General features: G+C 64.2%; 54 protein-coding genes, 1 tRNA gene and 1 pseudogene (1 of these 56 only partly in view). 26 read left to right on the top strand and 30 right to left on the bottom strand.

The genetic code is table 11. The features are described from left to right. On the top strand, positions 1-585 hold the 3' portion of the coding sequence (locus CK220_RS00290; RefSeq protein WP_095809669.1) for a HAMP domain-containing sensor histidine kinase. 795 nt of this gene lie to the left of the window's left edge; only the last 585 of its 1,380 coding nucleotides appear in the window; its start codon lies off the left edge, out of view; the stop codon is at positions 583-585. Positions 586-595: 10 nt separating this feature from the next. Here the strand turns inward: CK220_RS00290 and CK220_RS00285 are convergent, their stop codons facing one another. Beyond that, complete coding sequence (locus CK220_RS00285) at positions 596-1,462, bottom strand: helix-turn-helix domain-containing protein (protein WP_095809668.1); 867 nt, start codon at positions 1,460-1,462, stop codon at positions 596-598. A gap of 106 nt (positions 1,463-1,568) precedes the next feature. Here CK220_RS00285 and CK220_RS00280 point away from each other — a divergent pair, with 106 nt between their 5' ends. From CK220_RS00280 to CK220_RS00260, 5 genes are all read left to right on the top strand, one after another. Next, positions 1,569-2,837 (top strand): ABC transporter substrate-binding protein, encoded by a 1,269-nt coding sequence (locus CK220_RS00280; protein ID WP_095809667.1) that lies wholly within the window; start codon positions 1,569-1,571, stop codon positions 2,835-2,837. Between the two features lie 310 nt (positions 2,838-3,147). Continuing rightward, positions 3,148-4,008 carry a sugar ABC transporter permease gene (locus CK220_RS00275; RefSeq protein WP_095809666.1) on the top strand — a complete coding sequence of 287 codons (861 nt, stop codon included), beginning with the start codon at positions 3,148-3,150 and terminating at the stop codon, positions 4,006-4,008. Continuing rightward, on the top strand, positions 4,005-4,841 hold the full coding sequence (locus CK220_RS00270) for a carbohydrate ABC transporter permease (protein WP_095809665.1): 837 nt from the start codon (positions 4,005-4,007) through the stop codon (positions 4,839-4,841). The genes CK220_RS00275 and CK220_RS00270 overlap by 4 nt, the downstream gene beginning before the upstream one ends. Before the next feature lie 12 nt (positions 4,842-4,853). Beyond that, the gene (gene ugpC / locus CK220_RS00265; RefSeq protein WP_095809664.1) at positions 4,854-5,939 is read left to right on the top strand and encodes a sn-glycerol-3-phosphate ABC transporter ATP-binding protein UgpC; all 1,086 of its coding nucleotides are present in this window, start codon (positions 4,854-4,856) and stop codon (positions 5,937-5,939) included. Between the two features lie 54 nt (positions 5,940-5,993). Then, positions 5,994-8,021 carry an aldo/keto reductase gene (locus CK220_RS00260; protein WP_095810224.1) on the top strand — a complete coding sequence of 676 codons (2,028 nt, stop codon included), beginning with the start codon at positions 5,994-5,996 and terminating at the stop codon, positions 8,019-8,021. A gap of 198 nt (positions 8,022-8,219) precedes the next feature. Here CK220_RS00260 and CK220_RS00255 read toward each other — a convergent pair. Both CK220_RS00255 and CK220_RS00250 read right to left on the bottom strand, forming a co-directional pair. Continuing rightward, positions 8,220-8,505, bottom strand: a pseudogene (locus CK220_RS00255) (GIY-YIG nuclease family protein). A 162-nt stretch (positions 8,506-8,667) separates the two neighbouring features. After that, positions 8,668-9,096, bottom strand: a complete 429-nt coding sequence (locus CK220_RS00250) for an Lrp/AsnC family transcriptional regulator (protein WP_095809663.1) — start codon at positions 9,094-9,096, stop codon at positions 8,668-8,670. Between the two features lie 120 nt (positions 9,097-9,216). Here CK220_RS00250 and CK220_RS00245 point away from each other — a divergent pair, with 120 nt between their 5' ends. Then, the gene (locus CK220_RS00245; RefSeq protein WP_095809662.1) at positions 9,217-10,320 is read left to right on the top strand and encodes a saccharopine dehydrogenase family protein; all 1,104 of its coding nucleotides are present in this window, start codon (positions 9,217-9,219) and stop codon (positions 10,318-10,320) included. Between the two features lie 128 nt (positions 10,321-10,448). On the opposite strand, the gene lpdA is transcribed toward CK220_RS00245, so the two are convergent. The 4 genes from lpdA to CK220_RS00220 all read right to left on the bottom strand — a co-directional run bounded on the left by lpdA (position 10,449) and on the right by CK220_RS00220 (position 15,744). Beyond that, positions 10,449-11,861, bottom strand: a complete 1,413-nt coding sequence (gene lpdA / locus CK220_RS00240; RefSeq protein ID WP_095809661.1) for a dihydrolipoyl dehydrogenase — start codon at positions 11,859-11,861, stop codon at positions 10,449-10,451. Positions 11,862-12,167: 306 nt separating this feature from the next. Continuing rightward, positions 12,168-13,481, bottom strand: coding sequence for a dihydrolipoamide acetyltransferase family protein (locus CK220_RS00230; protein ID WP_095809659.1), 1,314 nt, complete (start codon positions 13,479-13,481; stop codon positions 12,168-12,170). Positions 13,482-13,494: 13 nt separating this feature from the next. Continuing rightward, a complete protein-coding gene (locus CK220_RS00225) occupies positions 13,495-14,508 on the bottom strand; it encodes an alpha-ketoacid dehydrogenase subunit beta (protein ID WP_095809658.1) in 1,014 nt (337 codons plus the stop codon). Between the two features lie 3 nt (positions 14,509-14,511). Beyond that, positions 14,512-15,744 (bottom strand): 3-methyl-2-oxobutanoate dehydrogenase (2-methylpropanoyl-transferring) subunit alpha, encoded by a 1,233-nt coding sequence (locus CK220_RS00220; protein WP_095809657.1) that lies wholly within the window; start codon positions 15,742-15,744, stop codon positions 14,512-14,514. Positions 15,745-15,777: 33 nt separating this feature from the next. Here CK220_RS00220 and CK220_RS00215 point away from each other — a divergent pair, with 33 nt between their 5' ends. Further along, positions 15,778-16,053, top strand: a complete 276-nt coding sequence (locus tag CK220_RS00215; protein ID WP_141245077.1) for a hypothetical protein — start codon at positions 15,778-15,780, stop codon at positions 16,051-16,053. A gap of 285 nt (positions 16,054-16,338) precedes the next feature. Next, positions 16,339-17,385 carry a DNA polymerase III subunit delta gene (holA, locus tag CK220_RS00210; RefSeq protein WP_095809655.1) on the top strand — a complete coding sequence of 349 codons (1,047 nt, stop codon included), beginning with the start codon at positions 16,339-16,341 and terminating at the stop codon, positions 17,383-17,385. Between the two features lie 315 nt (positions 17,386-17,700). On the opposite strand, the gene CK220_RS31225 is transcribed toward holA, so the two are convergent. The 6 genes from CK220_RS31225 to mnmE all read right to left on the bottom strand — a co-directional run bounded on the left by CK220_RS31225 (position 17,701) and on the right by mnmE (position 24,018). Next, positions 17,701-17,883, bottom strand: a complete 183-nt coding sequence (locus CK220_RS31225; protein ID WP_141245076.1) for a hypothetical protein — start codon at positions 17,881-17,883, stop codon at positions 17,701-17,703. Between the two features lie 121 nt (positions 17,884-18,004). Then, on the bottom strand, positions 18,005-18,895 hold the full coding sequence (locus CK220_RS00205) for a ParB/RepB/Spo0J family partition protein (protein ID WP_095809654.1): 891 nt from the start codon (positions 18,893-18,895) through the stop codon (positions 18,005-18,007). A gap of 68 nt (positions 18,896-18,963) precedes the next feature. Continuing rightward, a complete protein-coding gene (locus tag CK220_RS00200) occupies positions 18,964-19,761 on the bottom strand; it encodes a ParA family protein (protein ID WP_095809653.1) in 798 nt (265 codons plus the stop codon). A 17-nt stretch (positions 19,762-19,778) separates the two neighbouring features. Beyond that, positions 19,779-20,420 carry a 16S rRNA (guanine(527)-N(7))-methyltransferase RsmG gene (rsmG, locus tag CK220_RS00195; RefSeq protein WP_095809652.1) on the bottom strand — a complete coding sequence of 214 codons (642 nt, stop codon included), beginning with the start codon at positions 20,418-20,420 and terminating at the stop codon, positions 19,779-19,781. Further along, entirely contained in the window at positions 20,417-22,291 is a 1,875-nt protein-coding gene (mnmG, locus tag CK220_RS00190) for a tRNA uridine-5-carboxymethylaminomethyl(34) synthesis enzyme MnmG (protein WP_095809651.1), read from the bottom strand. Before mnmG ends, rsmG begins: the two co-directional genes overlap by 4 nt. 413 nt (positions 22,292-22,704) lie before the next feature. After that, entirely contained in the window at positions 22,705-24,018 is a 1,314-nt protein-coding gene (gene mnmE / locus CK220_RS00185; protein WP_095809650.1) for a tRNA uridine-5-carboxymethylaminomethyl(34) synthesis GTPase MnmE, read from the bottom strand. A gap of 111 nt (positions 24,019-24,129) precedes the next feature. On the opposite strand from mnmE, the gene CK220_RS00180 reads away from it, so the two are divergent. Then, positions 24,130-26,148, top strand: a complete 2,019-nt coding sequence (locus tag CK220_RS00180) for a thioredoxin domain-containing protein (RefSeq protein WP_095809649.1) — start codon at positions 24,130-24,132, stop codon at positions 26,146-26,148. A gap of 191 nt (positions 26,149-26,339) precedes the next feature. On the opposite strand, the gene rho is transcribed toward CK220_RS00180, so the two are convergent. The 3 genes from rho to hemE form a co-directional block, all read right to left on the bottom strand. Beyond that, positions 26,340-27,605, bottom strand: coding sequence for a transcription termination factor Rho (rho, locus tag CK220_RS00175; protein ID WP_095809648.1), 1,266 nt, complete (start codon positions 27,603-27,605; stop codon positions 26,340-26,342). Between the two features lie 166 nt (positions 27,606-27,771). Then, positions 27,772-28,308, bottom strand: a complete 537-nt coding sequence (hemJ, locus tag CK220_RS00170; RefSeq protein WP_095809647.1) for a protoporphyrinogen oxidase HemJ — start codon at positions 28,306-28,308, stop codon at positions 27,772-27,774. Beyond that, positions 28,305-29,333, bottom strand: coding sequence for a uroporphyrinogen decarboxylase (gene hemE / locus CK220_RS00165; RefSeq protein WP_095809646.1), 1,029 nt, complete (start codon positions 29,331-29,333; stop codon positions 28,305-28,307). The genes hemJ and hemE overlap by 4 nt, the downstream gene beginning before the upstream one ends. Positions 29,334-29,735: 402 nt before the next feature. On the opposite strand from hemE, the gene CK220_RS00160 reads away from it, so the two are divergent. From CK220_RS00160 to dnaQ, 5 genes are all read left to right on the top strand, one after another. Further along, on the top strand, positions 29,736-30,557 hold the full coding sequence (locus CK220_RS00160) for a pyruvate, water dikinase regulatory protein (RefSeq protein ID WP_067323508.1): 822 nt from the start codon (positions 29,736-29,738) through the stop codon (positions 30,555-30,557). Positions 30,558-30,916: 359 nt separating this feature from the next. Beyond that, positions 30,917-31,516 (top strand): Maf-like protein, encoded by a 600-nt coding sequence (locus tag CK220_RS00155; RefSeq protein ID WP_095809645.1) that lies wholly within the window; start codon positions 30,917-30,919, stop codon positions 31,514-31,516. After that, complete coding sequence (locus tag CK220_RS00150; RefSeq protein WP_095809644.1) at positions 31,509-32,342, top strand: shikimate dehydrogenase; 834 nt, start codon at positions 31,509-31,511, stop codon at positions 32,340-32,342. Before CK220_RS00155 ends, CK220_RS00150 begins: the two co-directional genes overlap by 8 nt. Position 32,343: 1 nt before the next feature. Further along, a complete protein-coding gene (gene coaE / locus CK220_RS00145; protein ID WP_095809643.1) occupies positions 32,344-32,949 on the top strand; it encodes a dephospho-CoA kinase in 606 nt (201 codons plus the stop codon). A 74-nt stretch (positions 32,950-33,023) separates the two neighbouring features. Continuing rightward, complete coding sequence (gene dnaQ, locus CK220_RS00140; protein WP_095809642.1) at positions 33,024-33,731, top strand: DNA polymerase III subunit epsilon; 708 nt, start codon at positions 33,024-33,026, stop codon at positions 33,729-33,731. Between the two features lie 291 nt (positions 33,732-34,022). Here dnaQ and secB read toward each other — a convergent pair whose 3' ends face one another. Beyond that, entirely contained in the window at positions 34,023-34,523 is a 501-nt protein-coding gene (secB, locus tag CK220_RS00135) for a protein-export chaperone SecB (RefSeq protein WP_066991472.1), read from the bottom strand. 166 nt (positions 34,524-34,689) lie between these two features. Further along, positions 34,690-35,187, bottom strand: a complete 498-nt coding sequence (locus tag CK220_RS00130) for an FxsA family protein (protein WP_095810223.1) — start codon at positions 35,185-35,187, stop codon at positions 34,690-34,692. A gap of 204 nt (positions 35,188-35,391) precedes the next feature. On the opposite strand from CK220_RS00130, the gene CK220_RS00125 reads away from it, so the two are divergent. From CK220_RS00125 to CK220_RS00110, 4 genes are read left to right on the top strand one after another with little or no spacing between them, the layout of a single operon-like run. After that, positions 35,392-36,099 carry a Tim44/TimA family putative adaptor protein gene (locus CK220_RS00125; RefSeq protein WP_095809641.1) on the top strand — a complete coding sequence of 236 codons (708 nt, stop codon included), beginning with the start codon at positions 35,392-35,394 and terminating at the stop codon, positions 36,097-36,099. Positions 36,100-36,117: 18 nt separating this feature from the next. Then, positions 36,118-37,224: a murein transglycosylase A gene (locus tag CK220_RS00120; protein WP_095809640.1), complete on the top strand. Its 1,107-nt coding sequence runs from the start codon at positions 36,118-36,120 to the stop codon at positions 37,222-37,224. After that, entirely contained in the window at positions 37,221-37,745 is a 525-nt protein-coding gene (locus CK220_RS00115; protein WP_095810222.1) for a Smr/MutS family protein, read from the top strand. Before CK220_RS00120 ends, CK220_RS00115 begins: the two co-directional genes overlap by 4 nt. Before the next feature lie 25 nt (positions 37,746-37,770). Next, a complete protein-coding gene (locus tag CK220_RS00110) occupies positions 37,771-38,133 on the top strand; it encodes a helix-turn-helix transcriptional regulator (RefSeq protein WP_066991880.1) in 363 nt (120 codons plus the stop codon). 10 nt (positions 38,134-38,143) lie between these two features. On the opposite strand, the gene CK220_RS00105 is transcribed toward CK220_RS00110, so the two are convergent. From CK220_RS00105 to CK220_RS00095, 3 genes are all read right to left on the bottom strand, one after another. Continuing rightward, positions 38,144-38,761, bottom strand: coding sequence for a transglutaminase-like cysteine peptidase (locus CK220_RS00105; RefSeq protein WP_095809639.1), 618 nt, complete (start codon positions 38,759-38,761; stop codon positions 38,144-38,146). A gap of 247 nt (positions 38,762-39,008) precedes the next feature. Then, the gene (locus CK220_RS00100) at positions 39,009-40,286 is read right to left on the bottom strand and encodes a polyhydroxyalkanoate depolymerase (RefSeq protein ID WP_095809638.1); all 1,278 of its coding nucleotides are present in this window, start codon (positions 40,284-40,286) and stop codon (positions 39,009-39,011) included. 234 nt (positions 40,287-40,520) lie between these two features. Then, positions 40,521-40,883, bottom strand: coding sequence for a septal ring lytic transglycosylase RlpA family protein (locus CK220_RS00095; protein WP_095809637.1), 363 nt, complete (start codon positions 40,881-40,883; stop codon positions 40,521-40,523). A gap of 305 nt (positions 40,884-41,188) precedes the next feature. Between CK220_RS00095 and CK220_RS00090 the strand changes: the two genes are divergently transcribed. Next, complete coding sequence (locus CK220_RS00090) at positions 41,189-41,374, top strand: hypothetical protein (RefSeq protein WP_095809636.1); 186 nt, start codon at positions 41,189-41,191, stop codon at positions 41,372-41,374. A 57-nt stretch (positions 41,375-41,431) separates the two neighbouring features. On the opposite strand, the gene CK220_RS00085 is transcribed toward CK220_RS00090, so the two are convergent. The 5 genes from CK220_RS00085 to tauA all read right to left on the bottom strand — a co-directional run bounded on the left by CK220_RS00085 (position 41,432) and on the right by tauA (position 45,459). After that, on the bottom strand, positions 41,432-42,361 hold the full coding sequence (locus tag CK220_RS00085) for a TauD/TfdA family dioxygenase (protein WP_095809635.1): 930 nt from the start codon (positions 42,359-42,361) through the stop codon (positions 41,432-41,434). 45 nt (positions 42,362-42,406) lie between these two features. Continuing rightward, positions 42,407-42,592 carry a hypothetical protein gene (locus CK220_RS00080; protein ID WP_095810221.1) on the bottom strand — a complete coding sequence of 62 codons (186 nt, stop codon included), beginning with the start codon at positions 42,590-42,592 and terminating at the stop codon, positions 42,407-42,409. A gap of 21 nt (positions 42,593-42,613) precedes the next feature. After that, positions 42,614-43,474 carry an ABC transporter permease subunit gene (locus tag CK220_RS00075; protein ID WP_095809634.1) on the bottom strand — a complete coding sequence of 287 codons (861 nt, stop codon included), beginning with the start codon at positions 43,472-43,474 and terminating at the stop codon, positions 42,614-42,616. Further along, a complete protein-coding gene (locus CK220_RS00070) occupies positions 43,471-44,244 on the bottom strand; it encodes a taurine ABC transporter ATP-binding protein (RefSeq protein WP_095809633.1) in 774 nt (257 codons plus the stop codon). Before CK220_RS00070 ends, CK220_RS00075 begins: the two co-directional genes overlap by 4 nt. Before the next feature lie 201 nt (positions 44,245-44,445). Continuing rightward, on the bottom strand, positions 44,446-45,459 hold the full coding sequence (gene tauA / locus CK220_RS00065) for a taurine ABC transporter substrate-binding protein (protein WP_095809632.1): 1,014 nt from the start codon (positions 45,457-45,459) through the stop codon (positions 44,446-44,448). 454 nt (positions 45,460-45,913) lie between these two features. Here tauA and CK220_RS00060 point away from each other — a divergent pair, with 454 nt between their 5' ends. The 6 genes from CK220_RS00060 (at position 45,914) to CK220_RS00025 (ending at position 52,896) form a co-directional block, all read left to right on the top strand. Next, on the top strand, positions 45,914-47,254 hold the full coding sequence (locus CK220_RS00060; RefSeq protein ID WP_095809631.1) for an FAD/NAD(P)-binding protein: 1,341 nt from the start codon (positions 45,914-45,916) through the stop codon (positions 47,252-47,254). A 407-nt stretch (positions 47,255-47,661) separates the two neighbouring features. After that, positions 47,662-49,098, top strand: a complete 1,437-nt coding sequence (locus CK220_RS00050; RefSeq protein ID WP_095809630.1) for a pyridoxal-phosphate dependent enzyme — start codon at positions 47,662-47,664, stop codon at positions 49,096-49,098. Continuing rightward, positions 49,095-50,264, top strand: a complete 1,170-nt coding sequence (locus CK220_RS00045) for a cystathionine gamma-synthase (protein ID WP_095809629.1) — start codon at positions 49,095-49,097, stop codon at positions 50,262-50,264. The genes CK220_RS00050 and CK220_RS00045 overlap by 4 nt, the downstream gene beginning before the upstream one ends. Before the next feature lie 267 nt (positions 50,265-50,531). Then, positions 50,532-51,773 carry a D-amino acid dehydrogenase gene (locus CK220_RS00035; RefSeq protein WP_095809628.1) on the top strand — a complete coding sequence of 414 codons (1,242 nt, stop codon included), beginning with the start codon at positions 50,532-50,534 and terminating at the stop codon, positions 51,771-51,773. A 32-nt stretch (positions 51,774-51,805) separates the two neighbouring features. Beyond that, positions 51,806-52,612, top strand: a complete 807-nt coding sequence (locus CK220_RS00030) for an aspartate/glutamate racemase family protein (protein ID WP_095809627.1) — start codon at positions 51,806-51,808, stop codon at positions 52,610-52,612. A 101-nt stretch (positions 52,613-52,713) separates the two neighbouring features. Next, positions 52,714-52,896, top strand: coding sequence for a hypothetical protein (locus tag CK220_RS00025; RefSeq protein WP_141245075.1), 183 nt, complete (start codon positions 52,714-52,716; stop codon positions 52,894-52,896). Positions 52,897-52,932: 36 nt separating this feature from the next. Here CK220_RS00025 and CK220_RS00020 read toward each other — a convergent pair whose 3' ends face one another. From CK220_RS00020 to CK220_RS00005, 4 genes are all read right to left on the bottom strand, one after another. After that, positions 52,933-53,238 (bottom strand): UBP-type zinc finger domain-containing protein, encoded by a 306-nt coding sequence (locus tag CK220_RS00020; RefSeq protein ID WP_095809625.1) that lies wholly within the window; start codon positions 53,236-53,238, stop codon positions 52,933-52,935. Continuing rightward, positions 53,238-54,923, bottom strand: coding sequence for a cyclic nucleotide-binding domain-containing thioredoxin-disulfide reductase (locus CK220_RS00015; protein ID WP_095809624.1), 1,686 nt, complete (start codon positions 54,921-54,923; stop codon positions 53,238-53,240). Before CK220_RS00015 ends, CK220_RS00020 begins: the two co-directional genes overlap by 1 nt. Before the next feature lie 88 nt (positions 54,924-55,011). Continuing rightward, entirely contained in the window at positions 55,012-55,731 is a 720-nt protein-coding gene (locus CK220_RS00010; RefSeq protein ID WP_095809623.1) for a hypothetical protein, read from the bottom strand. Positions 55,732-55,855: 124 nt separating this feature from the next. After that, positions 55,856-55,940 (bottom strand) — tRNA-Leu (locus tag CK220_RS00005). Between the last annotated feature and the right edge of the window lie 262 nt (positions 55,941-56,202).

Genomic DNA, 56,202 nt, shown 5'->3' with positions numbered 1-56,202 from the left:
GGCGAGAACGTATCAGCCGAATTGTCCGACGCGCGCAGCGAAAGCCGGCAGATCAACGACACCTTCGATGCGCTGCTGCGCATCGCCCAGATCGAGGCCGGTGCGCGCAAGGCGCGCTTCATCGATCTGGACGTCGGCAGCGTCGTCGACACCATCGGCGAGGTCTATGCCGACGTCGCCGAGGACGACGGGAAGTCCTTATCGACAGAACTCGTTCCGGACACGAAATGGTACATCCACGGCGACCGCGACCTGCTGATGCAGATGCTCGCCAACCTGGTCGAGAACGCACTCAGGCATTGTCCGCCGGGCACGGCGATCGAGCTGTCGGCGACGGGGCAGGGCGAGCGCGTCCTCATCCATGTCCGCGACAATGGGCCCGGCATTCCCGCCTGGGAGCGCGAAAAGGTCTTCCAGCGGCTTTACCGGCTGGATTCCAGCCGCACGACGCCGGGCAGCGGCCTCGGCTTGAGCCTCGTCAAGGCGGTCGCCGATCTGCATGGCGCGTCAATCACGCTTGAGGACAACAATCCAGGGCTCGCCGTCATCGTCGACTTGCCCGCCGTGAGGGAGCCCGCCGCTTGACGGGTAGGTTTCAGCGCACGCCCGCCCTGCGGAAATTGGAGGGCGACATGCCGGCAAGCTTGCGGAACGACTTATTGAAGGCGCTGAGCGAGCCGAAGCCCGAGTCCATGGCGACCTTCAGCACATTGGCGCCCTCATGCATCAACAGCGCCTGGGCGTAGCTCAGCCGCAGCAGGTTGACATATTCGTTGAGTGTCATGCCGGTCGATTTCTTGAATAGGCTCATGGCGTATTTCGGATGGATGTCGGCCGCCGCCGCGATGTTCATGCAGTCGATGTCGTAGAGAAAATTCTCGGCAATGAAATCGCACATGCGCCCGACATTGCGCGAGGACTGCTGGTCGAAGGCGTTGCCTGCGCCCTGCCCGGCCGCGCCTCCCGGCACCAGCCGGTACGGCTCGAAGCGCACCCGCTCGAGCCGCAGGAGCAGCTCGTTGACGGCGTGTTCGGCCTTGGCCGCATCGCCCGAGCGCGCATACTCGTTCCAGCGTTTGAAATTGTCGTTGTCCGACTGGTCGGTGGCATCCGTCACCAGCGTGGCGCCGGTCATCAGCCGGTGGCGGATGTCGGCCGGCAGATGCAGCCGGAAGAAATGCACCAGCGGCAGGTGCGCGCCGGCATAGATCGCATCATCGCTGAGATCGTCCATCTGGTGCGGCAGGCCGCCCCAGAACAGGCACATCTCGCCGGCCGAAAGCGCGAGTTGATGATCGTTCATCAAATAATGGACGCTGCCGCGAACAATGAAATTCACTTCCACCTGGGCGTGCCAATGCGGCTTGAGCATAACCAGCGGCTGCGTGTGGAACATTTGCAGCTTCAGCGGCATGCCTTCGACGCTGCTGGCGCCGGGTTGGTAGAACGGACGCTCCGGCATCTTACTTTCCGCCAATTTTCTTTTCCCTTTGTCGGGGACAAGCCTTCCGCCCTGCATAATCTAGCCACGCTCACAGTGAGAGAGCAAATGAAATGGGAGGATTTGAATGCGCATCACACTGACTTGCGCCGCGCTTTTGCTTGCTCTGGGGTCCAGCCCCGTTTTGGCGCAATCCGGCGAACTCACGATCTGGAGCTGGAACATCGCCGCCTCGTCGCTGAAATCGACGATCGAGGGCTTCAATAAGAAGTACCCCGACATCAAGGTCACCGTTCAGGACCTCGGCAACCAGCCGACCTATGACAAGTCGATCGCCGGCTGCGCCGCCGGCGGTGTCGGCCTGCCCGACATCGTCTCGATCGAGAACGGCGAGGCCGAGAACTACTGGAGCCAGTTCCCGGACTGCTTCGTCGACCTGCACACGCTGGGCTACACGGCGGAAGACCAGAAGAAATTCCCCGACTTCAAGCGCACCGAGCTCGAAGTCGGCGACAAGGCCTATGCCATGCCCTGGGATTCCGGCCCGGTCGCCGTCTTCTACCGCCGCGACTTCTACGAGAAGGCCGGCGTCGACCCCGCATCGATCAAGACCTGGGATGATTTCATCGTCGCCGGCAAGAAGATCCAGGCCGCCAACCCGGGCGTCACAATGACCAACGCCGACTTCAACGGCGATACCGAATTCTTCCGCATGATCTCCAACGAGCAGGGCTGCGCCTATTTCGCCGAGGACGGCCAGTCGATCACCGTCAACCAGCCGAAATGCGTCGACTCCATGACCAAGGTCAAGGAGATGAAGGACGCCGGCATCGTTTCGTCGGCCGACTGGTCGACCAAGATCACCAACAACACGGCAGGCACGGTCGCCACCCAGGTTTATGGCGGCTGGTATGAGGGCACGATCCGCACCGAATCGCCGAAGGAAAGCGGCAAATGGGGCGTCTACCTGATGCCGAGCCTGACCGCCGACGGCCCGCGCGCCGCCAATCTCGGCGGCTCCTCTTTGGCCATCACCGCGGCCAGCAAGAACAAGGAGGCGGCCTACGCCTACCTGAAATACACGCTGGAGACCAACGAAGGCCAGATCACCATGCTGAAGGATTTTGGCCTGGTGCCGTCACTGATTTCCGCGCTCGACGATCCTTACGTTGCGCAGGGGCAGCCCTATTGGGGGGGCCAGGCGGTCTGGAAGGATATCCTCGCCACGCTGCCGAAGGTCGTGCCGAGCCGCGGCACGCAGTTCCAGAGCGATGCCGAGATCATCGTGCGCGCCGTGCAGACCAAGTACCTGGCCGGCGGCTATCCCGATGCCAAGGCGGCCCTCGACGACGCCGCCAGCCAGATCGCCTCGGCGACCGGCCTGCCGGTCAAGTGAGAAGGCGGGAATGGATGCAGGTGGCAGTTTGAGAGCAGATCGCCGGACCGTCGGCGCCGCCCCTCACCTGCCTGCCGGCATCCTCTCCCCGTATAGTGACGGGGAGAGGGCGCTCTCGCCAATGATTTCGCCAATCGCTAGCGTTGCAAGACAGGCGCCAAGGCCGCGGCCAGCCCTTTCTCCCCGTCACTATACGGGGAGAAATGCCCGGCAGGGCAATGAGGGGCGGCGCCTACATCAACGATTGAAGCTGCCGATGAAACAGCGGCACTTAAGCCAAACCTGACAGCAGGAAAGGAGGAGGAACACGATGCGCTACCGCAACGCCACCGCATATCGCTTCCTCACGCCTTATCTCCTGATCTTCGCCATCTTCTGGATCTGGCCGATCATCAGCTCCTTCCTGATCTCCTTCCAGGCGACCCGCACCGTGCCGTGGCGCTTCGCCCCGACCTTCAACTGGGGCCGCCTGATCGGCGACCCCGCCTTCTTCAACGCGCTGAAGAACACGCTGCTGATCCTCGTCATCCAGGTGCCGGTGATGATCTCGCTGGCGGTCGTGATGGCGGTGCTTCTGAATTCGCCGCTGCTCAAGGCGCGCGGCCTCTACCGCTTCGCCTTCTTCGCCCCGGTCGTGGTCGGCGAGGTGGCTTATTCGGCGGTTTTCCGGCTGATGTTCAGCCTCGATTTCGGCATCGTCAACAAGCTCTTGAACAGCGTCGGCCTGGAGAAGATCGACTGGTTCTCCAACGTCACGCCGGCCATGGCCCTGATCATGATCGCGGTGACCTGGCGCTGGGCCGGCTACAACGCCATCATCATCCTCGCCGGTCTGCAGTCCATTCCCGACGACGTCTACGAGGCGGCGACGCTCGACCGCGTCAGCAAGCTGAGGCAGTTCTTCTACATCACCTTGCCGCTGTTGAAGCCGGTCATCGTCTTTTGCGCCGTGCTGTCGATCATCGGCACCATGCAGCTCTTCACCGAGCCCTTCCTGATCACCGAACGCGGCGGGCCGGGCGGCGGCACTGAAACCCTTGGCCTCTTGCTTTACCGCCAGGGCTTCCGCTCGCTCAATTTCGGCTATGCCTCGGCGATCGCCTACACCATGGCGGGCCTCGCCATTGCCATCACTTTGGTGCAGCTCTGGCTGACGAGGGAGCCGAAATGACCTCGCGCTCGCAAAGGCGGCTCGGGCGCAGCATCCTGCTGCATCTCTTCCTGACGCCGCTGGCGCTGATCTGGCTGTTCCCGCTGTGGATGATGGTGGTGTTCTCCACCATGCCCGACAACGGCATCTTCAGTCCCGGCATCGAGCTGCTGCCGCATGATGGCTTCCTCGACAATTTCAACAATCTGCAGCGCGACACCAATTTCGTCGGCGCCATCGGCATCTCCGTCTCGGTGGCGGTGACCTACACCTTTCTCTCGGTGCTGCTCACCTCGATGGCGGGCTGGGCGCTGGCGCGCTACGACTTCCTCGGCAAGGGCATGGTGGTGGCGATCATCTTCGGCACCATCACGCTTCCCTACGCCGTGGTGCTGATACCGCAATTCATCATGGTGGCGCGCGATTTCCAGCTCGCCAACACCTGGATCGCGCTGATCGTGCCGCCGCTGTTCAATTCGCTCGGCGTGCTCTTCATGCGCCAGGCCTTTTCGATGATGCCCGCCGAGCTGTTCGATGCGGCGAGGGTGGAAGGCGTGAAGGAATGGCGCATCTTCCTGTTCGTGGCGCTGCCTTTGGCGCGGCCGATGCTGGCGGCATTGGCCATCATCCTCTTCCTCGCCTCGTGGAACAACTACCTCTGGCCGCTTTTGATCAACAGTCAGCCCGGCGCGATGACGGCGCCGGTGGCGCTCGGCACGCTGATCGGCCTCACCAAGGTGTCCTGGGGCGGCATCATGGCCGGCGCCGTGATGCTGACCGTGCCGATGCTGATCGTCTTTGTGCTGCTGCAGCGTCATTTCATCGCCGGCATCGCCGCCGGCGCGGTCAAATAGGATAGGAACGAGATGGCGGCCGTCACCCTTACCAATGTCGTCAAGCGTTTCGGCACCTTCGAGGTCGTCCATGGCGCCAATATCGACATTGCCGACGGCGAGTTCGTCGTCTTCGTCGGCCCGTCGGGATGCGGCAAGTCCACGCTTCTTCGCATGGTCGCCGGGCTGGAGGACATCAGCGGCGGCGAGATCGCCATCGGCGGCAAGGTGGTGAACGATGTCGAGCCGGCCGATCGCGGCATCGCCATGGTGTTCCAGTCCTACGCGCTCTATCCGCACATGACGGTGGAGCAGAATCTGAGCTTCGGCCTGCGCATGAACGGCAATCCGAAGGCCGACACCCAACGGCGGGTCAAGCGCGCCGCCGAAATCCTGTGCATAGACGAGCTGATGCAGCGCCGGCCGAAGCAATTGTCCGGCGGCCAGCGCCAGCGTGTCGCCATCGGCCGCGCCATCGTGCGCGAGCCGCAGGTGTTCCTGTTCGACGAGCCGTTGAGCAACCTCGACGCCGAGCTGAGGGTTCAAATGCGGGTCGAGATCTCGCGCCTGCACAAGGAGCTTGGCGTCACCATGATCTATGTGACGCACGACCAGACCGAGGCGATGACGCTGGCCGACCGCATCGTCGTGCTCAAGGCCGGCAATGTCGAGCAGATCGGCGCACCGCTCGACCTTTACGACGATCCGGCCAACCGCTTCGTCGCCGGCTTCATCGGTTCGCCGAAGATGAATTTCATCGCAGCGCAGGTCGTCGATTTGTCCAACAGCGCAGCAACGGTCGAGCTCGTCAATCATGGCGGCGCCAGGCTGCGCAAGCCGCTCTGCGGCCCCTTGCCGGCGGCCGGCGCGGAGGTTGTGCTCGGGGTCAGGCCGGAGCATTTCTTCGAGGCCGGCGAGGGCGACTGCGACATTCCGGTGAAGGCCGACGTCGCCGAGCATCTGGGCTCGGTCAGCTATGTCTACGCCGATGCCGGGCCCGAGGAGCTGATCATCGAGCGCGAGGCCAGGCGCCAGCGCGCCAGCAGCGACCGTTTCACCGTCTCGATCAAGGCCGAGCGCTCGCTGCTCTTCGACAAGACAGGCGCGAGGATTCGCTGACTTCCCTTTCTGCCCGATCGCAAAGGCGTGGCGGCGACCCATGGAGAATTCGACATGACATCCGGAAAAATTCGCTGGGGCATTCTCGGACCCGGCAGCATCGCGAAATCCTTTGCCGGCGGCCTGGCGCAGTCGCGCACCGGCGAGTTGGTCGCGCTCGGCGCCCGCAATCCCGGCAAGCCCGGCCTTGCCGAGGCTTTTCCCGGCGTCCGCATCCTCGACGGCTATGACGCGCTGCTTGCCGACGACAGCGTCGATGCCGTCTACATTTCGATCCCGCATCCAGGCCATGCCGAATGGGCGATCAAGGCCGCCGAAGCCGGCAAGCATGTGCTGTGCGAAAAGCCGCTGGCGCTCACCGCCTTCGAGGCCGACGCCATGATTCATGCGGCGCGAAAAGCGGGCACCTTCCTGGGCGAAGCTTTCATGTACCGGCTGCATCCGCAGACGCTGCAGCTGGTCGAGCTGATCAAATCGGGCGCCATCGGCGAGGTCCGCATGATCAAGTCGAGCTTCGGCTTCGCCATGCCGGGTTTCATGCCCGAGCACCGGCTCTATGCCAACGAGCTGGCCGGCGGCGGCATCCTCGACGTCGGCGGCTATCCGGTCTCGATGGCGCGGTTGATTGCCGGCGCCGCGGCGGGAAAGCCTTTCCTCGAGCCGGACAAGGTCGTCGGGGCGGCCCATCTCGGCCAGTCCGGCGTCGATGAATGGGCCTCGGCGCTGCTCCAGTTCGCCGGCGGCATCGTCGCCGAGGTCTCGTGCAGCATCTCGCTCAACCAGGACAATGTCCTGCGCATTTTCGGCACCAACGGCCAAATCGAGGTGCCCGACTTCTGGTTCGCCGGTGGCAACCGCGATGTCGGACCGGGCCGGATCGACGTGATCCGGTCCGGCGGCACGCGCGAGGTGATCAGCGTCAACGAGACCCGCCACCTCTATTCCTTCGAGGTTGACGCCGCCGGCGAGGCGATCCTGGCCGGCCGCCAGGAATTCGCCTGGCCGGGCATGGGCTGGGCCGACAGCCTGGGCACGCTGCGCGTTCTCGACAAGTGGCGCGCCGCCGTCGGGCTGGAATACGAGATCGAAAAGCCGGCTAAGCGCGTCGACACCATCTCCGGCCGGCCGCTGCGCGCCAACGGCACCGCCATCGGCAAACGCGCGATCCCCGGTATGCCGAAGCCCGTATCGCGGCTGGCGCTCGGCTTCGAGGATTTCCGCACCTTTTCCTCGGGATCGATCCTGCTCGACGCCTATTTCGAGGCCGGCGGCAATCTGTTCGACACCGGCTTCGTCTATGGCGCCGGCTACACGGAAACGCTGCTTGGGCAATGGCTGAAGAATCGCGGCGTGCGCGAACACTCGGTCATCATCGCCAAGGGCGCACATACGCCGCTCTGCTATCCCGATGTGATCGGCAAGCAGCTTGCCCAGTCGCTCGACCGGCTGCAGACCGACCATGTCGACATCTATTTCATGCATCGCGACAATCCGGACGTGCCGGTCGGCGAGTTCGTCGATGCCATGGACCGCGAGGTCAAGGCCGGCCGTATCCGCGGCCTGTTCGGCGGCTCCAACTGGACGATGGAGCGTATGGACGCGGCGATCGCCTATGCCGAACGCACCGGCAAGCAGAAGCCCGGCGCGCTTTCCAACAACTTTTCCCTGGCCGAGATGCTGGAGCCGATCTGGGCCGGCTGCATCACCTCCTCCACCGACGATTGGAAAGCTTGGCTGACGGCGCGGCAGATGCCGAACTTCGCCTGGTCGAGCCAGGGCCGCGGCTTCTTCACCGACCGCGCCGGCCGCGACCGCACCGACAATGAAGAGCTGGTGCGGGTCTGGTATTCGGAAAAGAACTTCGGCCGCCGCGACCGCGCCATCGACCTTGCGAGGAGGCTCGGCAAGAGTCCCATCCATGTCGCGCTCGCTTATGTCCTGGCGCAGCCCTTCCCTTCGGTCCCGCTGATCGGCCCGCGCACGCTGGACGAGCTGGAGGACAGCCTCAAGGCGCTGGATATCGCGCTGACACCGGAGGATTTGGCTCGGCTGGATGACGGGCCGGAGCGGAGACGGGCGTAGAGCAGACGTTTGAGATTGGCGAAACCCGCCGCGACATCCGATCTCCCCCCTTGCGGGGGAGATGCCTGGCAAGGCAGAGGGGTCGCTGTTCCGCCAACCTTTCCTTCGTCATTCTAGGGCGGAGCAAGGAGCGAAGCGACGCGCGCAGACCCTAGAATCCATGCCGTGACGCCTGAGCGCCGCAACGGTACAGAATACTCACCAGCCAATTCCGCGAAACAAGTCGAACCATTCCGGATTGGTCTTCTCGATGAGTTCGATCTTCCATGGCGAGGCCAGCGCTTCAATGACCTCTAACGCTGGATGGCGTCGGTGATATCGAAATACTCTCGTACCATACCAAACGGTGCACACCGTAGCGGCTGGTGAACCTGGAGCCTTGGCCGGTCTTGTGTTCTGGTATGCGACGAGCAAGGTCGTTGGTGACACCGATATAGATCGTGCCGCCCTTCTGGCTTGCGGTCATGCAAACAAAGCCTGTCATGCTGCGATCTTACCTAGCACCATCGCCAACGGCTATTCTGACCGTTGCATTCTACGGCCAATGTCACGGCATGGATTCTAGGGTCTGCGCGCGTCGCTTCGCTCCTTGCTCCGCCCTAGAATGACGAAAGGTGCGCCGGCGCTCTACGCAAGGCGCTCCCCGCTACCTATCAACCCGCGTCGACAAAATGATCGACGACGACGTCCGCTCCACCCCGTCCATTGCCCCGATCTGGTCGAGCAGCGCGTCGAGGTCTTTGATCGACGGGGCGTCGACGAGGACGATCATGTCGAAATTGCCGCTCACCGAATGCACTGTCCGGACGGGCGGCATCGCCTCCAGGCTACGCACCACCTTGTCGGCGAGTTTCGGCGTGACGGTGAGCAGCACATGCGCCTTGACCAGACCCTGCTCATAGTCGGGTGACAGCCTGACACCGTAGCCGGTGATGATGCCGCGCTGCTCCAGCCGCTCGATCCGGCTCTGCACCGTTGTGCGCGACACGCCGAGCTTCCTCGCCAGCTCGGCGGTGGAGGCGCGCGCGTTGGCGCGCAGCAGCGTCAGCAGGGCCTGTTCAGCTTCACTGATCATTTCGACGAAACCTTTCGGCAAATTGCGTTATGTTCAGCTTCACTTTGCCAGATTCCGAGCTTCCTTTCGACAGGCAAGCTGCGATCCTTCCAGCCAATTCGAATTGGCAGGGGTATCGTCATGAAAAACATTGTTGTCGTCGGCGCCGGCAAGATCGGCTCGACCATCGCTGAAATGCTTACCGCCACGGGCGACTACCGCGTCACCGTGGTCGACCGCTCGGCGGTCCAGCTCGCCGCAGCCGAATTGCCGGCCGGCGTCGAGACCAAGGAGCTCGACATCGCCGTGCCCGGCGCGCTTGAGGCAGCGCTTGCCGGCAAATTCGCCGTGCTGAGCGCCGCGCCCTTCCACCTCACCAGCCGCATCGCCGAGGCTGCGGCCAAGGCCGGCGTGCACTATCTCGATCTCACCGAGGACGTCGCCAGCACCCGCCGGGTCAAGGAGCTGGCCCGTGAGGGCAAGAGCGCCTTCATTCCGCAATGCGGCCTGGCGCCGGGCTTCATCTCGGTTGTCGCCAACGATCTGGCCAGCCGCTTCGACACGCTCGAAAGCGTGCGCATGCGCGTCGGCGCGCTGCCGCAATATCCGTCGAACGCGTTGAACTACAATCTCACCTGGAGCACTGACGGCGTCATCAACGAATATTGCGAGCCTTGCGAGGCGATCGTCGAGGGCGAACTGGTCGAGGTGCCGCCGCTGGAGGAGCGCGAGGAATTCTCGCTCGACGGCGTCACCTATGAGGCCTTCAACACCTCCGGCGGTCTCGGCACTCTGGCCGAGACGCTGAAGGGCAAGGTGCGGACGCTGAACTACCGCACCATCCGCTATCCCGGCCATGCCGCGATCATGAAGGCGCTGCTCAACGACCTCGGGCTGCGCCACCGCCGCGACGTGCTGAAGGACATTTTTGAGAGCGCCCTGCCGGCGACGCTGCAGGACGTCGTCATCGTCTTCGTCACCGTTTCCGGCCGCAGGAACGGCCGCCTGCTGCAGGAGACCTATGCCAACAAGATCTATTCGCACCGTGTCGGCAACGTCGTTCGCAGCGCCATCCAGATCACCACCGCCTCCGGCATCTGCGCCGTGCTCGACATGCTGGCCGACGGCACGCTGCCGGCGAAGGGTTTCGTGCGGCAGGAAGACATCGCGCTCGACGCATTTCTGGCCAACCGCTTCGGCCGCGCCTACGCCCAGCACGAGGCGGCGAGCCGCCTGGCGGGGTGATCTCTTTACCCTCCCCCTTGTGGGGAGGGTCGGCGCGCAGCGCCGGGGTGGGGGCAGCGCCCTACGAGAACCCCCACCCCGCTCCGCTTCGCGGATCGACCCTCCCCACAAGGGGGAGGGTAAGGGGCCTAAATATGCAGCGCGTGGCCCAGCGCCTTCAGCGCCGCTTCCTGGAAGCCCTCGCCCTGGGTCGGATGCGCATGGATGGTGCCTGCTATATCCTCCAGCCGCGCGCCCATTTCGAGCGCCAGGCCAAACGCCGCGGCCAGTTCCGAAACGCCCTGACCAACCGCCTGGATGCCCAGCACCAGATGGTTGTCCGCGCGGGCGACGATGCGCACGAACCCATCCTCGCCTTGCTTGGTCATGGCGCGGCCGTTGGCTGCGAACGGAAATTGTCCGATCTTGACCTCGCCTACGAGCGTCTTCGCCTCGTCCGGCGACAGGCCGGCGGTGACCAGCTCGGGATCGGTGAAGCAGATCGCCGGGATCGCGCGCTTGTCCCAGCTTCGTTTGTGGCCGGCAACGATCTCGGCCACCATCTCGCCCTGCGCCATCGCCCGGTGCGCCAGCATCGGCTCTCCGGTGACATCGCCGATAGCGTAGATGCCACGCATCGAGGTGCGGCACTGGTCGTCGATGCGGATGAATTTTCCGACCATGTCGAGGTCGATCTGCTCGAGCCCCCAGCCCTCGGTGAGCGGCTTCCGCCCCACCGTGACCAGGACCCTGTCAGCGGCGATCTTAGCGTTCTTGCCATCTGCCGTCTCGACCAGCAGCGCATCGCCCTTGCCCGCCTGTCCTTGGGTCGACAGCCCCTTAGCCTTGGCGCCTGGCATCACTTCGACGCCGAGTTCGCCGAGCCGCTTCAGCACCGGCCTCGTCAGCTCCGCATCATATTGCGTAAGCACGCGCGGCAGGGCTTCGACCACGGTGACATGAGAGCCCATCTTGGCGAAGGCCATGCCGAGCTCGAGCCCGATATAGCCGCCGCCAACGACGGCCAGCGTCTTCGGCACCTCGCTCAGCGCCAGCGCTTCGGTCGACGAGATGACCGGGCCGCCGAAGGGCAGGAACGGCAATTCGACCGGCACCGAGCCGGTGGCGATCACCACCGCCTCGGCGCGAATCACCTGGCTTCCCGTCTCGGTCTCGACCTCGACGGTCTTGCCGTCGCGGACCGTCGCCCAGCCCTGCACGGTCTTGACCTTGGCCTTCTTCAGCAGGCCGGCGACGCCGCTGTTCAGCCGGCTAACGATACCGTCCTTCCATGCAACGGTCTTGGTCAGGTCAAGCGTCGGCTGGGCGACCGCGATGCCGAGCAGATCCTTGCCGCCGGCGATCTGCGCGATCTTCGCGAACTCTTCCGCCGCATGGATGAGCGCCTTCGACGGGATGCAGCCGACATTGAGGCAGGTGCCGCCCGGCTTGCCGAACTCGACGATCACCGTGTCGACGCCGAGTTGCCCGGCGCGGATGGCGCAGACATAGCCGCCCGGACCGGCGCCGATGATGAGCAGCTTGCAGGAGATTTCTTTCATGTCGGCGGTGCCCTTGTGCTGGGAGCGGCAGGAGGTGTGCCCCTTTCGGGGCTTGCGCCGCCCCTCATCCGCCTGCCGGCACCTTCTCCCCGTATAGTAACGGGGAGAAGGGAGACGGCCGCAACCTCTGCGCTCACCTTGCAACGGTGAAAATTGGCGAAGGCGTTGATGAAAGCGTCTTTCTCCCCGTCACTACACGGGGAGAAATGCCCGGCAGGGCAATGAGGGGCGGCGCGGCGCCCGCTCACCCGAGCTCTGGCAGGTGAAGCGGATGGGAAAACACGACGAGAACGCATTCCATCCCCCTCAATCCACGAAGATCAGCGCCGGCGTCTCAAGCAAGGTCTTGATCCGCTGCACAAACACCGCGGCATCCCAGCCGTCGATGACGCGATGGTCGAAGCTGGACGACAGGTTCATCATCTTGCGCGGGATGAACTGCGTGCCGTCCCAGACCGGCCGCATCATGATCTTGTTGACGCCGACAATCGCCACTTCCGGATAATTGATGACCGGCGTGGTCGCCACGCCGCCCATCGCCCCGAGCGAGGTGATGGTGATGGTCGAGCCGGAAAGCTCGTCGCGCGTCGCCGTGCCGGACTTGGCCGCGTCGGCAAGCCGGTTGATCTCGGCGGCGCTTTCCCAGAGGTCGCGCGCCTCGGCATGCTTGACCACCGGCACGACGAGCCCGGTCGGCGTCTGCGCGGCGATGCCGATATGGACGCCCTCGTGTTGGTGGATAATGCCGGCCTCGTCGTCGAACAGCGCGTTGAGGTTCGGCTGATTGGCGATCGCCTTGACCATTGCCCGCATCAGGAACGGCAGCAGCGTCAGCTTCGGCCGGTCTTGCCGCTTCTCTTTGTTGAGCGCGGCGCGCAGTTCTTCCAGCGCCGTGACGTCGATCTCCTCGACATAGGTGATATGCGGAATGTGCGACTTGGCGAGCGCCATCTTCTCGGCGATCTTGCGCCGCAGGCCGACGACCTTGATGTCCTCGACGCCCTCCTTGCGGGCAAGGCCGGTCGCGCGTGCAAGCTGCGGACCGCGCGCCAGGAACGCCTCGACGTCCTCATGGCTGATGCGCCCGGCCGGGCCGCTGCCCGGAACCTGGCGAAGATCGATGCCGGCTTCCTTGGCGCGCAGCCGCACGGCGGGCGAGGCCAGCGGTTTTTCGCCTTCCGCGCGCGGCGCGCCGGTGACGGACGCCGGGCGCGCACCCTTTGGTGCCGCGATGGAAGGCTGAGCCGGGGCCTGTGCCGGTTTTGGCGCCGCTTTCGGAGCGCCCGATACCGGTTTGGACCTTGCCTCCACGGGCTCAGTCGGCGCTTCTGCCTTCGGCGCGGCCCTGGCACCGCTGCCTGCCGTCACGTTCCCTTCGCCGGCGATTTGAAGCCGCACGATCGGCGAGCCGATCGCCACCGTGTCGCCGATCTCGGCGCCGAGCCAAAGGATCTCGCCGTCGACCGGCGACGGGATCTCGACCGTCGCCTTGTCGGTCATGACGGCCGCCAGCACCGCATCCTCGCGCACGAGGTCGCCGATCTTGACATGCCATTCGACAAGCTCGGCCTCGGCGACGCCTTCGCCGACATCGGGAAGCTTGATCACATATTCGCCCATCGTCCGGCCTCCCTCAGGCTTCCATGGTCTCGACAAGCGCGCGCCCGACCCGCGCGGGGCCGGGGAAATACTCCCACTCCTGCGCATGCGGATAGGGCGTGTCCCACCCGGCGACCCGCGCCACCGGCGCCTCCAGATGGTAGAAGCAGTTCTCCTGCACCAGCGCCGCGAGCTCGGCGCCGAAGCCGGAGGTCAGCGTCGCCTCATGCACGACGACGCAGCGCCCGGTCTTCTTCACCGAGGCGACGATCGTGTCGAGGTCGAGCGGCAGGAGCGTCCTGAGGTCGATGATCTCGGCATCGATGCCGGTTTCCGCGGCCGCGGCCTGCGCGACATAGACCATGGTGCCGTAGGCGAGCACGGTGACCGCCGAGCCTTGCCGGCGGATCGCCGCTTTGCCGAGCGGTATGGTGTAATGGCCATCCGCCACTTCGCCGAGCTCGTGCTTCGACCAAGGCGTCACCGGGTTGTCGTGATGGCCGTCGAAGGGCCCGTTGTAGAGCCGCTTCGGCTCCAGGAAGATCACGGGGTCCGGATCCTCGATCGCGGCGATCAAAAGCCCCTTGGCGTCATGCGGGTTGGACGGCACCACCGTCTTAAGGCCGGATACATGCGTGAACAGCGCTTCCGGGCTCTGGCTGTGCGTCTGGCCGCCGAAGATGCCACCGCCGGTCGGCATCCTGACGACAATCGGGCAGGTGAAGTCGTTGTTGGAGCGGTAGCGCAGCCGCGCCGCCTCCGAGACGATCTGGTCGTAGGCCGGGTAGACATAGTCGGCGAACTGCACCTCGACGCAGGGCCTCAGCCCATAGGCGGCCATGCCGATGGCCGAGCCGACAATGCCGGATTCGCTGATCGGCGCATCGAAGCAGCGGTTCTTGCCGTATTTGGCCTGCAGGCCTTGCGTGCAGCGGAACACGCCGCCGAAGAAGCCGACATCCTCGCCATAGACGATGACGCGCTCGTCGCGCGCCATCGACACGTCCATGGCATCGCGGATCGCCTCAATCATGGTGCGTCTCGGCATCGATCAGACCCCCGCCTGCTGGCGCTGGCGCCTCAAATGCGGCGGCGTCTCGGCATAGACGCCTTCGAACATATCGCGCGTCGACGGCTTGCCGCCGGCATGCAGCGTGCCGTGGCTTTCGGCTTCCTTCTGCGCCGCGATCACCATTTCGAGGATCTCGGCTTCCGCCTGGATGTGACGCTGTTCCGTCCAGACTTCCTTGTGGATGAGATGGTTCTTCAGCCGGATGATCGGATCGCCGAGCGGCCAGGCGTCCGATTCCGCCTTCGGCCGGTAAGCCGACGGATCGTCCGAGCTCGAATGCGCACCGACGCGATAGGTGACATATTCGACCAGAGTCGGCCCGAGATTGCGACGCGCCCGGTCGATGGCCCATTTCGCTACCGCATGGACGGCGAGATAGTCGTTGCCGTCGACGCGCAGCGACGGGATGCCGAAGCCGAGACCGCGCGCGGCGAAAGTGCCGGAGCCGCCGCGGGCAATGCCCTGGAAGGTGGAGATGGCCCACTGGTTGTTGACGACATTGAGCACGACCGGCGCCTTGTAGGTCGAGGCGAAGACCAGCGCCGCATGGAAATCGGATTCCGCGGTCGAGCCATCGCCGATCCAGGCCGCGGCGATGCGGGAATCGTTGGAGATCGCCGAGGCCATCGCCCAGCCGACCGCCTGGATGTACTGCGTCGCCAGATTGCCGGAGATCGAGAAGAAGCCGTGCTCCTTCGAGGAGTACATGATCGGCAGCTGCCGGCCTTTCAGCGGATCGGCCTCGTTGGAATAGATCTGGTTCATCATCGCAACCATCGGATAGCCGTCGGCGATGAGCAGGCCGGCTTGCCGATAGGTCGGGAAATTCATGTCGCCAGGCTCGAGTGCCTTGCGGAAGGCGCAGCTCACCGCCTCTTCACCCAGATGCTGCATGTAGAAGGAGGTCTTGCCCTGGCGCTGCGCCATCTGCATGCGCGTATCGAAGGTCCTGAGCGTCATCATATGGCGCAGACCTTCGAGCAGCTCCTCGTCAGTGAGCAGCCCGGCCCATGGCCCGACGGCTTCGCCGGCGCGGTTAAGCACGCGGATGATGGAGAAGGCCATGTCGCGGATGGTGCGCGGATCGACATCGACCTCCGGCCGCGGCACGGACCCCGCTTTGGGAATGGTCACATTCGAGAAGTCGGGCGTGCCGCCGGGCCGAACCTCGGGCTCGGGGACATGAAAGCGCAACATTCCAGCATCGGCCATGACCTTCGTCCTCCAATGTTGCCGGTGCGATACTTGCACATCCGCGCCGCCATTTCATCGGGCGAGATGGCGGCCGTCCTCCCGGTCATCAGCCTCGTCGAGCCGATGCGGCACATGGCCGACAAGATGCAGATATGGCGCCGAAATTTCTTGTCGATCTTTTCCGGCGCTACGCAATTTGGCGGAAGTTTGCGAAGCGGTTGCCGCCAGAAAAGACAACCAAGGCATGTGCGGCGGCCGAGCGATCGCATCGGCCTGGTTTGCAATCTGCCGAAATCGGCCGCTTTGGAGATGTCGCAGCCGACATAGTTCTGTACTATCATGTCCACGCCTCTTCCTGTGGTGCGGGGTCTGCTTGGAACAGCCCCGCGCAACTGTTCAGGTTGATGGTTCACCGGTGGGAAGGGACCGGGCCATGCCACGGCCTGTCCGAAAGGACGACCAGGATCCACTCGGTCTCCTTCCCACTTCAACCATGCACCGGAACCAACACAGAGGATCCTCGGGTCAAGCGGGGTCAAGCCCGAGGATGACGAAGAGAGGCCGGCCGCTTCTCCGTTCACTCCGTCTCCGCCTCGTGCTAACTCACCCCGCATGGCACAGAAGAAGGGATATGAGGTCGATTCGTGGCTGGCGCGGCCGGATCCAGCCATGGCCATCATCCTGCTTTACGGCCCCGATCGCGGCCTGGTCGCCGAGCGGGCCAAGACCTTCGCGTCGAAGACCGGGCTGCCGCTCGACGATCCTTTCTCAGTGGTCAAGCTGGACGGCGCGGAAGTCGACCGCGACGAAGGCCGTCTGCTCGACGAAGCGCGCACCGTGCCGATGTTTTCCGACCGGCGGCTGCTTTGGATCCGCAACGCCAGCGGCCAGAAGGCGCTGGCCGACGACATCAAGGCGCTGACGGCGGAGCCGGCGCGGGATGCTCTCATCCTCATCGAGGCGGGCGACCTGAAGAAGGGCACTGGCCTGCGGGCCATCGTCGAGGCAGCCGGCAACGCCATCGCCTTGCCCTGCTACGCCGACGAGGCCCGCGATCTGGACTCGGTGATCGACGACGAGCTGCGCAAGGCCGGCATGTCGATGACGCTCGACGCCCGGCAGGCGCTGCGCCGCAATCTCGGCGGCGACCGGCTGGCCTCGCGCGGCGAGATCGACAAGCTGGTCCTCTACGCCCATGGCAAGAAGGAGATCGACCTCGACGACGTCAACGCCTTGTCCGGCGACGTCTCCGGCGCCTCCTTCGACGCCGCGGTCGACGCCATGCTCGACGGCAAGGTTGGCGATTTCGACATTGCCTTCACCCGGCATTGTGCGTCCGGCGGCCATCCTTTCCTGGTGCTGTCCTCGGCGATGCGGCAATTGCAGGCAATCCAGGTCATGCGCGGCCAGATCGAATCCGGCGGCCGCAACGCCGCCTCTGTCGTGGCGGGAGCCCGCCCGCCGGTCTTCTTCTCGCGCCGCAAGCTGTTGGAAAAGACGCTCGAGCGCTGGAACAGCGAAGCGCTCGGCCGCGCGCTGAACCGGCTGCAGACCGCGGTGCTGCAGACGCGCAAGCGGCCGGATTTGTCGGAAGCGCTGGCAAGGCAGGCGCTGCTTGGGATTGCTGTGGAAAGCGCGAGGCTGGGGCAGCGCGGCTGATCTCCCCTTGAGGGGGAGATCAGCCGAAGGCGACAGAGAGGGTCGCTGCGCGTGGAGTGCCAGCGTTTTCCTGCACAACCGACACGCTGGCGATCTATGCGGGGCGACCCCTTCTGGCCTGCCGGCCATCGGGGAGATCCGCCGTCACCGCCGCGTTCGCCAATCGCCGCGGTCAACGAAAAGGGCCGGCATAGCGGCCAGCCCTAAACCATGGTAGTTTCGGCACATGAAGCATCTTACCCTGGCAAATCTGGCGACCTACGCAGGAACATGTGCGCGATGTTTGCTTTTCTCTGCCATAGCAACGGCCTTTGTCTATTTCACTTCGTCGCCAAACCCTGAGGTGTATTGGTCGAGCATTTTTTGGGGCAATGCTTTGGGCTTGTTTCTTGGTAACACGTTTGTCATTCCTGCCATCGGCCGGCTCACGGGCAAAGTGGAAAGAAGCGCCAGATCAGTCGAAAAAATCTGATAGTTCGGATCGCTGACAGGTTTCATGCAGAGATCTCTAGGCAAGCGCAGCGAGCAGGCTCTTTTTGTCTATCACCAATATATCAAGCGTATCCAACCCTTAACCAAAAGTTCATTAGCCGGCACGATACCGTGCTGCCTCAATCACCTACCGCTCGTCCTTCAGACGCCGACAGAGCTCGTCGAGCTGATCCAGCGTACTGTAATTCACCCGCAACGTGCCGCCTTTGCCCTTGTGCTCAACGGTCACGATCATGCCGATGGTGTTGGTCATAAGCCGTTCCAGCGCCAGCGTGTCGGGATCCTTTTCCGGCGCGCTCGGCGCGGATCTGACTTTGGCCGGTGTCGGTCCGGCGGGCATTTGCGCCAGCGCCTCGGCCTGGCGCACCGAAAGCCCTTCCTCGACGATCCGCTTGGCGAGCCCCGCCGGATCGCCGGCCGTGACCAGCGTCCGGGCATGGCCGGCCGACAATGCGCCGTCGACCAGCATGTCGCGGATGACGTCCGGCAGCTTCAGCAGTCTCAGCGTGTTGGCGACATGACTGCGGCTCTTGCCGATCACCTGGCCGAGATCGGCCTGCGTGTAGCCATGCTCGTCGATCAGCTGCTGGTAGCCCTGCGCTTCCTCCACCGGATTGAGGTCGGTGCGCTGCACGTTCTCGATGATCGCCAGTTCCAGCGCCGTGCGGTCGTTGACGTCGCGCACGATGAGCGGGATTTCAGTCAGCCCCGCGCGCTGCGCGGCGCGCCAGCGCCGCTCGCCGGCGATGATCTCGTAGCGGCCGGGCTGCGACGGCGAGGGCCGCGCCACCACCGGCTGCACCACGCCATGCTCCCGGATCGACTGGGCGAGGTCGGTGAGTTCGGCATCGCCGAAATGCCGGCGCGGGTTCTTCGGGTTCGGGCTGACGAACTCGATCGGCACCTTGCCATCCACCGCGACCGCGCTCGGCTTTTCGGGTGCTGCCGGACGATCAATCTCGCCGATCAGCGCCGCGAGGCCGCGGCCCAGTCTTTTTTTCGATTGGTCTTCGCTCATTATTCTGTCCAGATTATTTCGGGGTCGAATCGGCTATTCGTAAATGACACTCGGCCCGTTCGCGCAATTCAGGCGGCGCGCAGCTTGCGCTCGCGGCGGATGACCTCGGAGGCAAGCTGCAGATAAGCCTGGCTGCCGGAACACTTAAGATCGTAAAGGATCGCCGGCTTGCCGTAGGACGGCGCTTCGGAAACCCGCACATTGCGCGGGATGATTGTCTCGTAAACCTTGTCGCCCATATGCGCGCGCACATCCTGCACCACCTGGTTGGCGAGGTTGTTGCGGCCATCGAACATGGTGAGCACGATGCCTTGGATGGTGAGGTCCGGATTGATCGTGCCGCGCACCTGCTCGACCGTTGCGAGCAATTGGCTGAGACCTTCCAGCGCGAAGAATTCGCATTGCAGCGGCACGAGAACGGAATCGGCCGCCGCCATTGAATTCAACGTCAAAAGATTGAGCGAGGGCGGGCAGTCGATCAGCACATAGCCGAACGGCGCCCCGCGCCCGGCTGCAGCGCGGAGCGCATTGCGCAAGCGCAGCACCCTGTCTGGCGCCGAGGCGATCTCCATTTCGATGCCGAGCAGGTCAAGGGTCGAGGGAACGATCGAAAGTCCTGGCACCGCCGTCGGCACCGCGGCCGCCTCAAGATCCAGCTCGCCGGTCAGCACGTCATAAGACGAGACGGTGCGATCCTTGCGGTCGATGCCGAGCCCGGTGCTGGCATTGCCCTGCGGATCGAGGTCGACGATCAGCACGCGCTCGCCGATCGCGGCCAGCGCCGTGGCCAAATTGATTGCCGTGGTCGTCTTGCCGACGCCGCCCTTCTGATTGGCAACGGTGATGATACGCGGTCCAGTTTTCATGGGTCGATGCCAGTGATTCATTGCGGGGTCGCCGGGTGCAGATCGGTGATTTCCAGAATGACGCCATGAGAGTCTGTCATGCTTGGATGTTCTACCAGATCGAAGACCCAGCGGTGAGCGCTTTCTTCCACTTCGGCCCGGTAATCCCGGCCTTTGTGGAAAAGCGCGTGCGCGCCCTTGGTCAGCCAAGGCGCGGCGAGATCGAGCAGGTCCGGAAGCGCGGCCAACGCCCGCGCCGTGACGACTTCCGGTGCAGAAACAAGCGGATAGCTGTCATCGATGCGTCGCGCCAGCACACGCGCCGGCAGGCCGAATTGGCCGACGACCGATTGCAGGAAAGAGGCCTTCTTGCGGTTGCTTTCAACCAGGTCGATCGACGCGCCTGGCCGCTCGGCGAGCAGAAAACCGAGCACCAATCCGGGAAAGCCGCCGCCGGAGCCGAGGTCGACCCAGCGCGTGGCGGTTGGCGCGATTCGCCCAAGCTGGGCGCTATCCAGGATGTGGCGGCGCCAGACGTCGTCGAGCGTCGACGGCGCCGTCAGATTGATGCTGCGGTTCCATTTCTGAAGAAGCCGTTCGAAGGCCTGCAGCCGCTCGAATGTTTCACGTGAAACCGGACCCGCTGCTCTCTCCAGGTCGGCCCAAGCATCGGCGCTCACGCCACCGACCTTCGCGCAGCCAGCTCGGCATTGCGGACATGCGCGACAATGATCGCCAGCGCCGCGGGCGTCATGCCTTCCATGCGCTGCGCGTCGGCGATCGAGCGCGGCCGGCGCGCCTTCATCTTCTGCTTCAGCTCGTTGGACAGGCCTGGAACGTCGGCGAAATCGATGGTCTCCGAAATCAGTCGCGATTCCTCGTGCCTGATCTGCGCCACGTCAGCCTGTTGGCGCTCGAGATAGACGGAATATTTCGCCTCGGTCTCAAGCCGCTCTGCCGTATTGGGGTCGAGTTCGCCAAACCGTGGCTCGATCCGCGTCAGCCAGGCGATATCGACGCCGGGATAGGCGAGCAGGTCGTAGGCCGAACGCCGAACGCCATCCCGGTTGATCTCCAGCCCATGCCGCGCGGCTTCATTCGGCGTGAAGGCGATCGACTTTGCGAGCGCACGGGCAGAGTCGAGTTTCTTGCTGATGGCGTCAAACCGCTGCATCCGCTCGGAGGAGGCAATTCCCAGGCGGTCGGCCAGCGGGGTGAGCCGCTCGTCGGCATTGTCGGCGCGCAGCGAAAGCCGGAACTCCGCCCGCGAAGTGAACATGCGATAGGGTTCGGCGATGCCGCGGCTGGTGAGGTCGTCGATCATCACGCCGATATAGGCCTCAGTGCGGCTGAGCACGACCGCGTCGCTTGACGATGCTTTGCGCGCGGCGTTGATGCCAGCCAGCAGGCCTTGCGCGCCGGCTTCTTCGTAGCCGGTGGTGCCGTTGATCTGCCCGGCCAGGAACAGGCCGGCGACGCGCTTCGTCTCCAGCGTCGTCTTGAGCTCGCGCGGGTCGACATGGTCATATTCGATGGCGTAGCCCGGCTGCAGCATCGTTGCCTTTTCCAGCCCGGGGATCGTCGTCAGAATGTCGAGTTGCACCTCTTCCGGCAGCGAGGTCGAGATGCCGTTCGGATAGACGGTGTCGTCGTCGAGGCCTTCCGGTTCGAGGAAGATCTGGTGACCCTCGCGGTCGCCGAACTTGACGATCTTGTCCTCGATCGAAGGGCAGTAGCGCGGGCCAACGCCTTCGATCGAGCCGGAATACATCGCCGACCGCTGCAGATTGAGGCGAACCAACTCATGTGTAGCCTGCGTGGTGCGGGTGATGCCGCAATGGATCTGCGGGTTCGCGATACGGTCCGTCATCAGCGAGAATGGCACCGGGTGATCGTCCGCGGCCTGGCTTTCCAGCGAGGCCCAATCGATGGTGCGGCCGTCGAGGCGAGGGGGCGTCCCCGTCTTCAGCCGCCCGAGCTTGAAACCGACCCGCGCCATCGTCGCCGAAAGCCCATGGCTCGCCTGCTCGTTCATCCGGCCGGCGACGATCTTCTTCTCGCCGATGTGGATCAGCCCGCGCAGGAATGTGCCGGTTGTCAGCACCACGGCGCCGCAGGCGAGCCGCCTGTCGCGGGAGACCAACACGGCCGCAACCCGCCCGTCCTCGATCTCGAGATCCAGGACTTCGCCTTCCACCCCCTCGAGATTGGCCTGCTCGCGGATCGCCGTCTGCATGGCAAGACGATAGAGCTTGCGGTCGGCCTGGGTCCGTGGCCCGCGCACCGCCGGGCCCTTGCGGCGGTTGAGCAGGCGGAATTGGATGCCGGCAGCGTCTGCCATGCGGCCCATCAACCCGTCCATGGCGTCGATCTCGCGCACCAGATGACCCTTGCCCAGGCCACCGATGGCCGGATTGCAGGACATGACGCCGATCGTGTCGAAGCGCAGCGTCACCAGCGCCGTCCTGGCGCCGGCGCGCGCAGCCGCACTCGCCGCTTCGCACCCGGCATGGCCGCCGCCCACCACCACCACATCATAGTGACTGGTCATTTGAAGAATCCGTTTCAGAGATGCTTTGACACATGTCCCCGCCAGCCTTCGCTGTCAAGGAGTCCCCGTTACAAGGTGAACGCCGGGAATGGGGCTGCGTGCCAGCGGCCTCGGGCTTCGGCGCTGCTCTTTGCTGCCTGTCGGTTCCTTGTCCCAAAAAGAAGGGGAGGCGCTTCTCTCATGGACAATTTTTCACCAATCTCGAGCGCTGTGAATCAGCGCTGTTGCTTTCGTGGCCAGCCGCGTTCTCGCCTTCAACGGGGCACGCAATGAGGGCAGCGCTGTTTGGTGCTTGACCAAGCAGGCCACCTATCTGGCCGACCCGTTTCACGTGAAACACCCATCCGCCACGTCCTGCCGCTGTTTCACGTGAATCATCCCGCGCACGGCAACCGCCCCGCGTTTCACGTGAATCACTTGCCGATGCAGAACTGGGAAAAGATGACGTCGAGCATATCCTCGACATCGACAGCGCCGGTAATGCGCCCGAGTCGATCCGTGGCCACCCGCAGCTCTTCCGCGCGCAGCTCAAGGCTTTGCCCCGACAGCGCCGCGCAGAGGAAATCCCTGGCCTCGGTCAGCAGTTCGACATGGCGTAGCCTGGACGGCAGGATATCACCGGCTTCGCCAACTGCAGCAGCGGCGCGACCGGCAATCTCATCGAGGAGTTGCGAAAGTCCGGTGCCTTCTTTGGCAGAGATAGCCAAATCAAAGGCCCGCCTCGGCGCGCCCACGAGATCGGCTTTGGTCCCGATTCGCAGCAGCGGAACATCTGTCGGAACCGCGCCCACGGGCTGTGGATCGGCCATGTCCTCCAGCAGCAGAACCAGGTCGGCGCCACCGGCCTTGGCGCGCGCTCGTTCAATGCCGATCGTCTCCACCTTGCCGGCGGCCTCGCGCAGGCCTGCCGTATCAACGACCCGAACCCGCATCCCGTGGAGATCCAGCACCACCTCCAGCAGGTCGCGCGTGGTGCCCGGCTCGTCGGTGACGATTGCCGCCTCGCGTTTGGCCAGAGCATTAAACAGACTGGACTTGCCCGCGTTCGGCGCGCCAAGGATGACGACCTCGAAACCATCGCGAATGATCTCGGCCGCTTTGAACCCCCGAATGTGGCGCTCTATCTCCTCGGCCAACGCCCCCACATCGGTCCAGACCGCATCCGAGACCGAACCCGGGATATCCTCTTCGTCGGCGAAGTCGATTTCCGCTTCGATCATTGCCCGGGCATGGATCAGCCGGCGGCGCCACCCCGAATAGAGCTCGCTCTGCGCGCCCTCGGCGTTACGTACGGCAAAGCGCCGCTGCGCCTCAGTCTCGGCATTGACGAGATCCGCCAGCGCCTCGGTCTCGACCAGATCGAGCTTGCCGTTGAGAAAGGCGCGCCGCGTAAATTCGCCAGGCTCGGCATGTCTGACGCCCACGAAGCCGGTAATCGTTTCCAGCATTTTTGCCGCAACGGCTCGGCTGCCGTGAACATGGAACTCCGCAACGTCCTCGCCGGTGAAGCTGCCAGGGCCGGGAAAGAACAAGACAAGCCCGTGATCGATGACCGACCCGTCGGGTGCCATCAGCTTGCGCAACGTGGCCAAGCGCGCCGTGATGCTGCCGCCTGCAATCGTTTCGATTACGAATCGAGTCTTCGGGCCGGAGATGCGGATCACGGCAATGCCGGCGGGCAGGCGACCGCTCGACAGCGCTACGATAGAATCCTTCGAACTTGCCATTTGCCCGACCTGCCGAACCACCCTAGGTATCTTCTTTCAGGCGCCGTTCCGGACGTCAGCCGTGGCTTTCCCGGAATCGCCTGGTTATCAACCTAGCCCGAGCCGCCCATTGTGACCTTGCCCGCGCGAAACCTGCTTGCCGAAGAGGCTAGCCCCTATCTGCAGCAGCACAGCGACAATCCCGTGCATTGGCGGGGCTGGTCGCCGGACGCCCTTGCCGAGGCGAAGGAACTCGGACGGCCGATCCTGCTGTCCATCGGCTATGCCGCCTGCCATTGGTGCCATGTCATGGCGCATGAAAGCTTCGAAAACGATGCCGTCGCCGCCGTCATGAACCGCCTCTTCGTCAATATCAAGGTCGATCGCGAGGAGCGCCCGGACATCGACCAGATCTATATGGCGGCACTCCATGCCATGGGCGAACAGGGCGGCTGGCCGCTGACCATGTTCCTCACGCCCCATGGCAAGCCTTTCTGGGGCGGCACCTATTTTCCACGCGAGGCGCGCTATGGGCGACCGGGCTTTGTCCAGGTGCTGGAGGCGGTCGACAAGGCCTGGCGCGAGAAGCAGGAGAGCCTGGGCCAAAGCGCCGACGGGCTGACTACCCATGTCGAGCAGCGGCTGGCCGGCGCCAATGGAAAGGCGGTGCTCGACCGCGGCACGCTTGCCGATCTCGCGGGCCGCATTGACGGCATGATAGACCGCGATCTCGGTGGCTTGCGCGGCGCGCCGAAATTCCCCAACGCGCCATTCATGAACAGCCTGTGGCTGTCCTGGCTGCGCGACGACCAGACCACCCATCGCGACGCCGTGCTCATCAGCCTGGAAAGAATGCTCGCCGGCGGCATCTACGACCATGCCGGCGGCGCTCTCAGCCGATACTCGACCGATGCCGAATGGCTGGTCCCGCATTTCGAGAAGATGCTTTACGACAACGCCCAGCTCATCCGCCTGTGCAATTGGGCCTACGCGGCAACAGGCAATGAGTTGTTTCGCAGACGAATCGAGGAAACCGTTGCCTGGCTGCTGCGGGAGATGCGGGTCGAGGGCGGCGCCTTCGCCGCCAGCCTCGATGCCGACAGCGAAGGCGCGGAGGGCTTGTTCTACACCTGGAGCAGGGAGGAGGTCGACGCCGCGCTTGGTGCTGATTCCGCCCTCTTCTTCCAATATTTCGAGCTCGCCGCCCCGCATGGCTGGGAAGGCAAGCCTATAATCCGCCAGAGCGAGGCACAGCAGCGCCAGGGGATCACCGATTACGCTCGGCTCGCAACGCTGAAGGCAAAATTGCTAGCTGCCAGAGAAAATCGCGTCAGGCCCGGCCGCGACGGCAAGGCGCTTACCGACTGGAACGGACTTATGATTGCGGCCCTCGCCGAAGCGGGCCGCTCGTTCGGGCGATCCGACTGGGTGGACGCCGCCGCCAGGGCCTTCGCTCATATCGTCGAAGCCAGCAAGGACGGCCGCCTGCCGCATTCGATGCTCGGCGACAAGAAGCTCTTCCCGGCCCTGTCGAGCGACTATGCCGCCATGACCAACGCGGCGATCGCCCTGTTCGAGGCTACCGGCAGTTCTGCCTATACGGACCATGCCCGGCAGTTCATCGATCAGCTCGACCGCTGGCATCAGGACCCGGAAAGGACCGGCTATTATTTGACGGCGTCCGACAGCGTCGATGTGCCGATCCGTATCCGCGGCGATGTCGATGAGGCAATTCCCTCCGCCACCAGCCAGATCGTCGAGGCGCTGGTCCGGCTCTCCTCGCTCACCGGCGATTTCGATCTTTGGGAAAAGGCCTGGACGACAGCCGAACACGCCATGGGTCGCGCCGCCCAACAAGCCTATGGCCAGGCCGGCATCGTCAACGCTTGCGCGCTGGCGCTCGAGCCGCTGAAGCTTGTCATTATCGACAAGCTTGACTCTTCAAGTCTCGTTCCGGTGGCGAATCGAAATCCGGATTCGCGGCGCGTCGATATCGTTCTGCCGATCGGTACGGAAGCGAATCAACCGCTTTTGCCTGGCGGCGTGCTGCCCCCGACGGACAAGCCGGGAGCCTGGTTCTGCAGCGGACAGGCATGCCTGCCGGCGGTTACGGATGCGGGTGAGTTGGAGAAGCTGTTGCGGCGGACTTAGTCATCCTATGGCGGAGCAAGGAGCGAAGCGACGCGGCGCAGACCATAGGATCCATGCCGGGACTCTTGAGCGCTGCAACGGTGTAGATTCTGCTCCGTTGGTCCCCCGGCAGACCTCACGGCAAGGATCCTCGGGTCAAGTCCGGCTTGACCCGAGGATGACGAGGCGAGGGGTACCCCCGCCCCGCCCAATCACGTATTCATCGAATCGAAGAAATCGCCGTTGGTCTTGGTCTGCTTGAGCTTGTCGATGAGGAATTCGATCGCATCGGTCGTTCCCATCGGCGCAAGGATCCGGCGCAGCACGAAAATCTTCTGCAGATCCGAACGCGGCACCAAAAGGTCTTCCTTGCGGGTGCCGGACTTGAGGATATCGATCGCCGGGTAGATTCGCTTGTCGGCCACCTTGCGGTCGAGCTGGATTTCACAGTTGCCGGTGCCCTTGAACTCTTCGAAGATGACTTCGTCCATGCGGCTGCCGGTGTCGATCAGCGCGGTGGCGATGATGGTCAGCGACCCGCCTTCCTCGATGTTGCGGGCGGCGCCGAAGAAGCGCTTCGGACGCTGCAGCGCGTTGGCGTCGACACCGCCGGTCAACACCTTGCCGGATGACGGCACCACGGTGTTGTACGCGCGACCGAGGCGGGTAATCGAATCGAGCAGGATGACGACATCACGCCCGTGCTCGACCAGGCGCTTGGCTTTTTCGATCACCATTTCGGCGACCTGCACATGGCGCGCCGCCGGTTCGTCGAAGGTCGAGGAAATGACCTCGCCCTTGACCGAGCGCTGCATGTCGGTGACTTCCTCGGGACGCTCGTCGATCAGAAGAACGATCAGGTAGCATTCCGGATGGTTGGCGGTGATCGAGTGCGCGATGTTCTGCAACAGCACCGTCTTACCGGTGCGCGGCTGAGCGTTGATCAGCGCGCGCTGGCCCTTGCCGATCGGCGCCACCAGGTCGATCACACGCGGCGAGATGTCTTTGGTGGGGGGATTGTCGACCTCCATCTTCAGCCGCGAGGTCGGGTAAAGCGGCGTCAGATTGTCGAAGTGGATCTTGTGCCGGATCTTCTCCGGATCGTCGAAATTGATGGTGTTGACCTTGAGCAGCGCGAAGTAACGCTCACCCTCTTTCGGGCTGCGGATCGGCCCTTCGACCGTGTCGCCGGTCTTCAGCGAAAAGCGCCTGATCTGCGACGGTGAAATATAGATATCGTCGGGGCCCGGCAGGTAGTTGGCGTTGGCCGAGCGCAGGAAGCCGAAACCGTCCTGCAGTACCTCGACCACGCCTTCGCCGATGATTTCGACGTCCTGGATGGCGAGCTTCTTCAGGATCGCGAACATCAGCTCCTGCTTGCGCATGACGCTGGCGTTCTCCACCTCGAGCGATTCGGCGTAAGCGATCAGCTCCGGCGGCTTCTTGTTTTTGAACTCTGCGAGTTTCATTTCTTGCATTAGATGGACTCTGGGTAGGCTTTGGGGAGAAAAATCGGCTGGATGCGACAAATGCCGGGCGCGGCCGAAAGCGAGAAAGGGGCGGCGCATGACGGGAAGGAAGACCCGTCTTTTATCGTCGGTCGCCTGAAAGAGCAAGCCGCCTTTTGCCGGGTATGGGGAAGCCTCAGAACGGCTTCACGATGACCAGGATGACGATGACGATCATCAGCAATGTGGGGAGTTCGTTGACGATCCGCCAGTGCCTCGCCGGCTTTTCGTTCTTGTCCTCGGCAAATTTTCTCACCGCGCCGGCGACATAGCCGTGCAGACCCGAAAGCAGGAGCACGGCGAGGATCTTGGCATGCAGCCAGCCGCCCTGGAAACCGAAACCCTTCCAGGCGAGCCAAAGCCCGAACACCCAAGTCACGGTCATCGCCGGGTTGATGATGGCGCGCAGCAGTCGGCGCTCCATCACCTTGAAGGTCTCGGACTGAACGGAGCCTTTCTCGGCGTCGACATGGTAGACGAAGAGCCGGGGCAGATAGAGCATGCCGGCCATCCAGGAGATGACGGCAATCACATGGATTGCCTTGGCCCAGGGATAGAAGCTGTCAGGCGCCACGAGGAAGAGCAGGGCGGTCAGCACGACCAGCAGGACGATGCCGACCAACATGCGCTTCATCGCCTGGCCGGCGCTGTTCTCGTTGGTCCTGTCGGTCATCGATGGCTCCGCACCATTTTCACCATGGCCTCGACATGCGCCACCGGCGTTTCCGGCGTGATGCCATGGCCGAGATTGAAGATCAGCGGCCCGTTGCCCAGCGTACGAAGGATGGCATCGACGCCGTCGGCCAGCGCCTTGCCGCCGGCAACCAGGCGAAGCGGATCGAGATTGCCCTGCACCGCGCCTTCGCTTTGCAATTCCTTCGCCATCGACAGCGGCACGGTCCAGTCGAGACCGAGCCCGGTGATCCCGGTCTTTTTCCTATAATCGCGATAGCGCTCGCCGGCGCCCTTCGGGAACCCGATCACCGGAACATCCGGATGCGCGGCCTTCACCTGCCGCACGATCTCGGCAATTGGCTCGACGCAGAACGCTGCGAAGGACGCTTCGTCGAGAACGCCCGACCAGGAATCGAAAATCTGCACCACATCGGCGCCGGCCTCGATCTGGCGGATGAGATAAGCGGCCGAATGGTCGGCCAGTATCTTCAGGAGCCGCGCAAGGGCCTCCGGCTCGCGATAGGCGAAAAGCCTGGCCGGTCCCTGGTCCGGCGTGCCGTGGCCGGCAATCATATAGGTCGCCACCGTCCAGGGCGCGCCGCAGAAGCCGATCAAGGTCGTTTCAACCGGAAGCTTCGCTCGCAGACGGCGGACCGTTTCGTAGACCGGTTCGAGATTCACGTGAAACGTTTCGCCGTCCAAGGCCTCGATTTCGGCCGCCGCAATCGGCTTGAGGATCGGCCCGTGTCCCTCTTCGAAGCGGACATCTCGTCCGAGCGCATCGGGCACAACCAGGATATCGGAGAACACGATCGAAGCATCGAAGCCGAAGCGCTCGATCGGCTGCAGCGTCACCTCGACGGCAAGATCCGGATCGTAGCAGAGATCGAGAAAAGAACCGGCCCGCTTCCGGGTCTCGCGATACTCCGGAAGATATCGCCCTGCCTGACGCATCAGCCAGAGCGGCGGCGGTGAAACCGTCTCGCCCTTGAGGACGTCCAGCATGATCCGTTTCCCAGCCATCCAGTGCTCGCCCTCTCCAGGTCTCTTAAATCAAATATCTATTTTGAAAGAGTCTTCTAATTCTAAGAGTCTGTTGGTTGTGGTGGTTGCGACCTGTCCCGCCTGCCGCTCGAAAAGGCCAGTCAGCATATTGTCGCGCAGCCGCTTTCGCAATTTGGAGGGATCTGGGGACAAACCGGATTCAGGCTTTCGAGTCAGCGGCTTGGCTCTTCTCCTCCGGGCCTCGTGCTGTGGATGAAATCGGCCAAGAAAAGTTGATCCCCGGTTTTGTCCCCAGCGCCCCGACAAAGCCTACAGCTGGGCGAATTGTGGACAAGGTGGCATCTGATACAGTCGCCTTCGACGTCACGGCCTTTCTGTCCAACCTTGTCCACATCTGCCCACAGCCTGGAACCAACTCTTGTGAACAAACCCCAGAGCTTCTTCCATCTGCACCTGATTTCCGACGCCACCGGCGAGACGCTGCTGGCGGCAGGCCGCGCCGCGTCCGCCCAATATAAGGACGCGCGCGCCATCGAGCATATCTATCCGCTGATCCGCACGGAAAAGCAGGTCGCCAAGGTGTTCGAGGATATCGAGGAGGAGCCCGGCATCATTCTCTACACCGTGGTCGACCAGAAGCTCGCGCGCAGCATCGACGAGCGCTGCGCCGCCATGGGCCTGCCTTGCGTTTCGGTGCTGGAGCCCGTGCTCAGCGTCTTCCAGTCCTATCTCGGCACGCCCGCCGGCCGGCGCGTTGGCGCCCAGCATGTGCTCGACGCCGAATATTTCCGCCGCATCGACGCGCTGAACTTCACCATGGAGCACGACGACGGCCAGCTGCCGGCCAACATGGACGATGCCGATGTCGTGTTGATCGGCATCTCGCGCACCTCCAAGACGCCGACCAGCATCTATCTTGCCAATCGCGGCATCAAGACCGCCAACATTCCGATCGTGCTCGGCGTGCCGTTGCCGGAAAGCCTGATTAACGCCAGGACGCCGCTGATCGTCGGCCTCGTCGCCACGGCCGAGCGCATTTCGCATGTCCGCCAGAACCGCATCCTCGGCAATAGCAACAACTACGTGCCGACCGATTATGTCGACCGCGCCGCCATCGCCGAGGAGCTCGCCTATGCGCGTCAGCTCTGCACCAGGCATGGCTGGCCGATGATCGACGTCAGCCGGCGCTCGATCGAGGAAACCGCGGCGGCCATCGTTGCCCTGCGGGGAAAGACGCGATAACTGGATGCAAAGGCGGTGTGTTGTCGCCCAGTCATGCAGCGTTGCGAAGTAGGAAGGTCACGGCATGGATCCTAGGGTCTCCGCCACGTCGCTTCGCTCCTTGCTCCGCCCTAGGAGGACGAAGGCGTAGTAACCTGTGGCTAATCGCGGATGTCGCTGTTTGGCATCTGTGTTTCCGCGCAAGGCAAGGTGGTTGCTGGCAAGAAAGACCTTGGAGATTGGCTGAAGCAATCCTCCCGTTCGTCATCCTAGGGCGAAGCAGGAGCGAAGCTCCGTCGCGAAGACCCTGGGATCCCATGCCGTTACAGCGGCCATGGAGTGCAACGGTTGATAACCAGTTAGGCTGAACAAGAAAGATCATGGCCGAGAAAATCGTCCTCGCTTCGGGCAGCCCGTTCCGCAAGGCAATGCTTATCAATGCCGGGCTCGACATCGAGGCAGTGCCGGCCAATGTCGACGAGCGCGCGCTCGAGGCCCCCTTGCAGGACAGCGGCGTCTCTCCCGAAGATGTCGCTTCGATCCTTGCCGAAGCCAAGGCGACCGAGGTCAGCGAGCGCCGGCCGGGCGCGCTGGTGCTCGGCTGCGACCAGACGCTGTCGCTCGGCGACGAAATCTTCCACAAGCCGGCCGACATGGAAGGCGCGCGCAGGCATCTCCTGGCTTTGTCGGGCAAGACCCATCAACTGAACAGCGCCGCCGTGCTTTGCCGCGATGGCGACGTGCTGTGGCGCCATGTCGGCATCGCCAGCCTCACCATGCGCAAGCTCGATCCCGCCTTCATCGGCCGGCACCTGGCGCGCGTCGGCGCCAAGGCGCTGTCAAGTGTCGGCGCCTACCAGATCGAAGGCGAGGGCATTCAGCTGTTCGAAAAGATCGAGGGCGACTATTTTACGATCGTCGGCCTGCCGCTGTTGCCGGTGCTGAAGGAGCTGCGCGCATTGGGAGCGATCGATGGCTGAGAAGCAGGCCTTCGTCACCGGCCACCCCATCGCGCATTCGCGCTCGCCGAAGATCCACGGCCACTGGCTGGAGATTTACGGCATCGACGGCAGCTACCAGGCGATCGACGTTCGGCCGCAGCATTTCGCAGCATTCCTGAGATCGCTGGACGAGAATGGCTATCGCGGCGGCAACGTCACCATTCCGCACAAGGAAGCAGCCTTCGCCCTAGTCGAGCGCCGCGACGAGGCGGCCGAAGCCATCGGCGCGGTCAACACGCTGTGGCTGGAAGACGGCGTGCTGTGGGGCGGCAACACCGACGGTCTCGGCTTTGCCGGCAATCTCGATGAACACGCCCCTGGCTGGGCGGCGAATGGCCCGGCCGTGGTGCTGGGTGCGGGCGGTGCCTCCCGCGCAGTCATCCACGCGCTGAAGGATCGGGGTATCAAGGACATCCGCATCGTCAACCGTACGCTGGCAAGGGCTGAGGAACTTGCCGACCGGTTCGGCGCCGGGGTTTCCGCGCATGGCGCCGGCGCGATCGGCGAATTGCTTTCCGACGCCGGCCTGCTCATCAACACCACCGCGCTCGGCATGCACGGCAACGAGGCGCTCGCCGCCGATCCGGCCGGTCTGCCCGGCCACGCCATCGTCACCGACATCGTCTATGTGCCGCTGGAGACGCCGCTGCTTGCCGCCGCCAGCGCGCGAGGGCTGAAGACGGTCGATGGCCTCGGCATGCTGCTGCACCAGGCCGTGCCCGGCTTCGAACGCTGGTTCGGCAAAAGGCCGGAAGTGACGCTGCAATTGCGGCGCATGATCGTCGCCGACATCGAAGCGCATTGACATGATCGTGCTCGGCCTCACCGGATCGATCGGCATGGGCAAGTCGACAACGGCAACGATGTTCGCCGAGGCCGGCGTGCCGGTGCATGATTCCGACGAGACCGTGCATCGCCTCTATGCCGGCAAAGCCGCACCTCTGGTCGAAGCGGCCTTTCCCGGCACGACAAAAGCGGGCGTGGTCGATCGCGCAAGGCTGGCCGAGAAGGTGCTGGGCGATCCCGCCGCACTGAAGAAGCTGGAGGCGATCATCCACCCGCTGGTGCGGGCCGACGCCGATGCCTTTCTGGCCCGGCATCGTGCGGCCGGGGCGCCGATTGCCGTGCTCGACATTCCGCTGCTGTTCGAGACCGGCGGCCGCAGCCGCGTCGACAAGGTCGTGGTCGTCACCGCGCCGGCCGAGATCCAACGGGCCCGCGTGCTCGCCAGACCCGGCATGAGCGAAGAAAAATTCGCTGCCATCCTCGCCAAGCAGGTGCCAGACGCCGAAAAACGCCGTCAGGCGGATTTCATCGTCGACACCGGCCAGGGTTTTGATGCCGCACGGGCGGCGGTGGCAGCCATCGTCAGCGAATTGAGCGGGGATAAGTCCGGCAAAAATGCTTCCTGACGGCCGCTGTCAGCAGTCCCCATTGCCATTTTGTTCTGGTTTGTGATTCTGCTCTTCAGAGCGGACTGATTCGAATGCGTGAAATCATCTTCGATACCGAAACCACCGGCCTCGATTTGCGCGACGACCGCATCATCGAGCTCGGCGGCGTCGAGCTGGTCAACCGTTTCCCGACCGGCCGCACCTTCCACAAGTTCATCAATCCGCAAGGCCGCGCCATTCACGCCGAGGCGCAGGCCGTGCACGGCATCAGCGCGGCCGATCTGGCCGGCAAGCCGACCTTCGCCGAAATCGCCGAGGACTGGCTGGCCTTCACCGACGGCGCCAAGCTGATTGCCCACAACGCCACTTTCGACCTTGGCTTCCTCAACCTCGAATACAGCCGGCTTGGCCATCCGGCCATCGATCCCGGCCGCATCGTCGACACGCTGGCGATCGCGCGCCGCAAGCATCCGATGGGTCCGAATTCGCTGGATGCGCTTTGCCGCCGCTACGGCATTGACAACACCCGCCGCACCAAGCACGGGGCGCTTCTCGACTCCGAATTGCTGGCCGAGGTCTATATCGAGCTCATCGGCGGCAAGCAGGCGGCGCTGGTGCTCGAGGCCGTGGCGGTGCAGATGAACGGCAGCGGCGAAGTCGCCGATATCGACATCTCGATCCGCGCAAGGCCGATCGCGCTGCCGCCGCGCCTCACCGAGGCGGACCGGGCGGCACATGCCGGGCTGGTCGGTACGCTCGGCGAAAAGGCGCTGTGGCTGAAGGTGGTGGCCGCGAATTGAGCGGACAACCGGCACCAACCGACGCGATCAGCGTTATCGCACCATCCCTTCGTCATACTCGGGCTTGACCCGAGTATCCATGCCGTGACATTCGACCCAAGCGAAGACGGTGCAGAATTCTGGAACCGACGCAACGCCTCAGCGTAACGGCATGGATTCTAGGGTCTGCGCGCGTCGCTCCGCTCCTGAATGACTACGGGGAAGACAGCCGCGGCCAATCGCGAAGCTTGGCGAGCCCCCAACAAAAAGCCCGGCACGAGGCCGGGCTTTGTAACTTGCTGAAGAACCGCCTCAGCTCACCTGGACCTTGCTTGCGGCCTGGTCCTCGGCGATGCGCTGCTGGAACATCTGCGCAAAATCGATCGGGTCGAGCATCAGCGGCGGGAAGCCGCCGTTGCGGGTGGCGTCCGCGATGATCTGGCGGGCGAAGGGGAAGAGCAGCCGCGGGCATTCGATGAACAGGATCGGCAGCATGTGCTCCTGCGGGAAGCCGCTGATGGCGAAGACGCCGCCATAGACCAGTTCGACGTTGAACAGCACTTCCTGGTCGAAGGAGGCCTTGGCGTTCAATGTGAGATTGACATCGAACTGCTTGTCCGAAAGCGGGTTGGCGTTGACGTTGACATTGATGGCGATGCCAGGGGCCTTGTCGCGGCCGCGCAGCGAATTCGGCGCGCCGGGGCTTTCGAAGGACAGGTCCTTCACATATTGCGCAAGCACGTTGAGCGAGGGCTGTTCCTGTTTGCCGTTGCCGTTGGCGGCGCCTGCAGCGGCGTCATCATTGCTGGCCATGAGCCTTTGTCCTTTTGCCTGGGCAGCATTGCTGACCGGATTGAAATCGGGGGTTCGCTATCATGCTAGGCAGGACAAGACAAGTTTTGCGCGCCGCCTGAAATTGAGCAGCCGTTTCGGGCAACGGCGCGCATGAGATAGGGACTCGGACGACCCTAAAAGAGACCTAGTCGTCTTTCAGCCGCCGCCAGGGGGAATTGTGATCCGGCCCGCGCTTGTAGTCGTCTTGGCGCGAATAGTCGCTGTCGTCGAGATCGATGACCTTGTCGCGGCGGCGGGCCGAAAAGCCGCTGCTGAAGCTGGTCGCCATCACGATGCGGTTCTTGAGCAGGCGCCAGGCAAGATCGCGCACCGGCGGCAGGAGCAGCAGGATGGCGACAATGTCGGTGATGAAGCCCGGAATGATGAGCAGGATTGCCGCCAGCACGATCATCGCGCCATGCGCAAGTTGGCGGCTGGGATCGCGTCCGGCATCCATTTCCGTCCGCACCCGCGCCATCACGCCGAAACCCTGGTGCCGAAGCAGCAGGCTGCCGGCAATGGTGGAGAGGATGACGAGCCCGATCGTCGCCAAAGCCCCGACTTCGCGGCCGACCACGACGAAGCCGGCGATCTCCAGAAGCGGCAGCAGGAGCAGGAACAGCGGAATGAACGAGATGCGCAAATCTAGACCGGTCGCTTTCTTCTTTTTGCGGGCCTCGCGGATAATCGCCGCTGGCACTGGGGCCTTTAGATAGGTATGGCTGGCTTTGATTTGAATGATTGCGCCCGCCGTTCTATATGCTTTGGGTAACGAACGCTATGCGACCGCCGCCATTCTAGGGGCTCTGGTGGTCCGGCCAGGACAGGGATCGAATTGGCGGAAGATATGGGTTTCTTCGACTTCGGCACGATTTTCTTTTTGATTGCGGCGGTTGTGATCTTCTTCCAGCTGCGCAATGTGCTGGGCCGTCGCACCGGAAACGAACGCCCGCCCTTCGATCCTTATTCGGCAAGCCGCACGCGCGAGCAGGACGCGGCGCAGAAGTCCGAGAATGTGGTGTCGCTGCCGCGCAAGCGCATGCCGGGGGAAACGGCGCCCGAGACCTATGCCGCGATCGACGCCTTCGCCAAGCCGGACAGCGATCTCAACAAGGGCCTGCGCACGATCAAGGACAACGATCCGTCCTTCGATCCCAAGACCTTCATCGACGGCGCCAAGATGGCCTACGAGATGATCGTCATGGCCTTTGCCGACGGTGACCGCAAGACGCTGAAGAACCTGTTGTCGCGCGAGGTCTATGACAGCTTCGTCGCCGCGATCGGCGAGCGCGAGGCGAAAGCGGAAAAGATCCAGTCTTCCTTCGTCGGCATCGACAAGGTCGATGTCGTCGCTGCCGAAATGAAGGGCACCGAGGCGCATATCACGCTGCGCATCGTCAGCGAGCTGATTTCGGCGACCCGCGACAAGGTCGGCGCCGTCATCGACGGCGATCCTGAGAAAGTCGCGGAGGTCAAGGACGTCTGGACCTTCTTCCGCGATACCCGCTCGCGCGATCCGAACTGGAAGCTGGTCGCAACGGAAGAAGAAGATTGAGCCTGGGTGGCGGCTGTCATGTCGCTATCTTCGGCATTCAAGGAAAAATCCTTCGGTGACCTGCCCGGCTGGGACGAGGATGATCACCTCGCCGCTTTCGCGGCGTTCAAACGTTCGGCTTTCCACGTACTGACCAAGCCTTATCGAACCGGTTCGCTCGGCGTCGAGTTCGCCGCTTTTGCCGCGCCGTATGCCGAGGCGCGCTCCGTTTCGCCGGCCAATCGGTCCGCGGCGCGGTCCTTCTTCGAGCGCCATTTCGCTCCCGCTTTGGTGGCGGCGGAGAGCGGCGGCGCCGGACTCGTCACCGGCTTCTATGAACCGGAGGTCGAGGCCTCGCCGGTGAGGACGGAGCGATTTGCCGTGCCGCTGCTTTCCCGTCCCGCCGATCTGGTCGACGTCGACGATAAAAACCGCCCCGCCGGGATGGATCCCTATCTCGCCTTCGCGCGCGCCACGCCCGCAGGCTCGGTCGAATATTTCGATCGCGGCGCAATCGAGCGCGGCGCGCTTTCCGGGCGGAACCTCGAGATCGCCTGGCTCGCCGACAAGGTCGACGCCTTCTTCATCCATGTGCAGGGCGCGGCGCGGCTGAAGATGACCGACGGCAGGCTTTGCCGCGTCACCTATGCCGCCAAATCCGGCCAGCGCTTTACCGGTCCGGGCAGGATCTTGAGCGAGACCGCCGAAATCCCGCTGGAAAAGGTGACGATGCAGTCGATCCGCGCCTGGTTCAAGGCGCATCCTGAGCGTGTCGACGAGATCCTCTGGCAGAACCGCTCCTATATCTTCTTTCGTGAGGCGCCGGTCGAGGACCCGGCGCTCGGTCCCATCGCCGCTGCCAAGGTGCCGCTGACGCCCGGCCGCTCGGTCGCCATCGACCGGCTGCTGCACACCTTCGGCACGCCCTTCTATATCGTCGCGCCGACGCTCGCCGCTTTCGGCGAAAAACCGTTCAGGCGGCTGATGATCGCGCAGGATACCGGCTCAGCCATCACCGGAGCGGCGCGGGGCGATCTCTTCGCCGGCTCGGGCGATGCCGCGGGCGAGGTCGCCGGCGTCGTGCGCAATGCCGCCGATTTCTATGCGCTGGTTCCGCGCGGGCTGGTCGACAGGGGGTGCGCGTGACCCGCCGCCACGACACGCTCGGCGACGACGACCGCATCCTCTGGAACCTGGTGGCGCGCACGACGCGGCCGCTCAAAGGCAAGGCCGCGGTCGAGATTCCCGACATTGTCGAGCCGAAGCCGGCGCCGGCGCCCACGCCGGCCAACGGCGTTGCCACCGCTGCCGCGAAGCCGAAGCCGCAGCACGTCGCGCATTCGCTTGACGACGAGACGCACGAGAAACTGAAAAAGGGCCGGCTGCCGATCGAGGGCCGCGTCGATCTGCACGGCATGACGCAGGACGAGGCCTATTCGCTGCTCCTCGCCTTCCTGCACCGCGCCCATGCCGGCGGCATCCGCTATGTCCTGGTCATCACCGGCAAGGGCTCGTCGTCCGGCGGCGACGGCATCCTGCGCCGCTCGGTGCCGCACTGGCTGTCGACCCCGGCTTTCCGGCACCTGGTTTCGAGCCACGATCACGCCGCCCGCAACCATGGCGGCTCCGGCGCGCTCTATGTGCGGCTCAGGCGGACGCGCGCATGAGGACGCCGGCCATGAGGATGCAACAGTGACCCCGTTTGGTGAAAGGCTCAGGGCGCTGCGCGCCGAGCGCGGCGTCAGCCAGAAGGCGATGGCGCAGGCCATCGGCGTCAGCGCCGCCTATCTGTCGGCGCTCGAGCATGGCCGTCGCGGCGCGCCGACCTGGACGTTGATCCAGAAGATCATCGGCTATTTCAACATCATCTGGGACGACGCCGAAGACCTTGCCCGCCTCGCCGAAACCTCGCATCCACGGGTCAGGATCGACACGTCGGGCCTGTCGCCGGCCGCGACCGAGCTGGCCAATCTTCTGGCCGAAAGCATCGAGAAGCTCGACGAGGCGGAGCTGCGCCGCCTTAGCGCGTCGATACGCGCGGCGCTGAGAAGGTAATTCCCGAGATTTACTGCACCGAGCCGACCAGCACCTGCTGGCCGTCGCGGATCGACACCCAGCGGCCGGTGTTGTCGATCGCCTGGCGCTTGAGATAGCGGTAGCCGGTCTCGTCCCAGGCTTTGACCTCGTCGGTCAAATTGTCGAGGATGTAGTCGCCCTTGTCGGTGCGCACCGTCAGAACCGAATGGCCTTCGCCGTCCGGCTTGCGCACGACGGTGATCAAGAGATCGGCAAGCGACATGCCCATGCGATAGAGCTGGCGCCGCTTCTCCAGCACATAGTCCTCGCAGTCGCCAAAGCCGTTGTCCGGATAGGTCCAGACCTCGTCCTTGCCGTAATTGTCGAGATCGCTCATCGGCTTGACGGCGGCGTTGACCCTGGCGGTCACGTTGATCAGCTTGCGCCACAGAGCATCGGTCAACTTCGCCGGCGCGAGATTGGCCGGGCGAATGTTGCATTCGCTCGGATGCGTCTTGCAGAAATCATAATGTCCGATCGGCTGCGAGGTCAGGCCGCCGGTGGCCATAGCGCCGGCAGCCCATGCCGGAACCGCCCAGTGGGCCGAGATCGCCAGCCCTGCGACTGCACACAAACGCAGCATCCGCGCCATCGGTGAGGAAGTCATTGTCCCCCGGGGTCCGCCCTTGTTTATTAACGAAACGTTAAGGGGGAATTACAGTCCGTGTCAATTAAAGACAACGGCTAGATTGGTGGCATGGTTACCCGCCAGACCCGCATAGCGGCAGTTTGGCAACAGCGGCGTCGCCAAGCCCCCGAGAACCGCCCGTCGCCGGTCAGCCCCGAACATCTGTTTCCACGCAATGCTCGACGGAAAGGTCACCCGCTTTGGGCGGGACCGAGCCGCGCCGGCTTCAGCTCTTGGCGGAACGGACCAGCTTCGGCTTCGCCGCCACGCGGGTCTGGCGGCCGTAGCTGGAGATGAAGTCAACGATGCGCGGCACGATCTCTGCCCGGAACCGCGAGCCGTTGAAGACGCCGTAATGGCCGACCGCCGGCTGCATGTAGTGGGCTTGCCGGTCGGCCGGGATGTTCACGCAAAGCTCATGCGCGGCCTGGGTCTGGCCGAGGCCGGAAATGTCGTCGTTCTCGCCCTCGACGGTGAACAGGGCGACATTGCGGATCGCCTGGGGATCGACGGCCTCGCCGCGATGCGTCATTTCGCCCGTGGGCAGAGCGTGGCGCACGAACACCGTGTCGACCGTCTGCAGATAGAACTCCGCCGTCAGGTCCATCACCGCCAGATATTCGTCGTAAAAGTCACGGTGCTTCTCGGCGCTGTCGCCGTCGTTTTTCACAAGGTGCATGAAGAAGTCCTTGTGGGCGATGATGTGGCGGTCGAGATTCATGCTCATGAAGCCCGAAAGCTGCAGGAAGCCGGGATAGACATCGCGGCCGAATCCGGGCACCGGCCAGGGCGCCTGCATGATGACGTTGTCGCGGAACCAGGCGGTGCCCTTTTCCCCGGCGAGCACATTGACCGCGGTGGGGTTGCGGCGGGTGTCGATCGGTCCGCCCATCAGCGTCATGGTCGACGGCACGAAGGGGTCGCCACGCTTTTCCATCAGCGCCACCGCCGCCAGCACCGGCACCGAGGGCTGGCAGACCGCCATCACATGGGTATCGGGACCCAGCACATGGAACATCTCGATGACATAGTCGATATAGTCGTCGAGATCGAAGCTGCCCTGCGACAGCGGCACCATGCGGGCGTCGACCCAGTCGGTGATGTGCACGTCGGCGTGAGGAAGCATCGCCTCGACCGTGCCGCGCAGCAGCGTCGCATAATGGCCGGACATCGGTGCCACGATCAGAAGCTTCGGATCGGGCTTGCGGCCCGCGGGAAGCGAGCGTTCGAAGCGGACGAGGTTGCAGAACGGTTTCGACCACACGGTTCGTTCGGCGACGTCGACGGTCTTCCAGTCGACCATCGCCTTGGTCAGGCCGAATTCAGGCTTGCCGTAGCGGCGCGTCGTGCGCTCGAAGAGTTCCGCGGCTGCCGCGACCGAACGGCCGAGCGGCGTATGCGAAACCGGATTGAGCGGGTTGGAATAGAAGAACCGCACCGCATCGGCGTAAAGGCGGGCGGGCTGCAGCGCCGCATGGTTCAGTTCGTAGAGCTGGTAGAACATCAAGAACCCCGCTGCTGCCTGACGACCAAAGGGCCGACGAGCAGCGCCGAGCCTTGAATGTCTCGCAGTGAGGTTAACAAGATATTGTTGCGATGCAATACGTCAACTGGCGTGACGAATGCTGCTTTGGTCCAAACTGTTGAAAACTCGCCACCTATGGCGGAGCCGGCTCACTATGCGCTGCCGCAATATGTAGGAAATATGTCCGGCTCCCTCTTGCCGGACACCGACCTCTCAAACGCGCGCCATGCAGACTGCGGTGTGGCCCGAGCCGATGAAGCCGAGCTGGGTGGCGGCGCCGCGGGAGAGGTCGAGCACGCGGCCCCGGATGAACGGGCCGCGGTCATTGATGCGCACGACGACGCTGCGGCCGTTGTTCTTGTTGGTGACCCTGAGCTTGGTGCCGAACGGCAAGCTGCGGTGCGCCGCGGTCAACGCGGCGGGGTTCATGCGCTCGCCGGAAGCGGTTCTGGAATGCAGCGCGTACCAGGAAGCGCGGCCGCATTGTGCCGCGGCTGAAGAGGCGGAAGAGGCGCCAGCCATCAGGCCAGCCGCGATCGTTGCCGCGACAAGCGCGGTGCGGTTGCTTTTCTTCATCTTTTAGGGGTGGGCTCCGTTATAGACAACCCGCCGTAAGTGCCGAATGAGGCGGGAAATGCGGCAAGCCTCTGGCGGTTCCATGGCAAAGGCACACGTTTGGAGTCGCCGCGAAACAGTTTGTCATGACTTGTCCGGCGCGCGCCGGCGTATTCTTCATGAACACCGAGCCGGCGTGCAGGAGTCTCGAGTAGGATCAGCCCTCGGTGCGCAAGTAAAAGAGGAAGCGGGTGCTCTGCTTCCTTATGCTCCTTTGTTGCGCGCGCGTTCCGATGAAGGATCGACTTTGCGCAGGGATTTTGCCGATGCGACTGATCAGGAATTTGCTGGCGCTGATCGTGCTGGCGATCGGCGTGCTGTGGTCGCTGCAAGGGCTTGGGCTGGTCCAGGGCAGCTTCATGACCGGCCAGAGGGAGTGGCTCTATATCGGGCTCGTCACCACGCTGCTCGGCCTGCTTGGGCTCCGTTGGGCAAACCGTTCGCGCGTTTGACCGACCGGCAAGGTTGGCGCCGCGCGTCCGGGTCGGACGGACGGCGCCCTGATGGCGTCAGGCGGCCTTTGCCACCGGCTTGGCCGCCTTGACATGGGTCACGCTGCGGCGTCCGTCGACGCTGACCGGCACATCGCCGTCGACGGTGGCGCGGCGCACGATCCGCGGTTGGTCGCCATAGTCGTTCACCGCATAGTGCTGGGTGGCTCGATTGTCCCAGATCGCGACGTCGCCGGCCTGCCACCGCCACCGCACGATATTCTCAGGCGTGGTCACATAGGTCTGGAACAATTCGTAGAGTTTGGAGGAGTCGCTCTTCGACAGGCCGACGAAGCGCTGGACGAAATTGCCGAGCAGCAGCGAACGCTCCCCGGTTTCCGGATGCACGCGCACCACGGGGTGCTCGGTTTCATAGATGGTCGACGTGAAGACCTCTTCGAAATGTCTCCTTTCCTCGGCCGAGGCGCGGGGACGCACGGCGGCGTAGTCATAGGCATTGCTGTGAATGGCCCAGAGATTGTCGGCCAACAGTTTCAGCGGCGCCGGCAGGCCTTCATAGGCGGCATGCGTGTTGGACCAGATGGTATCGCCTCCGGCGGCGGGTATGACGACGCCGCGCAGGACGGAGAATTTTGGATAGGCGTCCACGAATGTGACGTCGGTGTGCCATTGGTCGGCACGGCCGCCGCCGCGGCTCGAGTCCAGATTGAGGATCGAGGCCGTACCCGCCACCGGCCCTTGTGTCGGGTGCGGCACGAGATTGCCCAGGCGCCGCGCGAACAATTCATGTTCGGAGTCGTCGAGATGCTGCTGGGCGCGGAAGAAGACGACCTTGTGCTTCAAAAGAAGCTGGTTGATTGACGCTACAGTGTCGTCCGACAGGTTTGCGCCAAGGCGAATGCCTCTGATTTCCGCTCCCACACGGGCGGTCAGCGGAATGACGTCGGTGGTGGGAATGGTCTGGTCGGTAGGCGCGGGACTGCTCATGGGAATCTCCTGATTTGCTCGTTGTGGAAGGGGAGGTCTGCGGCGTCACTGTGACCAATACTGCCAGGCCCAGTAGAAACTCTCGTCGCGCGGCGGCAGGCGGTCGCGCTCGGCATCCGTCCGCACCGGCGCCGGCGATTTCGGCCTGTCCTGGAGCGTCTCCGTCTCTTTTGGCCTGGCAAGCAGCCAGTTGCCGACCTCTGCGAAAAGCACCGCGGTGGAATGGGTCATCGTCATTCTCCTCGTTTCCGCTCATTGCCGCCCCGTCCAGGGAACCAGTGCGTGTTCGATCCTGCGGATGATGAATTCCAGCGCGAAGGCGATCGTCGCGATCACCAGGATGCCCATCATCACCACGTCGGTGACCAGGAACTGGGCCGCCGACTGGATCATGAAGCCGAGCCCGCGCGTCGCCGCCACCAGCTCGGCCGCCACCAGCGTCGACCAGCCGGCGCCGAGCGCGATGCGCAGGCCGGTGAGGATCGACGGCAGCGCGCTGGGCAGCACGACATGGCGCACGACCTGCCCGCGCGTGGCACCCAGCGAACGCGCCGCATCGATGCGCTCGCGCGAGACGCCGCGAACGCCGGCGGCAGTCGACAGCGCCACCGGCGCCAGCATGGCAATGGCGATCACCAGGATTTTCGACGGCTCGCCAATGCCGAACCAGATGACGATCAATGGCAGGTAGGCGAGCGGCGGGATCGGCCGCAGGGATTCGAGCAGCGGATCGAACACGCCGCGCCCGACCTTGCTGATGCCGATGGCGAGCCCGACCGGAACGCCGACGACGATCGCCACGACCAGCGCGGCGAACACCCGGCTTAGACTGGCTGTTATGTGCTGAGCGAGCGTCGCATCGACAAAGCCGTCTCGGGCGGCCACGACGAGCTTTGCCCAAACGGCGGCGGGCGAGGGGAGAAAGACCGGCGACACCAGCCGCAATTCGGCCGATACCGTCCATGCCGCCAGCAGCGCCAGAATGGTGAGAGCGCTGATCAGGCGCGCCGAAACGCCTGCCCGCTTCGGCCGCGGCCGCGACCATGGCACCGACAGCCAGTCATTTTCGCCGGTCTTCGCGGCCGGGCGCTCCGTGTAGGTGCCGACGCTCATGCCGCCTCTCCTTCGAAGATCGCATCGGTCAGGTCCGCGCGGGTTGCGGCAAAGGCTGCATCCGCCTTGATCGCGCGGATCGGCTCGCCGGCGGCATAGCGGCGGCCGAAATGCGTTTCGAATGTCCGCACCACGTGGCCGGGTCCAGGCGCCAGCACGACGATACGGGTGGCGAGCACCAGCGCTTCCTCGATGCCATGCGTCACCATCAGCACGCCGACTTGGGCCGCTGCCCACAGATCCAGCAGCGTCGTCTGCATGCGCTCGCGCGTTAGCGCATCGAGCGCGCCGAGCGGCTCGTCGAGGAGAAGGAATTCGGGCTCGGCGGCTAAAGCGCGGGCGAGGCCGACGCGCTGGCGCATGCCGCCGGAGAGCTCCCAGATGCGCTTGTCGCCGGCATTGTCGAGCTTGACCAGCTTGAGCAATTCGTCGGCGCGCCGCGCTCGCTTGTCTGCTGGCACCCCGCGCAGTCTCAGTGCGAAGGCGACGTTTTCACGCGCGGTCAGCCAGGGAAACAGCGCATCGTTCTGGAAGACGACGGCGCGGTCCGGCCCGGGCGCGGTGATCGGCCGGCCGGCCATCGTGGCCTGACCGCGCGCCGGCGCGACAAGGCCGGCGGCGACGTTGAGCAGCGAGGTCTTGCCGCAGCCGGAACGGCCGACCAGGACGACGAAGTCGCCCTTGCCGATATCGAGCGACACGCGTTCGACCGCGGGTGCCGGCTGGCCGTCATAATGGACGGTGACCTTGTCGAGGGCGAGATGCGGCATTGGATTTGAAACCTCTGCTGCCGGGCAATTCCGGAAAAGTGTGAAACGGTTGGGCTCGGCGACTTCGCCGTAGCCTTCCGTCTGGAATTGCGTGAAACCAAAGAGTCAGGAAAGCGGGCGCCTGTCCCGAAACCGCTCCTCGTCGGCGGTCCGGGACAGGCAAGCGCGCGGCAGGGAAGAGAGGCCACGCGACCTTGCGCGTCAGTTCGAGGCGAGCGCCTCGCTGGCATATTTGGTCGTGACGTATTTCGAATAGTCGGGCAGCACGGCGTCGATCTTGCCCTGCTCCTTGAGGAAGGCCGACGTCGCCGCGATCGCCTTGACCGTGCCGCCGCCGAGGAATTTGTCCGAGGCCTGCTCGTCGAGCGTCGGGAAGACATAGCCCTTGAGCAGTTCCGGCACCTCTTCCAGCTTGGCGCCCGTCAGCCTGGCGATCTTGCCGGCTTCGGGCGACGACACCGACCAGGCCTCCGGCTTTGCCAGGAACCGGGCATAGGCTTCGCCCGTCACCTTGACGAAGTCGCGCACGGCTTCCGGATGTTTGTCGGCGAAGTCGGTGCGAACGATCCAGGCGTCGAAGGTCGGCGCGCCCCAGGCCGCCACCTGGGATGAGTCCAGCACCACCTTGCCGGATGTCTTGATCTGGCCGAGCGCCGGGTCCCAGACATAGGCCGCGTCGATGTCGCCGCGCGCGAAGGCGGCGGCGATCTCCGGCGGCCTGAGATTGAGGATCTCCACCGACTTCGGATCGACGCCCTCATGCTTCAGCGCCGCAAGCAGGCTGTAATGCGTGGTCGACACGAACGGCACCGCCAACTTCTTGCCGGCAAGGTCGGCGACCTTCTCGATGCCGGCGCCATTGCGGGCGACCAGCCCTTCCGAGGGGCCGATCAGGCCGACGACGAAGATGGTCTGGATCGGCAGCTCGCGGCTGGCCGCCGCGGCCAGCGGGCTCGAGCCGACATAGCCGATATCGACCGAGCCGGAGGCTATTGCGGCGATGACGTCGGCGCCCGAATCGAACTTGCGCCAGTCGATCGCGGCCTTGGTCGCTTTCTCATAGGCGCCGTCGGCCTGCGGTACTTTCGAAGGCTCGACCACCGTCTGGTAGCCGATGGTGATCTTGAGGTCCTCGGCCGCGGCCGGACCGAGATAGGCAGCGCCCGCAAGTGCTGCGGACGACAGAAGCAGAATGCGTCGTGAGATGGTTGGCATGAAAGGCTCCCAACGGAAGAGAAAAACCGGATTGCCCTTTCATAGTCAGTTAATTCTATCGAGTTTGTAGAGTTAAATCTTTCCAAGCGAATCGGCTTCAATGGAAAAGTCGCCCGGGATCGATTGCGAAGGCGCAAAGGACGCTCGCTGGCGCTCTGCTCAGTCTTCCATCGCGACTGCCCGCGAACCGCCTCGTCTCCGGTTTTTCTCGGCGACAAAAGCACCCGGAGCGAACGAAAATCCTGGCGGCCCCTTTTCCGAGGTACATCCATGCTCCAGATGGTGGCGGAATTGAAATGAGGTTCCGTGCGCGGAGGGGTTAGTATAGTAATCTTATAAACATTGGGAGAGAACGATGCGCGACCACCTGAACCGCATACCGCCAGTCGTTCGCGATGCCGGCCTGACGGCGGCTAGGCTCGATCGCGGCCTCGATCGCTTCTGAATCCAAATCATGATTGGACGCGGCAATTCCATCATCGTTGTCGGCGGCGGCGCCAGCGGCGTCGTGCTGGCAGCGCATCTTTTGAAATCGCCCAATCCCGATTTGCGCGTGACGCTGATCGAGAAGCGGCCGCATTTCGGCCAAGGCATGGCCTACTCGACGCTGCTCTCCGCCCATGTGCTGAATGTCAGGGCCTCCCTCATGAGCGCCTATGCCGACGACCCGGAGAACTTCGCCCGCTGGGTGCTGGAGCGCGGTCTTGTTAAGCCGGACCAGGGGCCGTTCTACGCGCCGCGCAGCCTTTATGCCCGCTATCTGAAGGAATTGCTCGACGATCTCGAGGAGCGCGAACGCGAAGCGGCAAGGCTGCGGCTGATCCGCGAGGAGAGCCTGTCGATCTCGCCCACCTCGTCGGGTGTCGAGGTGACCCTGGCCAACGGCACCAGCGTCGTCGGCCATTTCGCCGTTCTAGCCACCGGCCACGACGAGCAGCCGGGCGCTTTCCAGGGCCGCGCCATCCGGATGGGCTCGGACGCCGACACCGTGCTCGAGCCTGAAGCCCCGGTCCTCGTGCTCGGCACGGGCTTGAGCATGGTCGATGCCTTCCTGTCGCTGGAGCAGCGCGGCCATCGCGGCGAGATCGTCGCGGTGTCGCGGCGCGGCCTGCTGCCCTCGCCGCACCGCAAGGGCAACCCGATCAAGCTCGACATCGCCGACATCCCGCTCGGCACCGAGCTTTCCTATTTCATCGGCTGGTTTCGCAACCTGATCCGCGACAACCAGAAGGCCGGCGGCGACTGGCGCGACGTGGTCGACGGCTTGCGGCCCTTCAACCAGAAGATCTGGCAGAACTGGCCGTCCTCGGCCAAGCGCCGCTTCGTCGAGCACACCAAGGCGTGGTGGGACATCCACCGACACCGCATGGCGCCTGAGGTCTATGGGCGCGTCACCCGGGCGGTCCGCTCGGGCCGCATCCGCCTCGTCGCCGGCCGGGTCGTCGACATCGAACCGGACGGTGGCCTCACCGTGACGATCCAGCAGCGCGGCACGCAGGCGCTCGAAACGCTTGAAGTCGCCCGCATCTATGACTGTATGGGCATTGCCCGCGACATCTCGAAGACATCGAACGGCGTCGTGCGGTCGCTGGTCGAGCGCGGCCTGGCGCGGCCGGACCCGCTGCGCCTCGGCCTCGACGTCACCGCCAAATGCGAAATGATCGCGGCCGATGGCACGGTGTCGTCGAAGATCCTTGCCGTCGGGCCGCTGACCCGCGGCACCTTCTTCGAGATCGACGCCATTCCGGATATCCGCGTGCAATGCGCGAAGCTGAGCAAGCAGTTGCTGGGGTGAAATTTCTGCTGAGGTCAGCACTCTACGGCGCCCCCCTCTGCCCTGCCGGGCATCTCCCCCTCAAGGGGGGAGATCAGATGTCTCGTCGGCTTTCGCCAATCGCCAAGGACACAAGAAAAGGCGCGGCGGGCGAAGCTGCTGATCTCCCCCCTTGAGGGGGAGATGGCCGGCAGGCCAGAGGGGGGTGCTGTCCCGCCGACGCCTCGATGTTGAGCAAGCGACGCGCGCCTAGAATTCCATTCCGCCACTCGTCGCCGGATTGGCACGATCTATCTTCTTTCCAGATGAAAAGGGCTGGAAAAGACGACGGCGCGTGATCTGCGGACCCGCAATGGGGTCCGGCGGCCATCATGCGCAGTTTGGTGACGGCCTGATCCCGTCGAACTGCTTCCCATGGAGGGTCCGAGATGAGCGTGCACAGGAAAGCGGCGCCGGACGGCGCGGAAAGCAATTTGTCACGGCTGCGTCCGCCTTACGCCTCGGTGCTCGACCTGATCGGCCAGACGCCGGTCGTCGAGCTCACCAAATTCGACACCGGCAAGTGCCGGCTGTTCATCAAGCTCGAGAGCCAGAATCCCGGCGGCTCGATCAAGGACCGCATCGCGTTGTCGATGATTGCGGCCGCCGAGAAGGATGGCAGGCTGAAGCGCGGCGGCACCATCGTCGAGGCCACCGCCGGCAACACCGGCCTCGGCCTCGCCCAGGTCGGCATTCCCAAGGGCTACCGCATCATCCTCGTCGTGCCCGACAAGATGTCGCGCGAGAAGATCCAGCATCTGCGCGCTTTAGGCGCCGAGGTGCGCATGACCCGCTCCGATGTCGGCAAGGGCCATCCCGAATATTATCAGGACATGGCCGAGAAGATCGCCGCCGAAATTCCCGGCGCCTTCTATGCCAACCAGTTCGCCAACCCGGCCAATCCGCTGGCGCACGAAAGCACCACCGGCCCGGAAATCTTTTCGCAGCTCGAAGGCGATGTCGACGCGGTGGTGGTCGGTGTCGGCTCCGGCGGCACGCTCACCGGTGTCGGCCGCTTTTTCGCGAAACATTCGCCGAAGACCGAGATGGTGCTTGCCGATCCGGTCGGCTCGGTGCTGGCGCCGCTGATCAAGACCGGCAAGATGACGGAAGCCGGCAGCTGGACCGTCGAAGGCATAGGCGAGGATTTCGTGCCGCCCAATGCCGATCTGTCGCTGGTCAGGAAGGCCTATTCCATCCCCGATAAACAGAGCATGCTGGCGGTGCGCGACCTGCTGTCCAAGGAAGGCATCCTGGCCGGCTCGTCCTCCGGCACGCTCCTGTCGGCAGCGCTCCGCTACTGCCGCGAGCAGACGACGGCCAAACGCGTGGTCACCCTCGTCTGCGACAGCGGCAACAAATATCTGTCGAAGGTGTTCGACGACATCTGGCTGGCCGAGCAGGGCCTTGACGAGCATGAGCAGCATGGCGACCTGCGCGACCTGGTCATGCGCTCGCACCGCACTGGCGACACGGTGTGGGTCGGCCCGGACGAAAGCCTGCTCAACGCCTATGGCCGCATGCGCCGCTCCGATGTCTCGCAGCTGCCGGTGCTGGATGACGGAAAGCTCGTTGGCATCGTCGACGAGAGCGATATCCTGGCCAAGGTCGACGGCCCCTATGACGGCCGCTGGGATCGCTTCAACGCCCCCGTGCGCACCGCCATGGCCTCGAACCTGCACACGCTGCAGGCCAGCCAGACGCTCGATGCGCTGCTTCCCGTTTTCGACCGCAACGAGGTCGCCATCGTCTTCGATGGCGACGAGTTCATCGGCCTGATAACCCGTATCGACCTGATCAACCATCTGAGGCGCCGCGCAAAATGACTTCGAACGGCAAGAACCGCCTGGCCTTTTCCACGCGCACCATCCATGGCGGCCAGAGCCACGATCCGACGACCGGCGCGGTGATGGTGCCGATCTACGCCACCTCCACCTACGGCCAGCAGTCGCCCGGCGTCCACAAGGGTTTTGAGTACGCCCGCAGCCAGAACCCGACGCGCTTCGCCTTCGAGCGCGCCGTCGCCGATCTGGAAAGCGGCAGCGCGGCCTTCGCCTTCGCCTCAGGCCTGGCCGCGATCGGAACGGTGCTGGAGCTGTTCGATGCCGGCGCCCATGTCGTCGCCACCGACGACATCTATGGCGGCTCGTTCCGGCTGATGGAGCGCGTGCGCAAGCGTTCCGCCGGCCTTGAGGTCAGCTTCGCCGATTTCACCGACCTTGCCGCCGTCGAAGCCGCAATCCGTCCGGAAACGAAACTGCTCTGGGTCGAGACGCCGACCAATCCGCTGCTGCGCGTCGTCGACCTTGAAGCGATCGCGGCGCTCGCCAAGCGCAAGGGCCTGCTCACCGTCGCCGACAACACCTTCGCCAGCCCTTACATCCAGCGGCCGCTGGAACTCGGCATCGACATCGTCGTCCACTCGACGACGAAATACTTGAACGGCCATTCCGACATGGTCGGCGGCGTGGCGATCGTCGGCGACAACAAGGATTTGGCCGATCGGCTGAAATTCCTGCAGAACGCCGTCGGCGCCATTTCCGGCCCGTTCGACAGTTTTCTGGCTTTGCGGGGCATCAAGACGCTTGCGCTCAGGATGGAGCGCCATTCGGCGAACGGCCTGAAGATCGCGCAATGGCTGGAAGCCCGCAAGGACGTGCGCCGCGTCATCTATCCCGGGCTGGCGAGCCATCCGCAGCACGAGATCGCCAAGCGCCAGATGCACGCCTTCGGCGGCATGATCTCCGTCGACCTCGACCGCGACCTAGCGGGGACAAAACGCTTCCTCGAACGCACGCAGCTCTTCACGTTGGCCGAAAGCCTCGGCGGCGTCGAAAGCCTGATCGAGCACCCGGCGCTGATGACGCACGGCTCGATTCCGGCGGAGAAGCGCGGGGCGATCGGGATCTCGGATTCGCTGGTGCGGCTGTCCTGCGGGATTGAGGATGGCGACGATTTGATCGCGGATCTGGAGCAGGCGTTGCGAGGCTAAACGACCTTCGTCGCGATCTTTCGCGCCCCTCTCTGTCCTGCCGGACATCTCCCCCACTTGGGGGGAGATTGGCGGTTTGGACGCCCCGCCTGTCCTGCAACGTCGGCGATTGGCGAAAGCCGGCGTGACATCTGATCTCCCCCCTCGTGGGGGAGATGGCCGGCAGGCCAGAGAGGGGCGCTGTCCCGCCGACATCTCGGTATGTGTGCCATTGCACACCGCAATCCACACTCTAGACTACCCCAGCTTGCGATCTCCGGAGGCGCCATGCGCGCGATCGTGTTGGGCGGCGGCGTTGTCGGCGTCACCACCGCCTATCAGCTGCAGAAGGACGGGCACGAGGTCGTCATCCTCGAGCGCCGCGCCGAAGTCGCCGCCGAGACCAGCTGGGGCAATGCCGGCATGATCGCGCCCGGCCATTCCTTCGTCTGGTCGTCGCCCAGGGCGCCGATGATCCTGCTGAAATCGCTGGTGCTGAAGGACCAGGCGCTGCGCTTCAAGCTCTCGGCCGATCCCCGGCTCTATAGCTGGTCGTGGCTGTTCCTGATGGAATGCACGGCCGAGAAGGCCAAACGCAACACGCTGCTCAAGCATCGGCTTGCCGCCTATTCGCAATCGGTCCTGCGCGAGGTCGTCGCCGACGAGCAGATCGACTACGACCGCAACGATCGCGGCATCCTCTATTTCTACCGCAACCAGCAGGCGCTCGACAAAGGCGTCGAGCATATGCGGCTGCTCGAATCCGACGGCCAGCTGATCAAGGTGCTCGACCGCGACACCATCGTCGCGCTCGATCCGGCGCTGGCTTCCGCACGGGAAAAGATCGCCGGCGGCATTCATTGCCCGACCGACGAGACCGGCGACCCGGCCAAGTTCACCCATGCGCTTGCCGCCAAGGTGGTCGAGCGCGGCGGCGAGATCCGCACCGGCACGACCATCACCGGCATCGAGACCTCGGGCGACGGCGTCACCGGTGTGCTGACCGACAAGGGAAGCTGCAAGGGCGATGCCTATGTGCTGGCGCTCGGCTGCTACAGCCCGCTGATCGCGAAGACGGTCGGTATCAGCCTGCCGATCTACCCGATCAAGGGTTATTCGCTGACCATTCCGATCGGCAATCAGCCTCGGCCGCCGACCATCGCTTCGGTCGACGAGCACAATCTGGTCGCCATCTCGCGCTTCGGCGACCGCATCCGCGTCACCGCCACGGCGGAATTCGCCGGCTACGATACCAGCCACAAGCCGGCCGATTTCGCCTTCATGAAGGGCGTGACGCAGGAGCTTTATCCCGAAGGCGCCGATTACGACCGCGCCGAGATGTGGGCGGGCCTCAGGCCGATGACGCCCAACAACCTGCCCGAATTCGGGCGCCGCCGCCTCGGCAACCTCTATCTCAATACCGGGCACGGCCATATCGGCTGGACCATGTCGCACGGCTCGGCGCGCATCACCGCCGACCTGATCGCGGGCCGCAGGCCGGCCATTTCCATGGATGGACTTTTGAACTGAACGCCCGGTCCCGGGATCAGAAAGGGAACGCCATGTCTGTCACCGCAGCCGCTACCCGCCTTCAAGCTTCGGAGCCGGTCGACCTCGGCGTCTTGCCGTCGGAACTCGACGGCGGCCTTGCCTCGCGCGCCGCGATCGGGCTTGCGATCCTCGCCACCGACCAGACGCTGGAGCATGAGTTCCGCGCGCTGGTGCGCATCCCGGGCGTCGCCTTCTACGAGGCCCGCCTCTTCAACGACAACGACATCACGCCCGACACGCTGCGCGCCATCGGCCCGCGCATCGCGCCCACGGTCGACCTCATCCTGCCCAGCATCCCGCTCGACGTCGTCGGCTTCGGCTGCACCTCGGCGACCATGACGCTCGGCGAGGAAGCCGTTTTCGCCGAAATCCGCAAGGCGCGGCCGGGCGTCGCCTGCACCACACCGGTCACCGGCGCGCTTGCCGCCTTCAAGGCGCTCGGCGCCAAGGGCATCGGCCTGCTGACGCCCTATGCGCCGGAGATCAATCAGGGCCTGGTCCGTTATTTCACCGGACGCGGGCTCGACATCGCGGCCGTCGCCACTTTCGACCGGCGCGATGACCGCGAGGCCGCCCGCATCTCGCTTGCCTCGATCGAGGCGGCGGCCAAGCGCATGGCTGAGGCGCCCGGCGTGGACGCGATCTTCATCTCCTGCACCAGCCTGCGCGTCGCCGAGGCGGTAGCGGAGCTCGAGCGGCGCATCGGCATTCCCGTCACCTCCTCCAACCACGCCATGGCCTGGCATTGCCTGCGGCTCGCCGGCATCGACGACGTCGTGCCTTCCGGTGGAAGGCTGTTCGCACTGCCTATTGCCTGATCCGATGGCAGATTGGCCCCTTCGAAATCCGCCGGTTAACGTTTGCGGAAAAGGTTGCTTAACGCTTCGCTACTATGTCCCGCCTAGGGAGGCAGGACAGAGTGAGCGCGATGAACGACAGCCCCGAAAAGCGCAATGAATGGCGCGCCATCTTCTACGTGCAGGCGCGTGTGGCGATCCTGTTCGTCCCGATCATCGTCAGCCTGCTGATCATCGGCGCGCTTGCCGGCAACGACCGCGATCGCGACGTCTTCGACCGGACAGTCACCAGCTCGGTGAAGTAGGCGACCCGGCAAGAGGCTCTCGGTATTCCGTGCAGGCTAGACAAATCGCGGGATCGGGCCGTTCTGCGGTGTGGTGCGGTCGCCGAGGTCGATGAAAAGCTCGTCGACATAGCACCAGCCCCAGCCTTCGGGCGGATCGTAGCCTTCGATGATCGGATGCTGAGTGGCGTGGAAATGCTTGGTGGCGTGGCGATTGGGCGAGTCGTCGCAGCAGCCGACATGGCCGCAGGTGCGGCAGAGCCTCAGATGCACCCACCAGGAGCCGCTCTTCAGGCATTCCTCGCAGCCGAGGGCGCTCGGCACCACATCCTTGATGTCGTCCGTATGCCTGCATTCGTCCATCACGATCTCCTTTCGGGCTGAGCAGCACGCCCGCCGTTCCGCGCAAGATAGGCATGCAGCGCCGCCACCACCTGAGCGCCTTCACCGACGGCGGCCGCGACACGCTTGGTCGAGCCGCAGCGCACATCGCCGATGGCGAACACGCCGCTGCGGCTCGTCTCCATCGGGCCGTGTCCCGGCGCCACATCCGGTCCGGTGCGCACGAAACCCCTGGCGTCGAGCGCCACGTCGCAGCGCACCAGCCAGTCGGTGTTCGGGTCGGCGCCGATGAACAGGAAGAGGTGGCGGATGGGACGCGTCGTCGCCACGCCGGTGACCCGGTTGCGCCAGCACAGCTGGTCGAGGTTGCCGTCATGGCCGTCGAGCGCCTCGACCTCGGTTTCCGTCAGCACCTCGATGTTCGGCTGCGCCTCGATCCGCTCGACCAGATAGCGCGACATGGTGGCGTCGAGGCTGTCGCGCCGCGCCAAAAGCGTCACCTTGCGCACCTGGCTGGCGAGATAGACGGCCGCCTGGCCGGCCGAGTTGCCGGCGCCGACCAGCGCCACCTCCTGGTCCCGACAGAGCCGTGCTTCGATCGGCGAGGCCCAGTAGTGCACGGACGTGCCCTCGAACTGCGCGATGTTAGCGACGTCGAGGCGGCGGTAGCGTGCGCCGCTGGCGATCACCACCGTGCGGGAGCGCACGGTCTCGCCGTCGCCAACGACCAGACGGTAGCCGGCCATGTTGTCGGCGGCGCCGAGCAATCTGGCTTCGTCGGGGATCACCATCTCAACCCCGAACTTCTGCGCCTGGTTGTAGGCGCGCGCCATCAGCGCCATGCCCGTAATGCCGGTCGGAAAGCCGAGATAGTTCTCGATGCGCGAGGATGCCCCCGCCTGCCCTCCGAAGGCGCGGCAGTCGAGCACGATCGTCGACAGCCCCTCGGAAGCCGCATAGACCGCGGCCGCCAATCCTGCCGGTCCGGCGCCGACTATGGCAACGTCGTAGATCTTGCCGGCATCGACCGGCCGCAGCAGCCCGACGCAGCGGGCGAGATCGCTTTCGGCCGGATTGTGCAGCAGCTTGCCGTTGGGACAGAGCACAATCGGCAAATGGTGCGGATCGACATGAAAGCGCTCGATCAGCGTCTTGGCGCAGGGATCGATGTCGGAATCGAGCGCGCGGTGCGGCAGGCCGCTGCGGGTGAGAAAACCCTGCAGCCGCAGCACGTCGCCATTGCCGGGAGGGCCGATGACGATCGGCCCGCTGATGCCGCTCTCGATGAGGCCGACGCGGCGCAAGATGAGCGCGCGCATGACGCGCTCGCCGAGATTCGCCTCCTGCACCATCAGATCCCGCAGCCGCTGCGAGGGGATGACGATGGCTTCGACCGGCGCGATCGCCTCGGCATTGACCAGCGACGGTCGGCTCGAAAGCTGCGCCAGCTCGCCGATGAAATTGCCCGGACCGTAGGTGATGATCGCCTCGCGTGGGCCAAGCCCGCCGGCCTGCGTGATGCCGACCTTGCCCGACAGGATGACGACCAGTCCGGGCGAGACCGTGCCGGCTGTCACGATATGCTCGCCAGCGGCATAGCCGCGCGCTTGGCCGAACCGTCGCATGCGCTCGATGTCCGCGTCGGCGAGCACTGGGAACATCTGGTCGCGGCGGGCGGCGATGATCGGGCTGACGGCAGGGGCCATGGGGCGACCGTACCGTTACGGTCGCCGGCTTTGAAGCGGTTTGTTCGGGGGACTGGCCGGAAGGGCAGGTTGGCCGCTACGCCTTCATCTATCCGAGCGACCTCGCCAGCTTGCGCAGCGCCCCCTGCGGATCATCGGTGATGACGGAGCCATGCGAGACAAGGATGCGCTTGAGCGCCGGCAGTTCCGCCCATCGTCTCAATTGGGCCGCGAGTGCCGCCTTGTCGCCGACCATCGTCAGCTTGACCGGCCAGGGTATATGCGGCTCATCACCGGCAAATCCCATCATGCGCAATGCCCAGCCTGCAAAGCCGGATGCGCCGCGGATGTTGCCGACGATATCATTGAGAACGAGCGTCGTGCCGTTCGGTTTGTCAATTTGCAGCGCCGCTTCGCGATCACGGGTTCCGGGGACGGTGACGAGCTTGACGTCGGGATCGCCGAAGTCGCCGCGTGCCGCATCGACATGCACCGCCTTCTCGACCCTGTTGAGCGCGCCCGCCGGTGCAATCACCTGAAGGCTGGGATAGCGATCCTTCCATGGCTTTGCATCGAGCCGGTGATGATCATTAGGGACGATCAGGAAGGCCGGCTGGCCGAAGGCCTCGATCGCGCGCATCTGTTCGTCGTCGAGCGCGATAGCGCTGAAGATGACAAGCCGTCGGTCGCGCAATCGCACCACGGTCATGCGCCGTTTCATGTTGCCGACTGGCATCGGTATGTCGCCGGTCACCGTCAGGATATCGTCGTCGACAGGGGAGAGCCTGCCATGCGGCAGAACCTTCCACTCCTTGAACGGCTCGGGCATCACGCAACCTCGGGCTAACCGACACGGTAGGAACGGTTCAACTCGAGACGAGTTGCAGGGCACAAAAAAGCCCGGAAAATCCGGGCTTTCTGCTCATCGCGTCAGATCGTCTGAAACGGGAATTTGGTGCCCAGAAGAGGACTCGAACCTCCACTCCTTGCGGAACACGGACCTGAACCGTGCGCGTCTACCAATTCCGCCATCTGGGCTGGTGCGGGCTCATGTAAGCGGGCGGACGAAGCCTGTCAACGCGGTTTTTTCGAGGGAGCCGTGGTGTGCCGGCTCAAGGCCTGAGCAGTCGGACTGTCAGTAAGCTCGCTTCATGCCCGGTGGGACGACCAATTGTCGACGTCGGCGCCGCCCCTCATTGCCCTGCCGGGCATTTCTCCCCGTATAGAGCGGGATGAATTTGGATTGAATCGAAGGGATTCCCAAGGGTCTGCAAATCAGATTCAAGATGCTGGCTGGGAG

The sequence above is a fragment of the Mesorhizobium sp. WSM3860 genome (assembly GCF_002294995.1).
In the GTDB taxonomy this organism is placed as follows: Bacteria; Pseudomonadota; Alphaproteobacteria; order Rhizobiales; family Rhizobiaceae; genus Mesorhizobium.
This window is presented reverse-complemented; position numbering and strand designations above follow the sequence as displayed.

Bases quoted from the DNA above. Each gene is read 5' to 3' on its own strand.
- CK220_RS00285 (WP_095809668.1), bottom strand. From the start codon at position 1,462: ATGCCGGAGCGTCCGTTCTACCAACCCGGCGCCAGCAGCGTCGAAGGC.
- CK220_RS00280 (WP_095809667.1), top strand. From the start codon at position 1,569: ATGCGCATCACACTGACTTGCGCCGCGCTTTTGCTTGCTCTGGGGTCC.
- CK220_RS00275 (WP_095809666.1), top strand. From the start codon at position 3,148: ATGCGCTACCGCAACGCCACCGCATATCGCTTCCTCACGCCTTATCTC.
- CK220_RS00270 (WP_095809665.1), top strand. From the start codon at position 4,005: ATGACCTCGCGCTCGCAAAGGCGGCTCGGGCGCAGCATCCTGCTGCAT.
- ugpC (WP_095809664.1), top strand. From the start codon at position 4,854: ATGGCGGCCGTCACCCTTACCAATGTCGTCAAGCGTTTCGGCACCTTC.
- CK220_RS00260 (WP_095810224.1), top strand. From the start codon at position 5,994: ATGACATCCGGAAAAATTCGCTGGGGCATTCTCGGACCCGGCAGCATC.
- CK220_RS00250 (WP_095809663.1), bottom strand. From the start codon at position 9,096: ATGATCAGTGAAGCTGAACAGGCCCTGCTGACGCTGCTGCGCGCCAAC.
- CK220_RS00245 (WP_095809662.1), top strand. From the start codon at position 9,217: ATGAAAAACATTGTTGTCGTCGGCGCCGGCAAGATCGGCTCGACCATC.
- lpdA (WP_095809661.1), bottom strand. From the start codon at position 11,861: ATGAAAGAAATCTCCTGCAAGCTGCTCATCATCGGCGCCGGTCCGGGC.
- CK220_RS00230 (WP_095809659.1), bottom strand. From the start codon at position 13,481: ATGGGCGAATATGTGATCAAGCTTCCCGATGTCGGCGAAGGCGTCGCC.
- CK220_RS00225 (WP_095809658.1), bottom strand. From the start codon at position 14,508: ATGCCGAGACGCACCATGATTGAGGCGATCCGCGATGCCATGGACGTG.
- CK220_RS00220 (WP_095809657.1), bottom strand. From the start codon at position 15,744: ATGGCCGATGCTGGAATGTTGCGCTTTCATGTCCCCGAGCCCGAGGTT.
- holA (WP_095809655.1), top strand. From the start codon at position 16,339: ATGGCACAGAAGAAGGGATATGAGGTCGATTCGTGGCTGGCGCGGCCG.
- CK220_RS31225 (WP_141245076.1), bottom strand. From the start codon at position 17,883: ATGAAACCTGTCAGCGATCCGAACTATCAGATTTTTTCGACTGATCTG.
- CK220_RS00205 (WP_095809654.1), bottom strand. From the start codon at position 18,895: ATGAGCGAAGACCAATCGAAAAAAAGACTGGGCCGCGGCCTCGCGGCG.
- CK220_RS00200 (WP_095809653.1), bottom strand. From the start codon at position 19,761: ATGAAAACTGGACCGCGTATCATCACCGTTGCCAATCAGAAGGGCGGC.
- mnmG (WP_095809651.1), bottom strand. From the start codon at position 22,291: ATGACCAGTCACTATGATGTGGTGGTGGTGGGCGGCGGCCATGCCGGG.
- mnmE (WP_095809650.1), bottom strand. From the start codon at position 24,018: ATGGCAAGTTCGAAGGATTCTATCGTAGCGCTGTCGAGCGGTCGCCTG.
- rho (WP_095809648.1), bottom strand. From the start codon at position 27,605: ATGCAAGAAATGAAACTCGCAGAGTTCAAAAACAAGAAGCCGCCGGAG.
- hemJ (WP_095809647.1), bottom strand. From the start codon at position 28,308: ATGACCGACAGGACCAACGAGAACAGCGCCGGCCAGGCGATGAAGCGC.
- hemE (WP_095809646.1), bottom strand. From the start codon at position 29,333: ATGGCTGGGAAACGGATCATGCTGGACGTCCTCAAGGGCGAGACGGTT.
- CK220_RS00155 (WP_095809645.1), top strand. From the start codon at position 30,917: ATGGCCGAGAAAATCGTCCTCGCTTCGGGCAGCCCGTTCCGCAAGGCA.
- CK220_RS00150 (WP_095809644.1), top strand. From the start codon at position 31,509: ATGGCTGAGAAGCAGGCCTTCGTCACCGGCCACCCCATCGCGCATTCG.
- coaE (WP_095809643.1), top strand. From the start codon at position 32,344: ATGATCGTGCTCGGCCTCACCGGATCGATCGGCATGGGCAAGTCGACA.
- dnaQ (WP_095809642.1), top strand. From the start codon at position 33,024: ATGCGTGAAATCATCTTCGATACCGAAACCACCGGCCTCGATTTGCGC.
- secB (WP_066991472.1), bottom strand. From the start codon at position 34,523: ATGGCCAGCAATGATGACGCCGCTGCAGGCGCCGCCAACGGCAACGGC.
- CK220_RS00125 (WP_095809641.1), top strand. From the start codon at position 35,392: ATGGGTTTCTTCGACTTCGGCACGATTTTCTTTTTGATTGCGGCGGTT.
- CK220_RS00120 (WP_095809640.1), top strand. From the start codon at position 36,118: ATGTCGCTATCTTCGGCATTCAAGGAAAAATCCTTCGGTGACCTGCCC.
- CK220_RS00105 (WP_095809639.1), bottom strand. From the start codon at position 38,761: ATGACTTCCTCACCGATGGCGCGGATGCTGCGTTTGTGTGCAGTCGCA.
- CK220_RS00100 (WP_095809638.1), bottom strand. From the start codon at position 40,286: ATGTTCTACCAGCTCTACGAACTGAACCATGCGGCGCTGCAGCCCGCC.
- CK220_RS00095 (WP_095809637.1), bottom strand. From the start codon at position 40,883: ATGAAGAAAAGCAACCGCACCGCGCTTGTCGCGGCAACGATCGCGGCT.
- CK220_RS00090 (WP_095809636.1), top strand. From the start codon at position 41,189: ATGCGACTGATCAGGAATTTGCTGGCGCTGATCGTGCTGGCGATCGGC.
- CK220_RS00085 (WP_095809635.1), bottom strand. From the start codon at position 42,361: ATGAGCAGTCCCGCGCCTACCGACCAGACCATTCCCACCACCGACGTC.
- CK220_RS00080 (WP_095810221.1), bottom strand. From the start codon at position 42,592: ATGACCCATTCCACCGCGGTGCTTTTCGCAGAGGTCGGCAACTGGCTG.
- CK220_RS00075 (WP_095809634.1), bottom strand. From the start codon at position 43,474: ATGAGCGTCGGCACCTACACGGAGCGCCCGGCCGCGAAGACCGGCGAA.
- CK220_RS00070 (WP_095809633.1), bottom strand. From the start codon at position 44,244: ATGCCGCATCTCGCCCTCGACAAGGTCACCGTCCATTATGACGGCCAG.
- tauA (WP_095809632.1), bottom strand. From the start codon at position 45,459: ATGCCAACCATCTCACGACGCATTCTGCTTCTGTCGTCCGCAGCACTT.
- CK220_RS00060 (WP_095809631.1), top strand. From the start codon at position 45,914: ATGATTGGACGCGGCAATTCCATCATCGTTGTCGGCGGCGGCGCCAGC.
- CK220_RS00050 (WP_095809630.1), top strand. From the start codon at position 47,662: ATGAGCGTGCACAGGAAAGCGGCGCCGGACGGCGCGGAAAGCAATTTG.
- CK220_RS00045 (WP_095809629.1), top strand. From the start codon at position 49,095: ATGACTTCGAACGGCAAGAACCGCCTGGCCTTTTCCACGCGCACCATC.
- CK220_RS00035 (WP_095809628.1), top strand. From the start codon at position 50,532: ATGCGCGCGATCGTGTTGGGCGGCGGCGTTGTCGGCGTCACCACCGCC.
- CK220_RS00030 (WP_095809627.1), top strand. From the start codon at position 51,806: ATGTCTGTCACCGCAGCCGCTACCCGCCTTCAAGCTTCGGAGCCGGTC.
- CK220_RS00020 (WP_095809625.1), bottom strand. From the start codon at position 53,238: ATGGACGAATGCAGGCATACGGACGACATCAAGGATGTGGTGCCGAGC.
- CK220_RS00015 (WP_095809624.1), bottom strand. From the start codon at position 54,923: ATGGCCCCTGCCGTCAGCCCGATCATCGCCGCCCGCCGCGACCAGATG.
- CK220_RS00010 (WP_095809623.1), bottom strand. From the start codon at position 55,731: ATGCCCGAGCCGTTCAAGGAGTGGAAGGTTCTGCCGCATGGCAGGCTC.